The sequence below is a fragment of the Streptosporangium vulgare genome, from assembly GCF_042428775.1.
Classification (GTDB): domain Bacteria; phylum Actinomycetota; class Actinomycetes; order Streptosporangiales; family Streptosporangiaceae; genus Streptosporangium; species Streptosporangium vulgare.
In genome coordinates this window covers 57,672-114,779 of record NZ_JBHMBS010000018.1, presented here as the reverse complement: position 1 = coordinate 114,779, position 57,108 = coordinate 57,672, and the positions used below count along the sequence as shown (strand labels likewise).

49 protein-coding genes (1 of these 49 cut by a window edge) are annotated in these 57,108 nt (G+C 70.8%); 30 read left to right on the top strand and 19 right to left on the bottom strand.

The window, feature by feature from the left end; translation table 11 throughout:
* Positions 1–83, top strand: partial view of an MFS transporter gene (locus ACFFRH_RS30470; RefSeq protein ID WP_344746367.1) — the 3' portion only. 1,270 nt of this gene lie to the left of the window's left edge; the window shows 83 of its 1,353 coding nt (coding positions 1,271–1,353); the start codon falls outside the window, past its left edge; it ends in the stop codon at positions 81–83.
* Positions 84–153: 70 nt separating this feature from the next.
* The gene (locus ACFFRH_RS30465) at positions 154–918 is read left to right on the top strand and encodes a peptidyl-tRNA hydrolase (RefSeq protein ID WP_344746368.1); all 765 of its coding nucleotides are present in this window, start codon (positions 154–156) and stop codon (positions 916–918) included.
* A gap of 66 nt (positions 919–984) precedes the next feature.
* Here ACFFRH_RS30465 and ACFFRH_RS30460 read toward each other — a convergent pair whose 3' ends face one another.
* Positions 985–1,995, bottom strand: coding sequence for a DUF3616 domain-containing protein (locus ACFFRH_RS30460; protein WP_344746369.1), 1,011 nt, complete (start codon positions 1,993–1,995; stop codon positions 985–987).
* 195 nt (positions 1,996–2,190) lie between these two features.
* On the opposite strand from ACFFRH_RS30460, the gene ACFFRH_RS30455 reads away from it, so the two are divergent.
* The 4 genes from ACFFRH_RS30455 to ACFFRH_RS30440 all read left to right on the top strand — a co-directional run bounded on the left by ACFFRH_RS30455 (position 2,191) and on the right by ACFFRH_RS30440 (position 7,327).
* The gene (locus ACFFRH_RS30455; protein ID WP_386161097.1) at positions 2,191–3,174 is read left to right on the top strand and encodes a hypothetical protein; all 984 of its coding nucleotides are present in this window, start codon (positions 2,191–2,193) and stop codon (positions 3,172–3,174) included.
* Positions 3,175–3,411: 237 nt separating this feature from the next.
* Positions 3,412–5,424 (top strand): ATP-dependent zinc metalloprotease FtsH, encoded by a 2,013-nt coding sequence (gene ftsH / locus ACFFRH_RS30450; RefSeq protein ID WP_344746371.1) that lies wholly within the window; start codon positions 3,412–3,414, stop codon positions 5,422–5,424.
* A 205-nt stretch (positions 5,425–5,629) separates the two neighbouring features.
* Positions 5,630–6,223: a Maf family protein gene (locus ACFFRH_RS30445; protein ID WP_344746373.1), complete on the top strand. Its 594-nt coding sequence runs from the start codon at positions 5,630–5,632 to the stop codon at positions 6,221–6,223.
* Positions 6,224–6,526: 303 nt separating this feature from the next.
* A complete protein-coding gene (locus ACFFRH_RS30440; RefSeq protein ID WP_344746374.1) occupies positions 6,527–7,327 on the top strand; it encodes an EI24 domain-containing protein in 801 nt (266 codons plus the stop codon).
* 178 nt (positions 7,328–7,505) lie between these two features.
* Here ACFFRH_RS30440 and ACFFRH_RS30435 read toward each other — a convergent pair whose 3' ends face one another.
* Positions 7,506–7,814, bottom strand: coding sequence for a hypothetical protein (locus tag ACFFRH_RS30435; RefSeq protein WP_344746376.1), 309 nt, complete (start codon positions 7,812–7,814; stop codon positions 7,506–7,508).
* 369 nt (positions 7,815–8,183) lie between these two features.
* On the opposite strand from ACFFRH_RS30435, the gene ACFFRH_RS30430 reads away from it, so the two are divergent.
* Both ACFFRH_RS30430 and ACFFRH_RS30425 read left to right on the top strand, forming a co-directional pair.
* Positions 8,184–8,405 (top strand): hypothetical protein, encoded by a 222-nt coding sequence (locus tag ACFFRH_RS30430; protein WP_344746377.1) that lies wholly within the window; start codon positions 8,184–8,186, stop codon positions 8,403–8,405.
* A gap of 40 nt (positions 8,406–8,445) precedes the next feature.
* The gene (locus ACFFRH_RS30425; protein WP_344746378.1) at positions 8,446–9,579 is read left to right on the top strand and encodes a DUF4192 domain-containing protein; all 1,134 of its coding nucleotides are present in this window, start codon (positions 8,446–8,448) and stop codon (positions 9,577–9,579) included.
* On the opposite strand, the gene ACFFRH_RS30420 is transcribed toward ACFFRH_RS30425, so the two are convergent.
* A complete protein-coding gene (locus ACFFRH_RS30420) occupies positions 9,573–10,595 on the bottom strand; it encodes a glycosyltransferase family 2 protein (protein ID WP_344746379.1) in 1,023 nt (340 codons plus the stop codon). The genes ACFFRH_RS30425 and ACFFRH_RS30420 overlap by 7 nt on opposite strands.
* Positions 10,596–10,980: 385 nt before the next feature.
* Here ACFFRH_RS30420 and ACFFRH_RS30415 point away from each other — a divergent pair, with 385 nt between their 5' ends.
* The 6 genes from ACFFRH_RS30415 to ACFFRH_RS30390 all read left to right on the top strand — a co-directional run bounded on the left by ACFFRH_RS30415 (position 10,981) and on the right by ACFFRH_RS30390 (position 17,802).
* Positions 10,981–12,207 (top strand): endonuclease/exonuclease/phosphatase family protein, encoded by a 1,227-nt coding sequence (locus ACFFRH_RS30415; protein ID WP_344746380.1) that lies wholly within the window; start codon positions 10,981–10,983, stop codon positions 12,205–12,207.
* 18 nt (positions 12,208–12,225) lie between these two features.
* Complete coding sequence (locus tag ACFFRH_RS30410; RefSeq protein WP_344747997.1) at positions 12,226–13,311, top strand: glycosyltransferase family 2 protein; 1,086 nt, start codon at positions 12,226–12,228, stop codon at positions 13,309–13,311.
* Positions 13,308–14,396, top strand: a complete 1,089-nt coding sequence (locus ACFFRH_RS30405; protein ID WP_344747996.1) for a lysylphosphatidylglycerol synthase domain-containing protein — start codon at positions 13,308–13,310, stop codon at positions 14,394–14,396. The genes ACFFRH_RS30410 and ACFFRH_RS30405 overlap by 4 nt, the downstream gene beginning before the upstream one ends.
* Positions 14,397–14,495: 99 nt before the next feature.
* Entirely contained in the window at positions 14,496–15,527 is a 1,032-nt protein-coding gene (locus tag ACFFRH_RS30400) for a glycosyltransferase (protein ID WP_344747995.1), read from the top strand.
* A gap of 3 nt (positions 15,528–15,530) precedes the next feature.
* Positions 15,531–16,565, top strand: coding sequence for a glycosyltransferase family 2 protein (locus tag ACFFRH_RS30395; protein WP_344747994.1), 1,035 nt, complete (start codon positions 15,531–15,533; stop codon positions 16,563–16,565).
* 55 nt (positions 16,566–16,620) lie between these two features.
* Positions 16,621–17,802 carry an endonuclease/exonuclease/phosphatase family protein gene (locus ACFFRH_RS30390; protein WP_344747993.1) on the top strand — a complete coding sequence of 394 codons (1,182 nt, stop codon included), beginning with the start codon at positions 16,621–16,623 and terminating at the stop codon, positions 17,800–17,802.
* A 141-nt stretch (positions 17,803–17,943) separates the two neighbouring features.
* On the opposite strand, the gene ACFFRH_RS30385 is transcribed toward ACFFRH_RS30390, so the two are convergent.
* The 6 genes from ACFFRH_RS30385 to ACFFRH_RS30360 all read right to left on the bottom strand — a co-directional run bounded on the left by ACFFRH_RS30385 (position 17,944) and on the right by ACFFRH_RS30360 (position 25,905).
* Positions 17,944–18,822, bottom strand: a complete 879-nt coding sequence (locus tag ACFFRH_RS30385; RefSeq protein WP_344747992.1) for an AfsR/SARP family transcriptional regulator — start codon at positions 18,820–18,822, stop codon at positions 17,944–17,946.
* 20 nt (positions 18,823–18,842) lie between these two features.
* Positions 18,843–19,808 carry a UbiA prenyltransferase family protein gene (locus ACFFRH_RS30380; RefSeq protein ID WP_344747991.1) on the bottom strand — a complete coding sequence of 322 codons (966 nt, stop codon included), beginning with the start codon at positions 19,806–19,808 and terminating at the stop codon, positions 18,843–18,845.
* A 15-nt stretch (positions 19,809–19,823) separates the two neighbouring features.
* Positions 19,824–20,864, bottom strand: coding sequence for an NAD-dependent epimerase/dehydratase family protein (locus ACFFRH_RS30375; protein WP_344747990.1), 1,041 nt, complete (start codon positions 20,862–20,864; stop codon positions 19,824–19,826).
* A complete protein-coding gene (locus tag ACFFRH_RS30370; RefSeq protein WP_344747989.1) occupies positions 20,846–22,180 on the bottom strand; it encodes an aspartate aminotransferase family protein in 1,335 nt (444 codons plus the stop codon). Before ACFFRH_RS30370 ends, ACFFRH_RS30375 begins: the two co-directional genes overlap by 19 nt.
* A gap of 789 nt (positions 22,181–22,969) precedes the next feature.
* The gene (locus ACFFRH_RS30365; protein WP_344747988.1) at positions 22,970–25,048 is read right to left on the bottom strand and encodes an AfsR/SARP family transcriptional regulator; all 2,079 of its coding nucleotides are present in this window, start codon (positions 25,046–25,048) and stop codon (positions 22,970–22,972) included.
* 518 nt (positions 25,049–25,566) lie between these two features.
* Complete coding sequence (locus ACFFRH_RS30360; protein ID WP_344747987.1) at positions 25,567–25,905, bottom strand: hypothetical protein; 339 nt, start codon at positions 25,903–25,905, stop codon at positions 25,567–25,569.
* A 187-nt stretch (positions 25,906–26,092) separates the two neighbouring features.
* On the opposite strand from ACFFRH_RS30360, the gene ACFFRH_RS30355 reads away from it, so the two are divergent.
* Complete coding sequence (locus tag ACFFRH_RS30355; RefSeq protein WP_344747986.1) at positions 26,093–26,695, top strand: DUF1707 and DUF4870 domain-containing protein; 603 nt, start codon at positions 26,093–26,095, stop codon at positions 26,693–26,695.
* 66 nt (positions 26,696–26,761) lie between these two features.
* Here ACFFRH_RS30355 and ACFFRH_RS30350 read toward each other — a convergent pair whose 3' ends face one another.
* Positions 26,762–28,288 carry an ATP-dependent DNA ligase gene (locus ACFFRH_RS30350; protein ID WP_344747985.1) on the bottom strand — a complete coding sequence of 509 codons (1,527 nt, stop codon included), beginning with the start codon at positions 28,286–28,288 and terminating at the stop codon, positions 26,762–26,764.
* 250 nt (positions 28,289–28,538) lie between these two features.
* A complete protein-coding gene (locus ACFFRH_RS30345; RefSeq protein ID WP_344747984.1) occupies positions 28,539–28,913 on the bottom strand; it encodes an FKBP-type peptidyl-prolyl cis-trans isomerase in 375 nt (124 codons plus the stop codon).
* Positions 28,914–29,633: 720 nt separating this feature from the next.
* Between ACFFRH_RS30345 and ACFFRH_RS30340 the strand changes: the two genes are divergently transcribed.
* The 5 genes from ACFFRH_RS30340 (at position 29,634) to ACFFRH_RS30320 (ending at position 35,479) form a co-directional block, all read left to right on the top strand.
* Positions 29,634–30,935: an ABC transporter substrate-binding protein gene (locus tag ACFFRH_RS30340; RefSeq protein WP_344747983.1), complete on the top strand. Its 1,302-nt coding sequence runs from the start codon at positions 29,634–29,636 to the stop codon at positions 30,933–30,935.
* 288 nt (positions 30,936–31,223) lie between these two features.
* Complete coding sequence (locus ACFFRH_RS30335; protein ID WP_386161096.1) at positions 31,224–32,192, top strand: carbohydrate ABC transporter permease; 969 nt, start codon at positions 31,224–31,226, stop codon at positions 32,190–32,192.
* 95 nt (positions 32,193–32,287) lie between these two features.
* Positions 32,288–33,046 (top strand): carbohydrate ABC transporter permease, encoded by a 759-nt coding sequence (locus ACFFRH_RS30330; RefSeq protein WP_329094169.1) that lies wholly within the window; start codon positions 32,288–32,290, stop codon positions 33,044–33,046.
* Entirely contained in the window at positions 33,043–34,461 is a 1,419-nt protein-coding gene (locus ACFFRH_RS30325; RefSeq protein WP_386161094.1) for a GH1 family beta-glucosidase, read from the top strand. The genes ACFFRH_RS30330 and ACFFRH_RS30325 overlap by 4 nt, the downstream gene beginning before the upstream one ends.
* 22 nt (positions 34,462–34,483) lie before the next feature.
* On the top strand, positions 34,484–35,479 hold the full coding sequence (locus ACFFRH_RS30320) for a LacI family DNA-binding transcriptional regulator (protein WP_386161093.1): 996 nt from the start codon (positions 34,484–34,486) through the stop codon (positions 35,477–35,479).
* Between the two features lie 108 nt (positions 35,480–35,587).
* Here ACFFRH_RS30320 and ACFFRH_RS30315 read toward each other — a convergent pair whose 3' ends face one another.
* Together ACFFRH_RS30315 and ACFFRH_RS30310 are read right to left on the bottom strand one after the other, a co-directional pair.
* Entirely contained in the window at positions 35,588–36,583 is a 996-nt protein-coding gene (locus tag ACFFRH_RS30315) for a LacI family DNA-binding transcriptional regulator (protein ID WP_386161092.1), read from the bottom strand.
* Entirely contained in the window at positions 36,580–37,959 is a 1,380-nt protein-coding gene (locus ACFFRH_RS30310; protein ID WP_386161091.1) for a GH1 family beta-glucosidase, read from the bottom strand. Before ACFFRH_RS30310 ends, ACFFRH_RS30315 begins: the two co-directional genes overlap by 4 nt.
* A 195-nt stretch (positions 37,960–38,154) precedes the next feature.
* Here ACFFRH_RS30310 and ACFFRH_RS30305 point away from each other — a divergent pair, with 195 nt between their 5' ends.
* From ACFFRH_RS30305 to ACFFRH_RS30295, 3 genes are all read left to right on the top strand, one after another.
* A complete protein-coding gene (locus tag ACFFRH_RS30305) occupies positions 38,155–39,516 on the top strand; it encodes an ABC transporter substrate-binding protein (protein ID WP_386161090.1) in 1,362 nt (453 codons plus the stop codon).
* Between the two features lie 81 nt (positions 39,517–39,597).
* Complete coding sequence (locus tag ACFFRH_RS30300) at positions 39,598–40,572, top strand: carbohydrate ABC transporter permease (RefSeq protein WP_386161089.1); 975 nt, start codon at positions 39,598–39,600, stop codon at positions 40,570–40,572.
* Positions 40,573–40,627: 55 nt separating this feature from the next.
* Positions 40,628–41,578: a carbohydrate ABC transporter permease gene (locus tag ACFFRH_RS30295; RefSeq protein WP_344749992.1), complete on the top strand. Its 951-nt coding sequence runs from the start codon at positions 40,628–40,630 to the stop codon at positions 41,576–41,578.
* Positions 41,579–41,684: 106 nt separating this feature from the next.
* Here ACFFRH_RS30295 and ACFFRH_RS30290 read toward each other — a convergent pair whose 3' ends face one another.
* On the bottom strand, positions 41,685–42,611 hold the full coding sequence (locus ACFFRH_RS30290) for a YflT domain-containing protein (RefSeq protein WP_344750019.1): 927 nt from the start codon (positions 42,609–42,611) through the stop codon (positions 41,685–41,687).
* 255 nt (positions 42,612–42,866) lie between these two features.
* On the opposite strand from ACFFRH_RS30290, the gene ACFFRH_RS30285 reads away from it, so the two are divergent.
* Positions 42,867–43,037, top strand: a complete 171-nt coding sequence (locus ACFFRH_RS30285; protein WP_344749994.1) for a hypothetical protein — start codon at positions 42,867–42,869, stop codon at positions 43,035–43,037.
* A gap of 52 nt (positions 43,038–43,089) precedes the next feature.
* On the opposite strand, the gene ACFFRH_RS30280 is transcribed toward ACFFRH_RS30285, so the two are convergent.
* The gene (locus tag ACFFRH_RS30280) at positions 43,090–44,529 is read right to left on the bottom strand and encodes a GuaB1 family IMP dehydrogenase-related protein (RefSeq protein ID WP_344749995.1); all 1,440 of its coding nucleotides are present in this window, start codon (positions 44,527–44,529) and stop codon (positions 43,090–43,092) included.
* Between the two features lie 135 nt (positions 44,530–44,664).
* Here ACFFRH_RS30280 and ACFFRH_RS30275 point away from each other — a divergent pair, with 135 nt between their 5' ends.
* Entirely contained in the window at positions 44,665–45,132 is a 468-nt protein-coding gene (locus ACFFRH_RS30275; RefSeq protein WP_344750018.1) for a GyrI-like domain-containing protein, read from the top strand.
* A 191-nt stretch (positions 45,133–45,323) separates the two neighbouring features.
* On the opposite strand, the gene ACFFRH_RS30270 is transcribed toward ACFFRH_RS30275, so the two are convergent.
* The 4 genes from ACFFRH_RS30270 to ACFFRH_RS30255 form a co-directional block, all read right to left on the bottom strand.
* Positions 45,324–45,857, bottom strand: a complete 534-nt coding sequence (locus ACFFRH_RS30270; RefSeq protein WP_344749997.1) for a hypothetical protein — start codon at positions 45,855–45,857, stop codon at positions 45,324–45,326.
* Positions 45,858–45,899: 42 nt separating this feature from the next.
* A complete protein-coding gene (locus tag ACFFRH_RS30265; protein ID WP_344749998.1) occupies positions 45,900–46,139 on the bottom strand; it encodes a helix-turn-helix transcriptional regulator in 240 nt (79 codons plus the stop codon).
* A 234-nt stretch (positions 46,140–46,373) separates the two neighbouring features.
* Positions 46,374–47,180 (bottom strand): nitroreductase family protein, encoded by an 807-nt coding sequence (locus tag ACFFRH_RS30260; RefSeq protein ID WP_344749999.1) that lies wholly within the window; start codon positions 47,178–47,180, stop codon positions 46,374–46,376.
* Positions 47,180–48,313, bottom strand: coding sequence for a CaiB/BaiF CoA transferase family protein (locus ACFFRH_RS30255; protein WP_386161088.1), 1,134 nt, complete (start codon positions 48,311–48,313; stop codon positions 47,180–47,182). Before ACFFRH_RS30255 ends, ACFFRH_RS30260 begins: the two co-directional genes overlap by 1 nt.
* Before the next feature lie 202 nt (positions 48,314–48,515).
* Here ACFFRH_RS30255 and ACFFRH_RS30250 point away from each other — a divergent pair, with 202 nt between their 5' ends.
* From ACFFRH_RS30250 to ACFFRH_RS30230, 5 genes are all read left to right on the top strand, one after another.
* Entirely contained in the window at positions 48,516–50,249 is a 1,734-nt protein-coding gene (locus ACFFRH_RS30250) for a serine/threonine-protein kinase (RefSeq protein ID WP_386161087.1), read from the top strand.
* An 82-nt stretch (positions 50,250–50,331) separates the two neighbouring features.
* On the top strand, positions 50,332–51,366 hold the full coding sequence (locus ACFFRH_RS30245; RefSeq protein WP_344750002.1) for an NAD(P)-dependent oxidoreductase: 1,035 nt from the start codon (positions 50,332–50,334) through the stop codon (positions 51,364–51,366).
* A gap of 118 nt (positions 51,367–51,484) precedes the next feature.
* Positions 51,485–52,834, top strand: coding sequence for an FAD-binding oxidoreductase (locus tag ACFFRH_RS30240; RefSeq protein ID WP_386161115.1), 1,350 nt, complete (start codon positions 51,485–51,487; stop codon positions 52,832–52,834).
* Positions 52,835–52,848: 14 nt separating this feature from the next.
* A complete protein-coding gene (locus tag ACFFRH_RS30235; protein ID WP_344750004.1) occupies positions 52,849–54,108 on the top strand; it encodes a class I SAM-dependent methyltransferase in 1,260 nt (419 codons plus the stop codon).
* Positions 54,109–54,677: 569 nt separating this feature from the next.
* A complete protein-coding gene (locus ACFFRH_RS30230) occupies positions 54,678–57,068 on the top strand; it encodes a galactose-binding domain-containing protein (RefSeq protein WP_344750005.1) in 2,391 nt (796 codons plus the stop codon).
* Positions 57,069–57,108 lie beyond the last annotated feature (40 nt).

Here is a 57,108-nt window from a genome sequence, read left to right as displayed (position 1 = left end):
AGCCCATCACCGGGAAGGCCGGCACCGGGGAGGCCGGCACCGGGGAGGCCACCGCGGAGGAGCAGGCATCCTTGAAGGCGTGAGAGAACGAGGCGGGCGAGCCGCGGGACACGGAATCACCGGATTGGGCACGCGGCGGCCGGGGGAGATCGCATGACCGGCGCCGGGGACGAGACGACAGACGCGGCGCCCGGGAGCGGGATGGAGTCGGGCGCGCCGGGCGGCGCGGGCGGCGAGGACGACAGGGAGCAGGAGCGGGAGCGGGACAGGAGGGTCCTCCCGCTCGTGGTGCGGATCGAGCGCTCCGCGCCGCCCGAGCGGACCGACGCCCTGGAGGCGGCGGCCCTGGCCGTGCTGGCCCTGCTCGACGACCCGCGCGCCCTCGACGGCGGCGAGTGGGCCGAGGCCGTGGGGGCCTGGGACGGCAGCCGGTTCAGGAAGGTCGTCCGGCGGGCGCGCGGGGCGGAGTGGCGCCGGGTGCTCGACCTGCCCGGTGTCACCGTCACCTCGGGCACCGCCGAGGTCCGCGTCCACCCGCCGGTACCGCTGGACGGCTGGCCCAAGGACCTCTCCAGGCTCCAGGTGTCCGGCACCGAACTCGCCGACTCCACCGAGCCGGGACCTCCGGGTGACGTGGTGCTGTGGCTCAACCCCGGGTTGACGATGTCGGCGGGCAAGGCCATGGCCCAGGCCGGGCACGCCGTCCAGCTCGCCTGGCGGGCGAGCGGGGACGACGCCAGGCGGGCGTGGCGGGACAAGGGCCTCGCCGTCTCGGTGAGGACCGCCGATCCCGCCGCGTGGGCCGCGCTGGTCGCCTCGGGCCTGCCGGTGGTCAGGGACGCCGGGTTCACCGAGGTCGAGCCCGGCTCCCGCACGGTCGTCGCGGACGTCCCGTGGCTGCGCGGGGGAAGCCGGTGATCATCGGATGACCGGCGCGTGATCGACGGGGAGAACGGACGCCGGCCGGGTCCCGGGGACGAGTGGTCAGCGGGGCATCCTGACGATGTCGGCGAGCACGCCGCCCTCGGGGGTGAGCCGCGCCTCCGAGGGGCTGTCGTGGACCACCAGGAGGCGCTCGCCGTCGAGCACGGTGATCCCCTCCGGGTGGTCGTTCCCGTTCCCGTGCGGCAGGTCGCCGACGAGATCCAGCTCGTGCCGTACCGACGGCTCGTCCTCCGGATCCCAGCGCAGCACCCGGACCGGGCCGTCCAGGCTCATGGTCGGCCCGGCGAGGATCAGCATCCCGTCCCGGTGCGGGCACATGTCGCGGACGCCGAGCCCGCCGAGGTTCAGGAAGTGCGTCCGGTACGGCCTGCCGTCGATGGGGGCGAGCCGCAGGCTGCCGGGACGCCGGGGGTCGCTCTCCGGCCGGATCTCCAGCATCGCGGCCCAGCCGCGCAGCACCGGGCCGCGCAGGCCGACGAACAGACGGCCGCCGAGCATGGCGATGCCCTCGATGTCCAGCCCGTTGTCCTTGCTGGGGATCGAGACGAAGGGGGCGAGGTGCGGATCGTCCGCCAGCAGGTCGGCCAGGTTCCGGCCGGGACCCGACAGGATCTCCGCCCTGCGGGAGCCGTCCTCGCGGACCGGGGTGGCGCCGACGAGCGGCAGCCGTACGAGGATGTAGCGGTTCTCCTCGCGCACCACGCTGCCGAGGCGGCGGCGGGCCTTGTGCGGCGGATGCCCCTTCTTGACCCGCCTGCGCTTGAGGCTGTGCGACCCGATCGCCCAGAGCCAGCCGTCCGCCCGGCCCAGGCCCTCGATGTCGGCCTCCTCGTCGCGCCCGGCGGGCAGGTCCACGAAATCGGCGAGGTGGAAGGTGCGCTGGTCGTCGAAGCGCCCGCCGCGGAACGTCAGATGCTCTACGGTGGCGGTCTCGTCACCGGCCAGCCAGAGCCCCAGGGCGTCGGTGCGCACGGCCGACAGATTGATGTGCGTCCTCGCCTCGCGTGAGGACACGTCGAACCTGAGCTCCACCTGGCTTTCCACGAACATCCTGGAATCATCGCAGGATGTTTCGCACAAGAGTGAGGAAGGTACTCGTTCCCGAAGTGTGATGGGGATCCCGCACGAGAAAACCGGATTTGTCGTACGCTCCCGATCGTGCTCGATGGGTTGGGTGGGACTCAGGGGACCCGGGAGACGGGTCCCGCGCCGACATACGCGACTGCCGAGGCGGCCACTTCGGAGATGCCGAGAATCGTGGCGGAGAGCCCCCCGAAGCTGCCGGACTCCCCCGTGAAGCGGTCCCGTATCGGCGACCTGCCGATGCGCGTCATCTACCGCTTCCTGGCCGTGGGTCTCGCGGTGATCCTGGCCGCGGTCGCGGCGGTGGTCGGCTTCGTCTCCTCGGGCTCCCCAGATCAACCGGGCGAGGGAAAGACGGGGCAGATCGCCGCGCCATCTGCCGCGCCACCCTCGCCCGGTCCAGGGTCGGCGGAACCGTCCGCCCTGGCGACCCCGGCGACTTCGGCGGAGCCGTCCGCCTCGGAGCCTGCCGCCTCGGTGTCGGCGCAGGCGTCCCCCTCGGGAACCTCCTCCGCGTCGGCGTCCCCCTCGGAGAGCCCCGCCGAGACGGCCGCTCCCTCCTCTGCGCCCGACGGCTCGGAGCCGGCGCCCGACCGCAGCGCGGTCATCGCGGCCCTCGCCGACCCCCGGGTGCCCGACCTGCCGCGCGACAAGCGGCTCGGCCGCCTGTCCGGCAAGTCGGGCAAGAGCAAGCGTCGCGTCCAGGACGGCAAGTCGGGCGTGTCGCTGGTCCGCCTGGGCAAGCCCTGGAAGGTCTTCGGCGCGGCGCCGTTCTCCACCAAGCAGGTGCTGCCGAAGGCGAAGGGAGCCGCTCACCGGGCGATGCTCGTGAGCTGCCCGGTGCCGATCCTGGTGCAGAAGAAGGCCAAGGACACCGCGCTGCTGGCCGCCCGGTGGACGCTCAACCACCACCCCAAGGGCAGCAAGATCACCTGGACCGCCTCGCAGTCGATCAAGAATGGCTGGCTGCTCGCCTACCGGGTGAAGTACAAGGTGAAGGGCAAGGCGCGCTCCTCCATGGCCGCCGTCGCCGTGACCGAGATCCCCGGCGCCAAGCCCGCGATGCTCTTCGCGACGATCCCCGACGTGCAGAGCAAGTACTGGCGCGCCATCAACACCGCGGTCTCCTCCCTCAGATTGAAGTGAGCCTCACCTGGGCAGGAATCGCCTTGTCCGTGTGACCTGGTGAAACTCGGGGGAATTTCACGGCCGGCCGCTTCGCCGCCGCACGCGCGACGACCTCCCGCCCGCTCGCCGGGCGCGAGGTCCGGCTCTCCTGCGGAGGCGGCCCCGGTTCGAGGGCCCGGACCGGGCCGGGCGTCCCGGACGCGCCTCCGGGACGCCCGCCCAGGCAGACCCCCCCGAGCCGTCGAGGGGGAAGTCGTGAACCGACCGGCGTCTCACGAGCGCAAGGGGACCGGCCCCGACACACCCGACCAGGGGAGCGGGCCCAAGCCCTGGCGGTCCGAGGGCCTGCCCGACGACGGCGGCTCACCCGCCCCGCAGCGCCCGAGGTTCAACTGGGTGCGCTTCCTGATGACCATGGTCATCGTCTACGCGGGCTTCTTCGTCGTCTCCTCGTTCTTCGAGGAACCCACCGAGCCGATCTCCTACACCCAGTTCACCCAGCAGGTCCAGGCCGGGAACGTCAAGGAGGTCTACGCCACGGGCACGGCGATCGAGGGCACCCTCAGGAAGACGGCCCGCGACCCCGACAGCGACAACATCGCGTACGACAAGTTCTCCACGGAGCTGCCGGTCTTCGCCGACCGGGCAGGGCTCTACCAGCGGCTCCTCGCGACGAAGGTGAACATCAGGGCCGAGCCCGTCGGCGGGAACCTCCTGTCGAACCTCCTGGCGTCGCTGGTCCCGGTCCTGCTGCTGGCCGGTGTGTGGATCTGGCTCGTCCGGCGCGCGGCGTCCGGCGCGATGGGCGGCGGGATGGGCGGCCTCGGAGGTCTCGGCGGTCTCGGCAGGTCCAGGGCGGCCAAGCCGGTGGAACCGGCCAAGGTCCGGGTCGACTTCGACGACGTCGCGGGCATCGACGAGGTGGAGAACGAGGTCGCCGAGGTGGTCGACTACCTCAAGGACCCCGACAAGTACCGGCGGCTGGGGGCGAAACTGCCCAAGGGCGTGCTGCTCGCCGGGCCGCCCGGCACCGGCAAGACCCTCCTCGCCCGCGCGGTGGCGGGGGAGGCCGACGTGCCCTTCTTCTCGGCGAGCGCCTCGGAGTTCATCGAGATGATCGTGGGGGTCGGGGCCTCGCGGGTGCGCGAGCTGTTCGACGAGGCCCGCAAGGTCGCGCCGTCGATCATCTTCATCGACGAGATCGACGCGATCGGCAGGGTGCGGGGCGGCAGCACCATCGGCGGCCACGACGAGCGCGAGCAGACCCTGAACCAGATCCTCACCGAGATGGACGGCTTCACCGGCTCCGAGGGGGTCATCGTGATCGCCGCCTCCAACAGGGCGGAGGTCCTCGACCCGGCGCTGCTGCGGCCCGGCCGCTTCGACCGTACCGTCGTGGTGTCCGCGCCGGACGCCGAGGGGCGGCTGGCGATCCTGCGCGTTCACAGCCGGGACGTGCCGCTCGCCGACGACGTGGACCTGGAGCGGCTCGCCAGGACCACCCCCGGCATGACGGGCGCGGATCTGGCCAACCTGGTCAACGAGGCCGCGCTGCTCGCCGCCAAGCGGGGCAACGACAAGGTCTACGCCTCCGACTTCGCCGACGCGCTGGAGAAGGTCCTGCTCGGCGCGGCCCGCGCCGTCGTGATCCCGCAGGACGAGCGGAGGCGCACCGCGTACCACGAGGCGGGTCACGCGCTGCTCGGCATGCTCCAGCCGGGCGCCGACCCGGTGAGGAAGGTCTCGATCATCCCGCGCGGGCGGGCGCTCGGCGTCACGCTCTCCACGCCCGACACCGACCGGTACGCCTACGACGAGAAGTACCTGCGCGACCGCATCGTCGGAGCCCTCGGCGGCATGGCGGCCGAGCAGATCGTCTACGGCGTGATCACCACCGGCTCGGAGAACGACCTCGAACAGGTCACCGTGATCGCCCGCGGCATGGTCGGCCGCTGGGGCATGTCCGCCAGGATCGGCCCGCTGACCGTCCTGCCCGCCGCCTCCGAAGGCCAGCCCGCCGCCGCCCCGGACACCCTCGCCGCGGTGGACCAGGAGGTACGGCGCATCGTGGACGAGTGCTACGAGGTCGCCCTGGCCGTCCTGTCGGAGAACCGGAGCCGCCTGGACGGCATCGCCGCGGCCCTGCTGGAGAACGAGACCCTGGCCGAGGCCGAGGCCTACGCCGCCGCGGGGCTCCCGATGGACACCGCTTCCGGGCTTCCCCCCTCGGAACCGCCTCCGCAGCTCCCACCCCCGCCGCACGCCTGACCTCCGGGCGCCTGGCGGGGATCGGATATCCGGTGTGGGCCGGGAGCTGTCGTGGATCGGACACCTGGTGTGGCTGGGGGCCGCCTGATCGGGCGCCTACCGTGGGCCGGGCATCTGGTGCGGGCTGTGGGGGCTGTCGCGGGCGGGGAGCCCGCCGTGGGCCGGGCGCCTGGCGGGGATCGGAGTCGCGCTAGGCTCGGTGGCCGTGACCCAGATCGTCCTCGCCTCCGCCTCTCCCGCCCGCCTCGCCCTGCTCCGCAGCGCCGGACTCGATCCCAAGGTGATCGTCAGTGGCGTGGACGAGGACGCCATCACCGCCGACAGCCCGAGCGAGCTCTGCCTCGCGCTGGCCCGCGCGAAGGCGACCGTCGTCGCCGGTGATCTGACCGAGGGGCTGGTCATCGGCTGCGACTCGGTGCTCGAACTCGACGGCCGGGCCTACGGCAAGCCGTCCTCACCCGAGGAGGCCGTCGCCCGCTGGCGCGGCATGCGCGGGCGCGAGGGCCGCCTGCTCACCGGCCACTGCGTGATCGACGTCGCGAGCGGGCGCGAGGTGGCGGAGGTGGGCGCGACGGTCGTGCGTTTCGGCACCGCGGGAGACGACGAGGTCGCCGCCTACGTCGCCACCGGCGAGCCTCTCCACGTCGCCGGGGCCTTCACACTGGACGGTCGCGGCGGCTGGTTCGTCGACGGCATCGACGGCGACCACGGCAACGTCCTGGGCATCTCCCTGCCCCTGCTCCGCCGCCTCTTCGGCACCCTCGGGGTCTCCGTCCCCGGCCTCTGGCAGCGTCCCTGACATCCGCCGTTCCGCATATCCGTTCATCGGGTTCGTCATCGCCGTCCCGAGCCCGCGGGGGGGGGCTTCGTGCGCGTCCCGGGCCTGAGGGAGGGCGGTCTCCGCCCGCATCGGGTGTTGTCCGTGTCCGCGTCCTGTGCCCGGGGCAAGCGCGGTCCCCGCCCGCGTCCGGCGTCGTCTCCGTCCTTCGCTCCGGGCAGGCGCGGTCTCCGGCGCCTGCCCGTCCCGTACGTCCGGCGGTGTGCCCGGCGTCGTCCCGCACGCGCTCTCCCGGGTGACCTCCGATCCCGATAATCTTCCGCCATGGGTCATTTCCGCTCCTTTCTGGACGGCATCGGGTTCTTCTTCCAGGGGCTGCGCTGGGTCGCGCGGTACCCGCGCTGGTGGCTGTTCGGGTTGATCCCGGCTCTGATCGCGTTCGCCCTCTACGCGACCGGCCTCTACTTCCTCGGCACGAACGCGCTGGACATCGCCGCGTGGGGCACGCCGTTCGCCGACGGATGGGGCGAGGCGGCGCGGACCGCGCTGCGGGCGCTGGTCGGGCTGGCGCTCTTCGGCGCGGCGCTGATCCTGTCGGTGGTGACCTTCACGGCGATCACCCTCATCCTGGGCGACCCCTTCTACGAGAAGCTCTCCGAGAAGGTGGAGGAGACCTACGGGGAGGTGCCGAGCGGCTACGACCTCCCGCTGTGGAAGTCGATCCCCCGATCCATCAGGGACAGTCTCGTCACCCTCGGATGGCTGCTGCTGTTCACGATCCCGCTGTTCTTCCTCGGTTTCGTGCCGGTGATCGGGCAGACGGTGGTGCCGGTGCTGGGTGCCCTGGTCTCGGGCTTCTTCCTCACGATCGAGCTGACCACGCTGGCCCTCGAACGCAGGGGGCTGACGCGCAAGCGACGTTTCGGCCTGCTCAGGGGGAACAAGGCCCCGGCGCTCGGCTTCGGGGTCCTGCTCTTCCTGCTCTTCCTCGTCCCGTTCGTCGCGGTGATCGCGATGCCCGCCGCCGTGGCCGGTGCGGCCATCATGGTCCGCACCCGCCTGGCGCCGCCCGTCCTCCCGGCGGGAAGGACGGGCGAGAGCCCGCGCGTCGACAGGGGGGTCTGAGGAGTTCCCGCCGCCTTCGGACGGCCCCCGGAGACAGGGGGCCCGGACTTCCTTTCGGAAGGCCGGGCAGACAGGCCCGTCCCGGCCTGGGAGCCGGGACGGAACGAGTCCGTGAGATCCGTCGGACACGGGAGCCGGAACCTCGCCCCGTCTCGGCTTCGAGGCCGGAGGCCGTCCGTCAGCGCGTCTCGACCCAGGCGCTGACGGTCGTGTGGGGAGTGATGGTGGTGAACGAGACGGTCCCGGCGGGCTGCCACGGGCCGATGATCGGGATATAGCCGACCTCGGCCAGGAAGTGCTTCTGCAGCACCCGGATGCGGTGCTCACCCGTGCCGGTGGCGCAGAAGCTGGAGGCCCACCTCTCCTGCGTGTTGACCTGATAGCTGCAGTTCTCCGGCGCGGCCGAGGCGCTGGACGCCGTCCCGGTCACCAGCCCTGCGGTCAGCAACCCGGTGGCGCAGGCCGCCGCCCATCTTCTCGCGATCATCTGTGGCTCCTCGTACGGGGGCAACGGGGGCAACGGGGGCAGGTGTCATGCGAGGCCGGCCGCTTCGGGAGTCCGCGCGGGATCGCGGCGGACCACGGGCCGGTGATCGTGTCAGGCGAACCCGCCGCGGCAGGTCGGGGTGGTTTTTGTTAGGAAACTTTCTTTTAAGAAAAAGTAGTCCCGCTGGAGGAGGGAGTCAATATCCCTTCGTCCCGGCTCCCCGGCCGTGGAGGCGATCCCATGTCCGCGGAGGCATTCGCGGAGGCGCCCCTTGCCCGTGGGGCGACCTTTGTCGTGAACGCGCCCCTTGTCGGTGGGCGCGTTCCCCGTGGGTGACGGTCGCGGGCTCTGTCCACAGAAAGGAGTTCGGTGCGGAGGCGGTGGTCCGGCTCCGGCGAGGCTTCGGGGTATGACACCGAACACCCCGGCCTCGCCCGAGCCCCCACCCGCCGAGTCCCCGGTCGCCCCCGAAGTGCTGCCGTCTCCACCGAGCCCGGCCCCGACCCCGGCCTCGCCACCTACCCCGAACCCGAGCCCGGCCCCGAGCCCGGCCTCGCCACCGACCTCGACCCGGTCCTCGGCCTCGCCTGATGTGCCGTCTCCACCGGCCCCGGCCCCGCTCCTGCCCGAAGTGCCGTCTCCGCCCTCCCCGCGCACCGAGCGGCCCCGGCTCCTGCTCGGTTCCACGGAAGACGTCCTGGGCGCCGTTCCCTACCTGCTGGGGTTCCATCCCGCCGACAGCCTGGTCGTCATCGGTCTCACGGGCAGCCTGTCCAGGGGCAGGCTGCATCTCACCGTCCGGTGGGACCTGCCCCTGGGGCCCGGCGGTCTCGGCCAGATCGTCCCGCTCTTCGGGAAAGAGGGCGTCACCCAGGTCGTCGTGGTCGGTTACGGTGCCGGCCCGCTGGTGACCCCGGCCGTGGACGAGGCCGTGGCGCTGTTCCGCCGTGGCGGGCTCATCGTCGTCGACGCGCTCCGGGTGGAAGACGGTCGCTACTGGTCGTACGGATGCTCGCGGACCGACTGCTGCTCGGCCGACGGCATGCCGTACGAGCGACGAGCCGGCGCGGTCGCGGCGGAGGCGGTCCTGCACGGGCTGGTCGCCCTGCCGGACAGGCGGACCCTGGAGCGCTCGCTCGACCCGGTCACCGGGCCCGCGCGGGAGGCCATCCGCGAGGCGACGGGCCGTCTCACGGAGGAGATGCGCGACAGGCTCGCCGGATGCCACGACGCCGACCGGTTCGCGGCGGAGTTCGTCGCGGACGGCATGGCCAGGGTCCGCGAGGCGGTCGTCACCTACGCCTCGGGAGGGCGGCTCGACGAGGACCAGGCGGCCAGGCTGGGGCTCGACCTGGCGGTGATCAGGATCCGTGACGAGGCGTGGGCGCTGGTCACCGACGAGAGCCACGACGCGCATCTCAAGCTCTGGCACGACCTCACCCGGAGGCTGGAGCCGAGGTTCGTGCCTCCGGTGGCCTCGTTACTCGGCCTGGTCGCCTGGCGGCGGGGAGACTCCGCGCTGGCGGGCGTCGCCCTCACCCGGGCGCACGAGGCCGACCCCGGATACTCGATGGCCAACCTGCTCGCGCACGCGATCCACCATCTGGTCCCACCCCACGTGCTCGACGACAGGATGCCCAGCCCCGAGGAGCTCGACCAGGAGATGGGCAGTCCCCGGATGGCCTGGCTGCTCCCGATGGCCGCGCTGCTGGGGGAGGCGGGCGGCCCCGGGCGCGAGGAGGCCGCCACGCAGACGCGTCATTGATTGTTCAGGTCGCCGGTCTGGGGGACCCAGGCAACGCCCGGCCGTCCTCGCTGCAGGACACGCTGGAGCACGCCGACTCCGGCCCCCGTCGCTCCCACGAGGGTGACCAGAAGGTGGACGGCACTGAAGTAGAGGCCGAAGAGGAGGCCCCGGCGGGCGAACACCCGCCGGTAGGTGCTGCCGTCGAGGACCACGGCGGCGGCGGCGAGCAGCGGCGACACGAGGGCGCCGACGGGGCCGACCAGCAGCGGCAGCAGGAGCGCCGGTACGGCGGCGACCAGCAGGACACCGCCGAACGCGCGCGGCACGGAGTCGCCCGGCGTCTCGCCCCGGGTCCACTCCCGCGCGCTCACCCGTGCGCGCCGGAACACCTTGCTCAGGATCATCCGCATCGTGGAGTCGTGGTCGGCCCGGCCGCAGACGGCGGCGGTGATGCGCACCTCGTAGCCTTTCCGCATCAGCCGGGAGCGATAGTCGGCCGACACCGTGTCGCTCAGGTGCGGGTTGAAGGGGCCGATCTCCTTGAACACCTCGGACGCCACGGCGAGCACGGCCGCGTGCAGCTCAAGGGTCGGCCGGTCGGTCGGCATCCACCAGTGATACATCTGCAGCGCGCGATACTGCGCGGGGAGGGTCCGGGCCGCCAGCGGCTCGGGGTGCAGGATGCCTCCCAGGGCACCCAGCCTGGGCTCGGCCTTGAGGATGTTCACCGCGTTCTCCACGGCGTCCGGGTCGAGGGCGATGTCGCCGTCCTGGAAGAGCAGGATCTCGCCGTGGGAGTGCTCCGCGCCGAGGTTGCGCGCGGTCGACGCTCCGCTGTTGACCTCGGTGCGCAGCACGGTGACGCCCATCGACCTCGCCACCTCCGCAGCGTCCTCGGTGCCGCAGTCGTCCACCACGATGACCTCGATGGGCGAGTAGGTCTGCTTCTCCAGCGCGCGCAGGCACAGGCGTAACACGTGGGATCGGTTGAAGCTGGGGATGATGACCGAGACTAGCGGGCGTTCTCGATTCACAGGTCGCTCCATTGACTGAAGGCCGCTCTTTCCGAACCGCCGGGTGTTGGCCGATGATCAGGGCGGGCTGCCCAGGTGGGTCTTCGGTCAAGCGGCCGTGGCTCGTCGCCCGGCCTCCGACCGTCTTGCTTCCCGCCCACGCTAGCCTCGACGGCTTGTCTCATTCTTGTCGTGCGGTCCGCCATGTCGTACGGTTCCCATTCTGCGCGGCTTGTGTGGTCCAGGACTGAGGCTTGTGCGATCCGAAAGCGAGCCCGGTGCGGCCCGCTGCGCGGACGACAAGGAAGCGACAAGAACCGGTCAGTACGTTGAGGTACCGCTGGAAGTGATCGCGGATCGTCAATGGCTGTCGCCGGCCTGACCTACGTGCCGAGGTGGTGTGCTGATGGGCGACCGGGACATCATGACCGAGGATCAGCCGACGGATGTCCCTCCCGAGAAGCCGCTCAGCCGGCGGGCTCGCCTGGGCCGGTTCATCCGGCCGCGGCGAAGGTGGTGCCTGGGCACCCGGCTGGTGGTGACCGCCACCACGGGGTGGCTGCTGTTCGTGGTCGCGCATCTGCTGGCCAGCGGCCGGACCTCGCTGTGGGCCCCGCTCGACCTGATGCCGCCGTTCATGTTCGTGGCGGTGCCGTTGCTGGTGCTGGTGGTGGCGCCGCTGGCGCGCCCGGTCCGCCGGCGCGTCATCCCGACGCTGGTGCTCACCCTGGTGCTCGGCGCGGGACACAGCGGGATCAACGTGGCGACCCTCTGGTACACCCCGCCGCCCGCGCCGCCCGGGGCCGTCAAGGTGGCCATGTGGAACACCGAGTTCTGGGACCAGGACTGGCGCACCTCCGACGGAAACAGCTACTCGCCCAACTTCTACGACTACCTGCGCGAGATGGACGCGGACGTCTACCTGCTCGCGGAGTACCTCTACGTCGACACCTCGGCGGGGGACATGATGACGTCGAAGTGGACCGCCGACATGGCACTACGCATCGACAAGACGGCGGAGCTGCGACGCGAGTTCCCGGGATACGAGATCGCGACGTCCGGGGAGCTGATCACGCTCTCCCGGCTTCCCATCGTCGCGCAGAGCGGGCTCGACATCACCCCGTGGCTGCCCGAGGACCAGAAGGCGGTCCCGGAGGTGATGCGGTCCTGGCCGACCTCCTACACGGTCGAGACGCTGCGCACCGACATCCGGGTGAACGGCAAGGTCGTCTCCTTCTACAACACGCAGATCACCCAGCCCCCGACCGAGTGGCGGCTGTACGACGGCGAGGCCCGCGCCTCCAACCAGTACGCCCACAGCCGGCGGGAGGCGAGCTACCGGGCGCTTCGCGCCGACATCGAGGCGAACGACCAGCCGGTGGTGCTCAGCGGTGACCTGAACACCACCCCGGCGATGGGGATGCTCCGGCTGCTGCCGGAGAAGCTGGTCGACCACACCGAGGCGCTGCCGTCCCTCTATCCGGCCACCTACCTCGCCGGAACCGCCGAGCTCTGGCGGATCGACTGGATGTTCACCACGCCGGACGTCGTCGTGCACAGCTACGAGATGCCCGGAGCCGCCGGACTGTCCGACCACCGTCCTCAACAAACGGTTCTATCGGTTGGCCACTGAGCCGTGGAAGGAATGCACATGACGGAACCGGCGACCGCGCGACCCGAGGATGTCGCGGTCATCGTGCCCAACTACAACAAGAAGAAGACCCTCCGAGCCTGTCTGGAGGCGGTGTACGCGCAGACGTACCCCCCGGCCGAGGTGATCGTGGTCGACGACCGCAGCACGGACGGCTCGCTGGACATCGCGCGGGAGTTCCCGTGCACGATCGTCGAGCTGCCGACCAACCAGGGGCCGTCGGGGGCACGCAACACCGGGGTCGCCTCCAGCAGCGCGCCCCTGCTGTTCTTCGTCGACTCCGACACCGCGCTCGCCCCGGACGCCGTGGAGAACGCGGTGCGGGCCTACCGGGAGACGCCCGACTGCGGCATGGTCCAGGGGATCTACGACAAGGAGCCGCTGTACGACGACGGCCTGGTGGAGAGGTACCGCGTCTTCTCCGAGCACTTCGACCGCCAGCGGGCGGTGTCCACGTTCCTGTCCAACTCGCTGATCCCGCGTACGGTCTACCGCGAGGCGGGCGGGCTGGACGAGCGGCTGCGCGACGGCGAGGACTTCGAGTTCGGCAACCGGGTGCCGTCCAAGTACCGGCTGGTGGTGACCGCGACCGTGGTCACCAGGGCGGACGACGTCGACCGGTTCTGGGAGTGCATGTGGGAGCGGTTCGTCAGGGCCAGCACCCTGCCGGTGATCATGTTGCGGGCGCGGCGGCTGTACGACGACGACACGATCGGGTTCCGGCTGGACATGATCGGCCCGGATCCCCGTACCCGCCGCCTGCCGCCGCGCATCTCCTCCGTCTCGGCGGCGCTGAGCCTGTTCACGCTGCCGTTCGTCTTCTTCTTCCCGTGGCTGCTCGTGGTGCTCGCGCTGCTGCTGGCGGCGTTCGTGACGGTGAACCGTGACTTCCTCCGATACTCCCACCGCTACCGGGGCGCGGGCTTCGCGTTCCAGATGGCCGTGATGCAGTTCTGCTACCACACGGCGTTCTTCCTCGGCGCCGGTGCGGGGCTGCCGCGGCTCGTCTACGAGCTGCTCCGCCGCCAGGGGCACCCGGCCAAGACCGGCCTCACCCCGGTCTCCCCGGCCGGTGCGCCCGAGTGACCGCGAGCCGGCCGTGGCGCCTGCCCCGCGCGCTCGTGCGCGCCCTGGTCGCGGCGTTCGCGCTGGTCCTGGTGGGCGCGGTGGCGGTGGCACTGGCCGGGCAGGACTGGAGCGTGGTCTCCGTCATGCTCGCCAGGAGCGACGGCGGGCGGATCGGCCTCCTGCTGGCCGGCGCGCTGCTGATCAGCATGGCCGGGCTGGGGTTCGGCTACCTGGCGTGGCGGGCGGTGCTGTTCGAGCTCGGCCCGCCGGTCGGCGAACCGCAGGTGGCGCGCGTCTTCTTCGTGACGTTCCTGAGCAAGTACGTGCCGGGGAAGGTGCCGGGCCTGATCGCCGCGACCAAGGTGGCCACGGCCAACGGCGTCGGTTTCGGGCGGTTGATGGGCACGGCGGCGCTGAGCATGAGCCTGGTCCTGCTGACCGGGCTCACGATCGGGCTGCTCGCGGGCGTGCACATGCTCGGCACCCAGGTGGCGTGGCTGGTGGCGGTGGCGACGGTGCTGATCGTGGTCGTGCTGGTACGGCCGCAGCTGGTCAACCACGGCGCGCACCTGGTGCTGCGGGTGCTGCGCCGCCCGGACCCGGCCAGGTCGGCCTCGCCACGCGGGATACGGTTCGCGGTCGTCGCGCAGGGGGTGTCGTGGCTGGTCACCGGCCTGCACCTGTGGCTGCTCGCGATCGCGATGGGGGCCGACCCGGTGCGGTCCCTGGGACTGTGCGTGGGCGCGTTCACCCTGGCCACGACGGTGGGGATGCTGACGGTCGTGCTGCCCGACGGGATCGGCGTCCGCGAGGCGGTGCTGACCGCCGCCCTGACGGTGGTGCTGCCCGCGCCGGCGGCCGCGGTGGTGGCGGTGGCGAGCCGGCTGGTCTCCACGGTCGGCGAGGTGGCGCTGGGAGCGACGGCGCTGGCGGTGGCCGAGGTCGCCATCCGGCGTTCCCCGGCTTCCGGGCCGGTCTCGGAGCCGGTCTCGGAGCCGGGGCCGGATCAGGCGTCCGCGACGGCGCCGGAGCCCACGGCGGTGCCGGTGCCCGCGACGGCGACGGAACCGGCTCCGGCCAGGTCTCCGGCGGGAGAGAAGTAGCCCTCACAAGCATCGGAACAGACCAACGCGTGCGAGCGTCCGCCGGGCGGGTCCCCTCCCGGCCGGCGGGCGCCCGCCAACCCGAAGGGGTCATCGACCATGGATGAGCAGCGGCCACTGGTCTCGGTCATCATTCCCAACTACAACTACGCCCGTACGCTGGACCTGTGCCTGAGCGCGCTGGAGCGGCAGGACTACCCGCACATCGAAGTGATCGTCGTCGACGACCGGAGCACCGACGACTCGGTGGAGATAGCCCACCGGCACGGGGTGCGGGTGCTCGTCACCGACACCAACATCGGGGCGCCGGCGGCGCGCAACCTCGGCGTCGAGCACGCGCGCGGGGAGGTGCTGTTCTTCCTCGACTCGGATGTGGCGCTCACCCCCGACACGGTCGGCAACGCGGTGGCGCTGCTCACGTCCGACCCCACGCTGGGAGTGGTGTGCGGCACCTACGAGCCGGAGCCGCTGATCCCCGACAGCCGCGTGGAGCGGTACCGCAGCCTCCAGCTGCACTACTGGATCTCCGGTGACGCGGGCGACATCACCACGATCTACTCGGCGATCTTCGCGATGTGGACCAGGGTCTTCCACGAGATCGGCCCGCTCAACCCCGCGTTGCGCCACAGCGAGAACGCCGACTACGGCCACCGGATCACCCAGCGCTACCGGATCGTGCTGGACACCGCGATCAGGGGCGCGCACGACCACGACGACAAGCTGAGCGTGGTGCTGTCGAAGTTCTTCCACCGCGCGCGCCTGCACATCCCGCTGTACCTGCGCCGGCCGGACTTCAACGGCGGCCCGACCAACAGCAGCCGCGGCTGGGGGTCGCTCGCCGCCCTGTTCGCGGTGGTCACCCTGGCGCTGCCGGTGCTGTTCGGCCCGCTCTGGCTGCTGGTGCCGCTCGTGCTGCTGGCCGGCTCCATCGCCTCCGACCTGGGGATGTACCGCTTCGTCTGGGGCTACGCCGGTGCGGCGTTCACCGTCTACTTCACCGCGATCCACTTCCTGGTGAACGTCACCGTCGCGCTCGCGGTGTTCGTCGGTGCCGCGCAGTGCGTGCTGTCCAGCAAGTTCCGGAACACCTACGACATGCCGGAAGCGTCCGCGCCGGCGATGGGGGCGTGAGTGATGGCCGGCCCGCTGGTATCGGTGATCGTGCCCAACTACAACTACGCCGGCTCGCTGGAGCTCTGCCTGCGCGCCCTGCAGGAGCAGACCTACCAGCCGATCGAGCTGATCATGGTGGACGACGGCAGCACCGACGACTCCGTCGCGGTCGCGGAGCGGCTCGGTGTCCGGGTCGTCCACACCGAGCGCAACATGGGGGTGGCCGGCGCGCGCAACCTCGGCATCACCCACGCCCGTGGCGAGATCCTGGTGTTCGTCGACTCCGACGTGGCCGCCTACCCCGACTCCGTCGAGGTGGCGGTGGGCATGCTCGCGGCCGACCCGAACCTCGGTGCGGTGTGCAGCATCCACGACCCGGAGCCGCTGATCCGCGACAGTCTCGTCGAGGAGTACCGGGCGCTGCAGTACTACTACTGGACGGCGAGTTCCGAGGGCCCCATCTCGTTCCTCTTCCCGGCGATGGTCGCGATGCCCCGCCACGTGTTCGACGAGGTGGGGCTGTTCAACACCCAGCTGCGCGAGACCGAGGAGGTCGACTACGGCCACCGCCTCACCCAGCGGTACGGCATGGTGCTCACCTCGGCGGTGCGCTCCCGGCACGACCACGACGACGAGCTGTTCAAACTGCTGCGCAAGCTGTTCAAGCGGGGACGCGCCCGGGTGCCGCTGTACGCGCGGCGCAAGCGCTTCGCCCGAGGGTTCGAGACCTCGAACCGGGCCGGTGGCAGCCTCGCCGCGCTGGCGGCGGTGGCCACGCTGCCGGCGCTGGCGTTCGGGCCGGCCGGCGCCGCGCTGCCGGCCCTCGCCCTGGCCGTGTCGATCCTGGCGGACCTCGGCATGTACCGGTTCGTGCTGCGGCGAAGAGGCCCGCTGTTCCTGCTCTACTACGGTACGGTGCACTTCGTGGTGAACGTGACCATCGCCGCCGGGGTGGCGGCCGGTGTCGTGCAGTGGTTCTGCTCCGCCAGGTTCCGCGGGCTCTATGATTCCGACCTGCTCGTGCGGCCCTCGGCCGCCGGTGAGGCGGCGACGTGACGGTCCGCCCGCGTCCGCCCGCGCCACACGCACGTTCCGGACCCGGCCGCCGTCGATGACCGACACGCGGGTGGTGACCGCGACCGCCGGGCCGGAGCCCGTCCGGCGGTCGCGCTGGTGGAGCTGGCCGCTGCTGTCCGCGCCGGTCGCCTGGCTGGTGTTCGTGGTGCTCCACCGCGTGCTGTCCGGCCGGGTGTGGTGGTGGCAGGTCCCGGAGCTCGTCCCGCCGCTCGCCTTCGCGGTCCTGCCGGTCCTGCTGCTCGCGGTGGCCCTGCCGGCGCGCCGGGCCCGGGGGTGGATCGCGGCGGTGACGCTCGCCTCCCTGGTGCTCGGCGCGGGCCTGAGCGGGCTCAACCCCGCCGCCCTGTGGCACCGTGCCCCGCCCGCCCCGCCGGGCGCGATCACGGTGTTCTCCTGGAACACGTTGTACTGGGACATGGTGGTGGGCGGGGAGACGATGCCGCCGCCCACCGGCACGCCGGCGCGTGACATCGACGACTTCTACCGGTATCTGCACGACCAGAAGGCGGACGTGTATCTCCTGCAGGAGTACGTCTACTTCGGCCCGGACTCGAAGGCGATCCGGGTGGACGACCTGGCCAGGCTGCGCCGGGAGTTCCCGGGCTACCACATCGCCACGGCGAGCGAGCTGGTGACGGTCTCCCGGTTCCCGATCGCCTTGCAGCAGGGGCTCGACCTCCGCCCGTGGGTGTCGGAGAGACGCGACGCGATCCTGCCCCCCGACCCGGGCCTGCCCGACTTCTCCGCGGTGAAGACGCTGCGCACGGACGTGCGCGTCGGCGGGGGGAGCGGGAACGGCGGGAACGGCGAGAAGATCGTCTCGTTCTACAACACGCACATCAACTCCCCCGTCCACGCGTTCCCGAAGGGCATGGACCCCCGCCGCCTCAACCGGACCCAGTACGAGCGGCGGCAGGCCAACCTCCGCGCGCTCGCGGCCGACGTGGAGAGGAATCCGCACCCGGTCGTGCTGGCCGGGGACTTCAACGCCTCACCGGCGATGGGCATCCTGCGCCTGCTGCCGGACCGGCTGGTCGACGCCACCCCGGTGCTCGGCTCGCTCTACCCCACCTCCTGGGACGACCGGTGGCCGCTGTGGCGGATCGACTGGGCGTTCACCACTCCGGACGTCACCGTGCACCGGTACGGGCTGGTGTGGTCGGAGGGCCTTTCCGACCACAGCGGGCAGCACCTGGTCATCTCGACGAGCGGGTGATCCGGACAAGGCTCGGCGAGCGGGCCCATGAGCCGGTGATCCGGGGACGATCCGATGAAGCGGGCATGAGTCGGTGATCCTGGGACGGTCCGGTGAGCGGGCACGAGCCGGTGATCCGGGGAGGGGAGTCGGGAGGAACCGTCAGGGCCTGGACAGCACCCGGCCGGGCAGGTGGGCCGCGGGGCGGGTCCAGCTCAGCGGTTCGGCGAGCGGTGGCTGCCCGAGCGGCGCCCAGCCGGTGACGGCGTGGTGGGCGCCGGCCAGGACCACCCCCTCGGCCGCCCAGACCGGCCGGTCGTGGTCGCCGCGCAGGATCTCCTGGTGCAGCGCGCGCAGCTCCGGCCCCGGCTCGATGCCCAGATGGTCGGCCAGGTACCCGCGCAGGCGCGCGTACTGGGCCACCGCCTCCGCGGTGCGTCCCAGGGCGCAGAGCGCGCGCATCAGCATGCTCGCGAGCGGCTCCACCAGCGGGTAGCGGGGGACGATGGGGGTGAGCTCGGTGACCACCGCGTCGGGCCGTCCCAGCCGCAGGTGTGCCTGTGCCCAGGTGACGATGGCGCCGACGAACTGCTGCTCGATGCTGTAGCGCATCCGGGAGGCCCAGTCTCCCGAGATGCCGGTCAGCGGCGAGCCGCGCCACAGCTCCATCGCCTCGGCCAGCAGCGCGGCCCGGGTGGAGTCGTCGCAGGCGTGGGTCTGCGCCTGTTTCGCCAGCCGGTGGAACCGGTGGGCGTCCACCCGGTCGGGGTCGGCCTCCAGCACGTAGCCGCCGCCGCGGCGCTCGATGGCGGCCGCGGTTCCCGTCAGCGCCTGCCGCAGGCGCGCGATGTGGGCGTACAGCGAATCCGTCGCCCGGTCCGGTGGGAGGTTCCAGACCCGGTCGATCAACGTCTGAAGTGGCACGGGATGGTTGACGTCGACCGCGAGGGCGGCCAGCACCGCACGTCGTTGCGGCGGCCCCAGCGGGACGCGCCGGCCGTCGACGGTCACCTCGACCGGACCCAGTATGCGGACTTCCATTCTTTCCTTCCGTGTCGCTCTCACAACGGGACCGGCTGGTGGGCGAGCACGAGCGTCACACCCAGGGTGGCGGCCCACAACATCGAGTTGGCGACCATGACCCGGTCCCGCAGCAGGATCCGGACCGGGTCACCACCGCCTTCGTCCATCAGCTGGATCTGCAGGTAGCGGAAGAGGGCGAAGAGCGCGAAGGGCGTGGACAGCAGCATCGCCGTCTGGCCGTACTGGGGGCCGAACGGGCCCTCGTCGCGCAGGTACATGAGGCCGGAGACGAGGGCGAGCACGGAGGCGATCTGCAGCAGCCAGTTGGTCAGCTCCAGCGAGTAGCCGTGGAGCGCGGGCCGGTGCGCGGCACCGGTCTTCAGCTCCTGGCGCCGCTTGCCGATGAGGAGCAGCAGCGACATCGAGAACACCGCGACCAGCAGCCAGGTGGCCGCCCGCCCCCCGGCCACCTCGTACCCCTGGACGACCCGCAGGACGAAACAGACCGCGACCGTGCCCACGTCGACGAGCGGGATGTGCTTGAGATAGCGGCTGTACGCGATGTTGATCAAGAGGTACACCACGATGGGCCAGTACGGTCCCGGGGTGAGGAGGATGACGGCACAGAGCAGCGCGAGCAGGCTGGCGCAGTAGGCGTACGCGACCCTGATCCCCACGCGGCCGGCGGCGACGGGACGGTGACGCTTGACGGGATGGTGCACGTCACGGTGCCGGTCGGCGATGTCGTTGCCGACGTAGACGGCGGAGGAGGCCAGGATGAACGCGACCGTGGCCAGGGCGACCTCGACCACCGTGGAGAGGTTCCACAGGGAGGTGTCGATGAGCGCGAGCGGCACGAGGAGGATCGCCTTGGCCGCGTGCGAGGGCCGTATCAGCCTGAAGAGGTCCGTGACCAGACGGGGCCGGACCTCCGCTTTCCGGTCCGAGGCCGGTCCCCTGGGCCGCGGGAGTTCTGGAAGGTCTGCCGGTTCGACGACGTACATGCTTTCCCCGTCACTTCAGAAGAAGACTTTCGCCAGTGACAGCGCGCCCTGCCGCCACGCGTCGCGGCTGGTCTGGCCGGCACCCCGCGGTGCGCCGGCGGTGCGGTTCTCGCGCCACCAGGCGTACGTGCGGAGGATCGCGTCCCGGTTGGACAGCCGGGGCCGGAAGCCGAGCCGGTCCCTGGCCTTGTCGATGCTGACGTAGGAGTCGGCGAGCAGCTTGTGCACCAGCCGCCCGTACACCGGGGACAGCCGGGTCCGCTCCAGCAGCCGGAGCCCGGCCAGGGCCGGGCGGACGGGCAGCGACACGACGCGCTTGCCGTGGCCGGCCGTGTCGAGCACCGCCTGGAAGTCCTCCCGCAGCGTGCCGAACTCCGCGGCCGCGAGGTTGTAGGTGTCGTTCGCGACGTCCGCCGGTGCCGTCAGGACGTCGGCCACGGCGTCCACCAGGTCCTCGATGGCGAGCATCTGGATGCGCACGTCCCCGCGGCCGAGGACCGGGAAGTTCCGGCCCTCCTCGGCCCACTCGAAGAGCATCGCGAACAGGCCCATCCGGCCGGGACCGAGGAAGGTCTTGGGGCGCAGGATCGGCACGCACATCCCGCCGGCCCGGTACTTGTCGGCCAGCTCCTCGGCCTCGGTCTTCGCCCTGGTGTAGGGATCGACCGGCTCGCGCGGATGCTCCTCCGGGGTGGGCACCAGCTTGGGGAGCCCGTACACGGCGGTGGAGGAGATGTGGACCGTCCGCTCCACCCCGGCCCGGCGCGCGGCCTCCAGCACGCTGTGGGTGCCTCCGACGATCAGGCTCTGGATCTGCTCCGCCGGATAGCTCGGCAGCGCGCCGGCGCAGTGCACGACCGCGTCAGCCCCGGCCATCGCCTCGGACATCAGCGCGACGTCGCGCACGTCGCCGACCCGGTGGCTCCATCCCGGGTCCGGGTCGGACGGCGGGCGCAGGTCCACCCCGACCACCTCGTGGCCCGCGAGCACGAGCCGCCGGACCAGGTTGCCGCCCAGCATCCCGGCGCTGCCGGTCACTACGACCCGAGAGGCCACCGCGATCCCACCTTCTCCCGTACGAAACGGGCGAGCAGCCGCGGCAGGCCCTTGGCCAGCGTCTTGTCGAGGCTCTGCACGAAGTACTCGACGTCGTCGGGTTCGATGGCGAGGGTCGGCGCGACGACGAGGGGGTTCTCGACGTTCGGGCTGTAGTACGACACGATGTCGTGCTCGCTGTAGAGGTCGGCGATCACCGAGAGGGTGATCAGCTTGGTGCGGAAGTGCGGGTCGCTGGAGAAGCCGGGTACCAGCTTTCCCGCCAGGTCGAGCACCTTGGGCCCGCCGGTCAGGAACACCCCCCAGAGTGCCCCCGTGCCGGTCACCTGGCCGACCACGTCCGGGTAACGCTTCTGGATGTTCTCCAGGCCGGGCTTGAGGATGCGCTCGATCTGCCGCGCCCGCGCGGGGTAGTCCTCCTCGACGATCACGTTGATCGCCTCGATCGCGGTGACGGTCTCCTCGCCGAACCCGTAGTAGGTCGTGCTGTGCAGGATGACGTCGGAGAGCCGGTCGTACGCCTTGCGGAAGATGGGTTCCCGCGCGGTGTACCCGGCGATCGACGCCTTCCCGCCGCCCAGCGACTTCGAGTAGACGAGGATGTCGGGCAGCAGGTCCGGGTAGCGCATGAAGTAGAAGAGGCTGCCGGTCTTGCCCCAGCCGGTGTACACCTCGTCGAAGATCATGATGATGTCGCGCTCGTCGCAGAGCCGCCGCAGCTCGCGCAGGTCCGACTCCGACCAGGAGCGCATGCTCGACGCGCTGAACGGCTCGACCATGATCGCGTAGACGTCGCACTTCCCGTCGGGGGTGCGCGCGGCGTCGACCGCCGCCCGCACGGCCGCGAGGTCGCCGTAGGGGTGGACGACGATGTTCGGGAGCCCGGGGAAGCGGAACGAGTTCTCCGACGACCCGGTCAGGCTCCCCGCCCCGAGGGTCTTGCCGTGGAAGCTGATGTCGGACCGCAGGATGGTGTTACGCCGCCCGCCGTGGTACTTGTACGCCATCTTGATGGCGCCCTCGTTGGCCTCGGCACCCGAGTTCGGGAAGTAGGAGATGTTCAGGTCGCCGGGCAGCAGCGTGGCCACGTTGTGGCTCAGCGCGGCCACGTACGGCGAGAAGAACGCCTTGTGGACCTCCATGCGCCTGGCGTCGGCGAAGCGGCGCCGGGCCGCCAGGATGCGCGGGTGGTTGTGGCCGTGGTTGAGGACGCCGACCCCGCCGGTGACGTCGAGGATCCGGCGGCCGTCACGGGTCCAGATCCAGGCGCCCTCGGCGCGCTCGGCGAGCTCGCGGCCGAAGCCGAACGAGGTCATGAGGTTGACCTGACTGCGGCTGACGTACTTTCCGTATAGGTTTTGAACCTGCTTTACGGTAAGGTTTTCGCACTCATCGATGCCGATTAGCTCCGACACGTTCGCCCTTTCCTGGCGTTTTTCCGCGAGTTTGCAGCTGCTGGCGTCACAGGTGAGTTTGGTTCGAGGATGGCAATCGTCGCGAGGTGGGTGCCCATCGGGCTCCTGCGGCCCTACCGCCGCTGTCACCGGTCAACCCTTGGGTCTTCCTGCGCAAGGTGCCGGCCTTCTCTCTAGAGGTGTGAGAAGACAAGAGACGTCTCGCCAATGGTGTTAAATGCGGCTATACCTCGCACCACACAAGTCTGTATAGGTTGACGCCGCGACGCGATGAAACGTGAGCGAAAAAGGGCGGCGCGACGCGCGAACTCGGGATTTCGTCTTTCCGGGATCCCGCGGTCATCGCGGTCACGTGTGACGATGATTTCGGGCGCACCGGATACCGCGATTACGGCAGGCATACGCGCGAATATTTCCAGCGTGTAAATTCCCGTGATTACGGCTGCCTCGCGCGAGGATTATTTCCGGCGGGCCGGAGCCCTCGCCGGTTCCGATCTCGCATTTCTCGCCGCCGTCGATCGAATGGAGCGTTCCCGTTTCGCGGGCCGCGACGCCCGGGGCGGGCCGCGACGTCCGGCGGCGACCGGCGTGGCCGGCGTGGCGGGTGCGGCGGGTGCGGCCACCTCGCCTCCGCGGTCACCAGGGCGCTCCGCCGCCGAGACCGGCGGCTCTCCGCGGGGCCCGGTGCGCCTAGCGGCCCCACCCGTACGACGGCTGGTACCTGACGACGCCGCGGGCGACCGGGAGACCGGTGCCGTCCCCCGTCGCGCCGTGCCCCTGGCGGGCGGTGGAGATCAGGTCGGCCATCTTGGCGTTGAGCCATCGGGGGTCGGCCGTGCAGCCGTCGGGCGGCATGCCGAAGCGGCCGAGCGCGAGGTGACCGAACTTGGCGTCCCGCCTGGTTCGCCGGTTGCACACGTCACCGAGAGTGCACGCGATGACGAGGGAGCTGTGCAGCGCCCGCCGTACGGCCCGCACCTGTTCCTCCTCGGTGTCCTCCTGCCGGGTCCGTTCGCGGGCGAACAGGCAGAGCAGGTCGTGCATGCGGTACCGGTCCGCGTCGCGGACCTCTAGGAGCTGGACGTCCGCGAGATGGTCCAGGAGGTCCGCGGTCTGTTCCTCCGAGCGGTCGGCCAGTGCCGCGGCGACCGCGACGCTGATGTCGGATCCGCCGAGCAGGCTGAGCAGCCGGAACATGCGGGAGTGCTCGGCCTCCAGACTGCGGTAGCTCACCATGAAGCAGGCCCGGACCGCCCGGTCGTCGGCCTGCAGCTCGGACAGGCGGTGGTCCTCGACCGCGAGACGGTCGGCGAGGACCCGCAGCGACAGGCCCGGCCGGGCGATCAGCCGGGCGGCGGCGATCCTGATCGCGAGCGGCAGGCCGCCGCAGAGCCGTACGATCGCCCGCGCCGCCCAGGGGTCGGCGGCGACGCGCTCCTCGCCGATCAGGCGGCTGAGCAGGGTGGTCGTCTCGTCCTCCGCCATGACGTCGAGGCGGAGATGCGTGACGGCGTCCAGGGAGGTCAGCATCCTCCGGGAGGTGATCAGTACGTAGCAGGTGGGGCTCGCGGGCAGCAACGGCCGTACCTGCGCGGCGTCCCTGGCGTTGTCGAACAGGAACAGCAGGCGTCTGCCGTCGGTCAGCGAGCGGAAGCGCGCGGCGGCCTCGTCCACCTCGGTCGGCACGGCCGCGTCGTCGCCGCCGAGGGAGCGTAACAGGCGGGCGAGGACCTCGGCCGGGTTCAGCGGCTTGACGTTGGGGGTGGAGCCGTGCAGGTTCACGTAGAGCTGCCCGTCGGGGAAGCGGTCCGCGATCTGGTGGGCGACGTGCACGGCGAACGCCGACTTGCCGATCCCGGCCGCCCCGGCGATCGCGGAGACGACGATCTGGCCGGGGCGCGCGGAGATCAGCGCCGTCCGCAGCCGCGAGACCTCGGTGGCCCGCCCGGTGAAAGCGGGCGAGTCGATCGGCAGCTCGGCCGGGGCGAAGACCCGGCGGGCGATCACCGACGGTGACGGCGCCGCCAGCACGGAGTCGTCGGCGAGGATCTGCCGGTGCATGCGGATCAGGTCCGGGCCGGGGTCGACGCCGAGCTCCGCGGCGAGCATCTCCCGCGCGCGCTGGTACACCGCGAGCGCGTCGGCCCGGCGGCCGGAGCGGTACAGGGCGAGCATGAGCTGCGCCCGGAGCCGTTCGTTCAGCGGGTCCCTGCGCGTCAGCGCCTCCAGGTCGGGGAGCACCTCGCCGTGCTGGCCCAGCGCCAGGCGGGCCTCCAGCGAGGCGTCCACGACGGTCGTCCTCAGCCGCTCCAGCCGAGCCGCCTCGCCGCGCAACGGCTCGGGCAGGGACAGCCCCTCCAGAACCGCCTCGGCGCGCCAGAGGCCCAGGGCCCGGGTGTAGCGTTCGAGCGCGACGTCATTTCGTCCTTCGGATAACATCAGACGCCCTTGAGAGGCGAGTTCTTCGAACAATCTCACGTCTATTTCACCGGGTGAGGCCCGGAGCACGTAGCCGTGGGAGCCCGCCTCGATCCGGGAAGGCGAACCGAGCGCCCGGCGCAGCGCGGAGATATACGTGTAGAGGTTCGACTCGGCGTTGGCGGGAGCGTGTTCGCCCCACAACCAGTCGAGCATCCGATGGGTGGGGATCGCCTTACCGGCATTGAGCAGCAGAGCGGCGAGCAACACCCGCTGTTTGCGTCGCCCGAGGGCGATCGGCTGCCCATTGGCCGCCCGAACCTCGATCGGTCCAAGAATCTTGAAATCCATCGGCATCACTCTTCAGCGCATACCATGCACCAACATGAAACGTACAAATACGCATAAATCCTGTTTTACATAGCGACTCATGATCGCGGGCTTCAACCTTCGGAGGGTACTCACCTGAAGGGAAGAAAAAGATTACGCGGGCGATACCCCCGAACGTTCGCACTCCAGTGCGACGTCGCGCGACATGTATCGTGATTGGCCCTGTTCGACCACTCCAACCAGGGAAGTCCCACATGGTGGAATGGTCGCGCCGCGGACCTCGGGCGCCCCGGGCGCGTCGGCCGATGCCGCTCGCGCCCGGCGCGGCGATCCGCCGTTCCAGGGTCCGGCGGATCCCGCCGGCCGGTCACCCCGTGGACGTCCGGCCGCGCCGCCGGAAGAGCCCGGTGGCCCCGGCCACCGGTTCTTCGTGTTCCCGCGTCACCGGATGATGTCCCGGCGTCACCGGACGATGTTCCCGCGTCACCGGACGACCGGGGTCTCCCCGGTCAGGTGACGGGAGGGAGGGGTCTCCCGGCTCAGCCCTCCGCGCGCTTCTGTCGCTCGTTGTAGGCCCTCATCCGAGGGGGATAGCCGGTCAGCTGCACGTCGTAGACCGGCAGGGCCAGGTCGCGGGCGACCTTGCGGATCACCGCGGGGGAGCCGACCCGGCGCCGGGTCCACTCACCGTCGTCGGCGACGGCCACCGCCGTGGTGTTCGTCGCGAAGGTCTCGGGCTCGACGTAGAACTCGACGCCCCGGCGCGACTTCGCGAAGGCGATGAGCGCCTCGATGTCGGCGTCGGTCGTGGCGCGGTCGTACTTGGCGATCTTCGGCCCGCGCAGGCGCCTCAACCCATAGCGATCTCGCCATCTCATGTTTCCTTGTATACCTCTCCTGCTCGTTCCATGGCGGAAGGCCAGGGATGGGTCTCAGGGACTTATGGGGGTTCATCCTGATATACGGCGCCGACAATCTGGACGAGCATTGAGGTCGAAGCGGCGACGAAAGGGTATCGGTCTCATGGCAGGCACAGCGACACCAGCGGGCCCGGGGTACGGGGGAGTGCCGGCGACAGGTCCCCGGCCCGGCCACGCGGGGCTCCGGGTCAGCAACCAGGACCGCGAGCGGGTGATCGAGCACGTCCAGGCCGCCTACGCGGAGGGAAGGCTCGACAAGTTCGAGTTCGACGACAGGCTGGAGCGGGCGATGACGGCCCGCGTCCACGGCGACCTCGTCCCGATCATGAACGAGCTGTACGCCACGCATCCGGCCCGGCTCGCGTCCTACCCGCCCGTCATGGGGCAGGTCCCGGCCGCGTACGGTCATCACGGCCGCCCCGCCGGGCGGGGCGACACCGGAGCCGAGCGGCTGGGCGCGATGGCGTCCCACCTGCTCCCGCTGGTCGGCCTCCCCGTCATCGGCCCGGCGGTCATGATGCTCACCGCGGGCAGGACCTCGCCCTACATCCGGGCGCACTCGGTGGAGGCGCTCAACTTCCAGCTGACGATGCTCGCGGCGACCATCGTGCTGGCGATCACGTTCATCGGCTTCGTCCTGACGCCCCTGCTCTGGATCGGCGGCGTGGTCCTGTCCGTGGTCGGCGCCGTGGCCGCGGCGGGCGACGGCGACTTCCGGTACCCCCTCACCCTGCGCCTGGTGAGATGACGCCCGCGGCGTCCCGGGAATCGACACCCGCGGCGCCTCCGGGACCGGGGACCACGTGGGGGGACGTCAGAGCATGAGGGAGCGGACCATGTCGACGGTGTCGGCCTGGTCCGCCGTCTTGTCGGTGCGGTAGCGGATGACCCTGGCGAAACGCAGCGCCATGCCGCCGGGATAGCGGCTCGACTGCTGCACGCCGTCGAAGGCGATCTCGACGACCGTCTCGGGGCGGACGGTGACCGTCCAGCCGTCGGTGGGGCCCTCGGCGATGCCGAGGAAACGCTCGGTCTGCCAGGCGAGCAGCTCGTCGGTGAGGCCCTTGAAGGTCTTGCCGAGCATGACGAACCCGCCGGTCAGCGGGTCACGGGCGCCCAGGTGCAGGTTGGAGAGCCTGCCCTCGCGGCGGCCGCTCCCCCATTCGGCGGCCAGGACGACGAGGTCGAGCGTGTGCCGGGGCTTCACCTTGATCCAGCCGGCGCCGCGCCGCCCGGCCGCGTAGGGCGTCAGGAGTGACTTGACCACCACGCCCTCGTGGCCGCTCCTGATCACGTCCTTGAAGAACGCCTCGCCGTCCGCGACGTCGCCGGTGACCAGGCGGGGGGTGACCAGCTCCGGGGGCACGGCGGCGGCCAGGGCCGCGTGGCGCGCCTCACCCGGCAGGTCGAGCAGGTCGGCGCCGTCGACCCGCAGCGCGTCGAAGAAGAAGACGCTCAGCGGGGTCTTCTCCCTCGCGCGCGGCACGTCGGTGCGGCTGGACACGCGGCCCGAGGTGACCTGGAAGGGCTCGGGACGGCCGTCGGCGCGCAGCGCGATGACCTCGCCGTCGAGGACCAGGTCGCGGGAGGGCAGGGTGCTCATCGCCTCGACCAGCTCGGGCACCTGCGTGGTGATGTCCTCCAGGGCGCGGGTGAAGACGGTGACCCGGTCGCCCGAGCGGTGCGCCTGGACCCTGACGCCGTCGAGCTTCCACTCGACGGCGACCGGCCCGCCGAGCTTGTCGAACGCGGCCGTGATGGAGGCGGCGCTCTGGGCGAGCATCGGCGACACCGGGTGGCCCACCTCCAGGTGGAAGGCGCGCAGCGCCTCGACCCCGCCGCCCAGGGCGGCGGCGCCGACCGCGGGAAGCCAGCCGCGCAGCGTCAGCGCCCGCCTGACCTCGGCGGCCGGCACCCCGGCGGCCTTCGCCACGGCCTCGATCATCACTCCCTCGAGCGCGCCCTGGCGCAGCTCGCCCCGGAGCAGCCGCGACAGGAAGACCTGCTCCTGGCGGGTGAGGGCGCCGAACAGCTCGGAGACCAGCGCCCTGCGCGCGGCCTGCGAGCCGGGACCGGCGAGGGCCTTGATCCGGTCGAGGAGGTCGTGGACCCCGCGCAGGGTGGCGGTGGCGGCGAGCCGGGGTTCGGGCGGATCCTGCAGGCTCGTCCAGCCCACGCCGACGTTGCGCTGCGGCAGCTCCCCGGAGAGGTAGGCGATGGCGATCTCCGCCTCCTCCGGCTCGACCCTGCCGAGCAGCTCCGCTAGATGGGCGGTCTTCGCCAGCCGGGCGGAGCTGGCGGTCACGGCCGCCGAGGTGCGCGCGAGGTCGATCAACAACACAATGGCCAGCTTAAGAGCTACAAGCGGCATTTCGGTGAGGTGAGGCGCTGCTTTTCGGAGTCGTCGCGCTTCCAGGAGGGCGAACCCTCTCCCGAACCCTCCCGAACGTGAGACGACCGTCCGGTCAAGGCCGGTTGGGACACACGAGGGACGTCGCCGGACACAGGGGACGCGATAGGGCGCGATAGGACACGTAGGGCGGGCCACCCGTCGCCGGTGAGGCCCGCCCGTGCCGTCTCGCCTTGGGGCGTCAGCTCACGCCGAGCAGGTCCACGACGAAGATGAGCGTCTCGCCCGGCTTGATGCGGTTGCCCGCACCGGCGTTGCCGTAGCCGAGGTGCGGCGGGATGGTGAGACGGCGGCGGCCGCCGACCCTCATGCCCGCGACGCCCTGGTCCCAGCCCGCGATGACCCGGCCCCCGCCCAGCGGGAACTGGAAGGCGTCGCCACGGTTCCACGACGCGTCGAACTCCTCGCCCGTCGAGAAGGCCACGCCGACGTAGTGCACGGTGACCTGGTGCCCCGCCACGGCCTCCGGGCCGTCCCCTACGACGATGTCGACGATCTCCAGCTCCGAGGGCGGGGCGCCTTCCGGAAAGTCGATCTCCGGCTTCTCCAGTGCCACGTGGTTCTCCTTGGTTGGATACGCGCCGGTCGATTTCCGACCGGCCGGACGACTCTACGGGTTCCGGCGCCGCCACGAGAGCGATGGGGGGCCGGGGCGGCCTCCGCGTCGTCCCTGTCGTCCCTGTCGCCCTTCCGCGAGAGGCGAGCGGTTCCTCCCCGGGACTTCCCGGAGAGCTTCCCGGGGAGTTTCCCGACGGGCTTCCCGACGGACTTCCAGACGGGTTTCCCGAGGAGCGTTCCGATGAGCTTTCCGAGGAGCGGGGGTGGGTGTCCCGCCTACGGGGCGGCTTCGCGTACCGGGGGCGGCGGAAGGCGTCACCCGGGATCACGCCGCGCGAGGGCGGCGGCCATCGGCGCCGCGGGTGCCGGCGGCGCGGGAAGGCATGCGGAGAGTCGCTGGGGAGCGCTCTCTGAGAAAGAGAGTGAACCGCTCCGCGAGGGGTGTCAAGGGCTCGGCGCGGCATCGTGGAACACGACGGAAACGCGACCTTAATGTGACCTTTCATCGTGGGAGCGCTCCATTCACCATAAAATTTAACCCGAAAACCTCTGTGACCTGGTGAGATGTCTAAAAACCTGGGAGAGCGCTCTCCGTAAAAAGCTGATCCCCGGACTCCGATCGACGTCGGGGGGACCGTTGACACGTAACCCGCTTGGCATCAATCTGCTCAGGGAGCGCTCTCTCCATGATCACTTATGAGGACCCTAGGAGGGTTCCATGCGTAAGTTACGCCAGCGGTTCCTCGCCCCGATGGTCGCCGTTTCCGCCTTGGCCCTGGGCCTGACCGCCTGCGGCGGCGGTGACGCCGAGACCACCGGGACCGGCGGAGCGGCCTCCGCGCCGGCCGAGAAGATCAAGCTGACCGTCGGGCTGTTCAGCGACTTCCACTACGCGCCGCTGTACGAGGAGTTCAAGAAGACCCACCCCAACGTGGAGATCGTGGAGCGCCGCGCGCAGTTCAACGACCACCACACCAACCTCATCACCCAGCTGACCACCGGCGCGGGCGCCGCGGACGTGGTCGCCGTCGAGGGCGGTTACATCGGCGCCTTCACCCCGGTGCCGGACAAGTTCTACAACCTCAAGGAGTACGGCCTCGACAAGCGCGAGAGCGAGTACCTCGACTGGAAGTGGAAGCTGGGCGTCTCCAACGACGGCGCCTCGCTCCTGGGCCTGGGCACCGACGTCGGCGGCCTGGCCATGTGCTACCGCCCCGACCTGTTCAAGAAGGCCGGCCTGCCCACCGACCGCGAAGAGGTCTCGGCGCTCTGGCCGACGTGGGACGCCTACATCGAGACCGGCAAGAAGTTCGTCGCGGGCAAGGTGGAGGGCGCCAAGTTCACCGACGGCCCCGGCGAGCACTTCCGCGCCATGGTCGAGCAGGCCCCCATCGGTTTCTACGACGCCCAGTACAACATCGTCGCCGCCACCAACCCCGAGGTGCGCAAGGCGTACGACACGGGCGTGAAGATGATCGACGCCGGTCTGTCGGCCAACCTCGCCGCCTTCTCGCCGCCGTGGAACACCGGCATCGCCAAGGGCACCTTCGCCACCATGGTCTGCCCGGCCTGGAAGACCGGCACCATCAAGGACCAGAAGCCCGGTGAGGGCACCTGGGACATCGCCGCGGTGCCCGGCGGCGGCGGCAACCAGGGCGGTACCCACCTGATGCTGCCCAAGCAGGGCAAGCACCCCAAGGAGGCCGCGGCGCTGATCGACCTGCTGACCAGCAAGGAGAGCCAGATCAAGCTCTTCAAGGAGGCGAGCGCGCTGCCCTCGCTGCCCGCGCTGTACGACGACCCGGCGGTGAAGGACTACGTCAACCCGTACTTCGGCAACGCGCCGATCGGCAAGATCTTCACCGACGCCGCCAAGGCGCTCAAGCCGCAGCCCGTGGGTCCCAAGGCCGGTGACGTCCTGCAGGCGATCGGCAACGGCCTCCAGCGGGTCGACCAGGGCAAGCAGAACGCCGAGGAGGCCTGGGCGCAGGCGCTCAAGGACGTCGGCAGGATCAAGTAGTCGCCCTCCGGCCGGCTGGTCTCGCACCGGTCGGCCACCTGCCCGTGCCGCCCGCTCCCCGCGAGGGGCACGCCCCGGTCCCCGTGGGCCGCACGCGCTCCCCGTGAGCCGCACGCCCGTCCCCGCGAGGGTCCGCCTCTCCGGTCCCCGTGAGCGGCACGCCTCCCGTGCCGGCGAGCCGTGTGGCTCCCGGCGCGACGGGCCGCACGCCTCCCGCGTGCCCCCCGTGTGCCTCCGCGACGGGCCGCACGTCCCCCGCCGTCCAACGAATCGCCGAAAGGAGCTGCCATGGCCACCCGCGCGCCCGATCGCCTGGCGGCGGTCCCCCCGGACCGGCCGAAGCGACCTCCCCGCCTTCGCCGCCACCTGGTCCACCAACTCGACGTCAAGGGCTCGCCGTACGCCTACGTGGCCCCGTTCTTCCTGCTCTTCTCCGCGTTCGGGCTGTTCCCCCTGGCCTACACCGCCTGGGTGAGCCTGCACGAGTGGACGCTGCTCCAGGACGAGCAGACCTTCGTCGGCCTGGAGAACTTCAGGACGCTGCTCGCCGACGACTACTTCTGGAACGCCACCTTCAACACCCTGTCCATCGGGGTGCTGTCCACCGCGCCGCAGCTGCTGCTCGCCATCTGGCTGGCCCACCTGCTCAACCGGCCGCTGCGGGCGCAGACCTTCTTCCGTATCACGCTGCTGCTGCCCAACGTGACCAGCGTGGTCGCGGTGGTGGTCATCTTCAGCCAGCTGTTCGGCCGGGACTTCGGCATGATCAACTGGGTGTTCTCGCTGGTCGGGGTGGACGGCATCGCCTGGAACGAGGGGGTGCTCAGCTCCCACTTCGCCATCTCCACCATGATCATGTGGAGGTGGACGGGCTACAACGCCCTGATCTTCCTCGCGGCGATGCAGGCCGTGCCGCGCGAGCTGTACGAGGCGGCCACCATCGACGGCGCGAGCGGGATGACCCAGCTCCGCAAGATCACCATCCCGATGATCAAACCCACGATCATCTTCGTCGTCATCACCTCGACGATCGGCGCGATGCAGATCCTCGCCGAGCCGCTGCTGTTCAGCTCCTACATCATCACCGGCGGGGTGGACCGGCAGTACCAGACGCTCTCACTGTTCATCTACGAGAACTTCACCAAGCTTGACTTCGGCTACGCCTCGGCCATCTCCTGGATGATGTTCGTCTTCATCGTGGTGGTCGCCGGTATCAACTATCTGCTCACCCGTCGCGGGAAGGGAGGGCTGACGTGAGCGCTCACACCGCCGTCCCCGCGGTCCGGCGGCGCTCCGGCGGCGCCGCCCGCAGGCTCACCTACCTCACGCTGGCCGCGGTGGCGTTCTTCTCCATGCTGCCGCTCTACTACAGCATCGTGGTGGCCTCCCGCGACAACGCGGCCCTGGCCGACGTGCCGCCGCCGCTGATCCCCGGCGGCAACTTCTTCGCCAACGTCGCCCGCGTCTTCGACACGGTCCCCTTCGCGCTGGCGATGCTCAACTCCGTCATCGTCTCCGGCTCCGTCGCGCTCGCGGTGATGTTCTTCTCCACGCTGGCCGGATTCGCCTTCGCCAAGCTGCGCTTCCGCGGCCGCAACGCCCTGCTCCTGCTCACCGTGGCGACGATGATGGTGCCGACCCAGCTCGGCATCATCCCGCTGTACATGCTGATGGTGAAGCTGGAGTGGACCGGCACCATGTACGCGCTGATCGTGCCCGCGCTCGTCAACGCGTTCGGCGTGTTCTTCATGACCCAGTACCTCTCCCGGGCACTGCCGACGGAGCTGCTCGAAGCGGGGCGCGTCGACGGCTGCAGCACCTGGGGCCTGTTCTGGCACGTCGTGCTCCCGGCCGCCCGCCCGGCGGCGGCCGTGCTCGGCATGCTCACCTTCATGTCGGTCTGGAACGACTACTTCTGGCCGCTGGTCGTCCTGACCCCGGAGGACCCGACGGTCCAGGTCGCCCTGTCCACACTGGCCAGCGGATACGTCAACGACTACGTGCTCGGCCTGGCGGGTACCACGCTCGGCACGCTGCCGCTGGTCATCGTGTTCGCTCTACTCGGCAAACAGATCATCGGAGGAATCATGCAGGGAGCGGTGAAGGGATGACCGTCGTCGGCACTCGGGGGGCCACCCTTACGGAAGGGCGTGCGGACTTCCCCACCGGTTTCGTCTGGGGCGCGGCCACCGCGTCCTACCAGATCGAGGGAGCCGTGAAGGAGGACGGCCGCGAGCCCTCGATCTGGGACACCTTCTCTCGCACCCCGGGCAAGGTCGTCGGGGGTGACACCGGCGACGTGGCGTGCGACCACTACTTCCGCCACGCCGACGACATCCGGCTGATGACCGAGCTGAACCTGGCCGCGTACCGCTTCTCGGTGGCCTGGCCGCGCGTCCAGCCGTACGGCAAGGGACCCGTCAACACGCGCGGCCTCGACTTCTACAGCCGCCTGGTGGACCGGCTGCTGGAGGCGGGCATCACGCCGTACGCCACCCTCTACCACTGGGACCTCCCGCAGACGCTGGAGGACGCGGGCGGCTGGCCCGAGCGCGACACCGCCCACCGCTTCGAGGAGTACGCGGCGGCCGTGCACGCGCGGCTGGGGGACCGGGTCCGCAACTGGGCGACCCTCAACGAGCCGTGGGTGGCGGCCTTCCTCGGTTACGGCAACGGGGTGCACGCGCCCGGCAGGACCGACGCCGCGGCGGCCTTCCGCGCGGCCCACCACCTGCTGCTGGGGCACGGGATGGCGGCGCGGGCGCTCCGCGAGGGCGGCGCGGAGGAGATCTCGCTGGTCCTGAACCTGTCGCCGGTGATCACCCCCGCGCAGGTGGACGACCCGGGGGCCGAGACCTCGGAGGCGGACGCGGAGGCGGTCAGCCGGGTCGACACCCTGCTGGTGAGGCAGTTCGTCGACCCGGCGCTGCGCGGGGAGTATCCCGCGGAGTTCCTCGACATCGTCGGGCGCAACGGCGGCGTCGGCCACATCTGGGACGGCGACCTGGCGACCATCAACCAGCCGATCGACCTGCTGGGCATCAACTACTACAACCCGTGCGTCGTGGAGGCGGGTCCCGGCGAGGCGGCCGACGCGGCGTGGCCGGGCAGCGAGGACATCCGGTTCTGCCCCGCGGACGGCGTGCCCGCCACCGCGATGGGCTGGCCGATCGTGCCGAACGGGCTCTCCCGCCTGCTGGTGCGGCTCTCCGACGACTATCCGGAGGTCGGCCTGCTCATCACCGAGAACGGCGCGGCCTTCGACGACGTCGTGGAGGACGGCCGCGTCCACGACGTCCGCAGGACCGAGTACCTGGACGGCCACCTGCGCGCCGTGCACGCCGCGATCGCCGACGGGGCGGACGTGCGTGGTTACCTGGTCTGGTCACTGCTGGATAATTTCGAGTGGGCCGAAGGGTACCGGCGCAGGTTCGGGATCGTGCACGTCGACTTCGCCACCCAGCGGCGCCTGCTCAAGGACAGCGCGTTGTGGTACCGCGATGTCATCACCCGTAACGGACTGTAATCGACCATAGGGGAAGAACACGATGAGACGACCCACCCTGGAGGCGGTCGCCGCCCGTGCCGGGGTCTCCCGGTCGACCGTCTCCCGGGTGGTGAACGGCCAGACCACGGTCACCGCCGACATCCGGGACCTGGTCATGCGCGCGGTGAACGAGCTCGGCTACGTCCCCAACGGGGCGGCGAGGAACCTGGTGACCCAGACGACCAACTCGGTCGCCCTGGTCGTCTCGGAGTCGCCGAACCGGGTGTTCTCCGACGACCCGATGTTCTCCACCGTCATCCGCTCGGCCAGCCTGGAGCTGGAGGCCGTCAACAAGCAGGTCGTGCTGCTGCTCGCCGGGTCGCCGGAGAGTCACGCCCGGGTGGAGCACTACATCGCCGGCGGCCACGTCGACGGCGTGATGCTGGTGTCCAGCCACGGCGCCGACCCGCTGCCGGTCGCGCTCACCCGGCTGCGCGTCCCGGTCGTCTCCTACGGCAGGCCCGCCGTGCCGGTCGCGATGCCGTACGTCGACAACGACAACGTCGACGGCGCCGCCACGGCCGTGCGGCACCTGCTGGAGCGGGGCAGGCGGCGCATCGCCACCATCGCCGGGCCGCTGGACATGATCGGCGGGCAGGACCGGCTGGCCGGGTACCGCGAGGTGCTCCGCGACTCCGACCGCCGTTCGATCATCGCGGTCGGCGACTTCACCCGCGAGTCGGGGGCGGTCGCGATGCGGCAGCTGCTCGCCGACGACCCGGAGATCGACGCGGTCTTCGCCGCGAACGACCTGATGGCGATCGGCGCGATGCACGCGCTCCGCCAGGCGGGCCGGCGGATCCCCGAGGAGGTCGCGATCGTGGGCTACGACGACATAGAGGCCGCCCGCTACACCGACCCGCCGCTGACGACCGTCCACACGCCGCACGCCGAGCAGGCCGCGGAGATGGTCCGCCTGCTGCTCTCCCTCTTCGAGGGCGGCCCCGCCGAGCCGGTGATCGTGTCCACCGAGCTGGTCGTCCGGGCGTCCTCGTAGTCCCCGGCCCGGGCCCCGGTCGGACTCACGGTCCCGGCCGGGATCCGGGCCGTACGCCCCCGGAGGGCGGCGCTGGAGGACGGGCCGGGGGTGCGGCCCGGCCGGTGTTCAGGACCCGGTGGATCCCCGGACGACCAGCTCGGTGGGGAGCATCACCTGTGACTTCTCCTCCAGGTCGAGGACCATGCGGGCGAGCCTCCGGCCCATCTCGACGGTCGGCTGCCTGACGGTGCTCAGCGGGGGCTCGGTGTAGGACGCGGCCGGGATGTCGTCGAAGCCGACCACCGCGACGTCGTCGGGGACCCGCCGGCCCGCCTGGCGCAGGGCCGTCAGCGCGCCCAGCGCCATCAGGTCGTTCGCCACGAACACCGCGTCGATCTCCGGGTCGTCGGCGAGCAGCTGCCGCATCGCCGCCGTCCCCGACTCGCGGGTGAAGTCGCCGACCGCGACGATGGAGCGGCGGTCGGAGTCGCGCAGCACGGCGCGATAGCCGTTGAGCCGGTCGATCCCGGCGATCATGTCCTGCGGTCCCGCGATGGTGGCGATGCGCCGCCTGCCCCGCTCCATCAGGTGCCGCACCGCGCGCTCGGCGCCGCCCGCGTTGTCCATGTCCACGTACGGCAGGCTGCTGGGCACGGTCGGCCGGCCGCTGCACACCACCGGCACCCCACGCCTGGCGAGGATGCCCGGCAGCGGGTCGGTGCCGTGCATGGACGCGATGACCACGCCGTCGACGTGGCCGTTGGTGGCGTAGCGCTCGACCCGCTGGTAGCCGCCCGCCATGCCGGTGAGCATCAGCACGAGCTGCTTGTCGGCCTCCTCGATCTCCATGCTGACCCCGCGGATGATCCCGGCGAAGGTGGGGTCGTCGGAGAAGACGCGGGTCGCCGGCTCGGGGAAGACGAGCGCTATGGAGTCGGCCCGCTGGGTGACCAGGCTCCGCGCCGCCTGGTTGGGCACGTAGCCCAGCTCCTCCACGGCGCGGTTGACCGCGTCGCGGATCTGCGGTGCCACGCGCGTGGAGCCGTTGACCACGCGCGAGGCGGTCGCCCGGGACACGCCGGCCCGGGCGGCCACCTTCTCCAGGGTTGGACGGGCCCTCACAGCCCGTTCCGGCGTACGACCTCGCTGTACCACAGGGCGCTGTCCTTGGGAGTGCGGCGTTGCGTCGCGTAATCGACATGTACGACACCGAAGCGCTTGCGGTACCCTTCGGCCCACTCGAAGTTGTCAAGGAGTGACCAGACGAGGTAACCGCGCAGGTCGGCGCCACCTTCGATGGCCGCGTGCGCCGCGCGCAGGTGCCCGTCGAGGTAGGAGAGACGGCCGGTGTCGTGCACCTCTCCGTCCTCGACGACGTCGTCGAAGGCGGCGCCGTTCTCGGTGATGATCAGTGGGGTGCCCGGATAGTCGCGCGAGAGCCGCAGGAGCAGGTCGGTCAGGCCGAACGGCTGGACCGGCCATCCCATCGCGGTCTGCGGCGCGTCGGCCCCGCCGAAGGCGATGCCCTCGCTGCCCGGGTAGACCGGGTTGGCGGGCTCGCCGCTGCGGGCGGTCACGGTCTGCGGGTGGTAGTAGTTCACGCCCAGCAGGTCGATCGGCTCGCTGATGGTCTCCAGGTCCCCGTCGTGGACGAAGGACCAGTCGGTGAAGCGGCGGGCCCGCTCGACGACGTCGGCGGGATACTCCCCGCGCAGCAGCGGGTCCAGGAAGATCCGGTTCTGCAGGCCGTCGACGAGCTCGGCGGCCGGGGTGTCGTCGCCGATCACGGGGGAGAGGTTGAGCGTGACGCCGACCGTGGCGGCGCCGGAGGCGCGCAGCGCCTGGACGGCGAGGCCGTGGCCGAGCAGCAGGTGGTGGGCGGCGGAGAAGCCCAGCGCGGGATCGGCGAGACCGGGGGCGTGGATGCCCGACGCGTAGCCGAGGAAGGCCGAGCACCAGGGCTCGTTCAGGGTGGTCCACGTCTCGACCCGGTCGCCCAGCCTGCCGTGCGCGATCGCGGCGTAGTCGGCGAAGTGCGCCGCGATCTCCCGGTTGGTCCAGCCGCCGCGGTCCTCCAGGGTCTGCGGCAGGTCCCAGTGGTAGAGCGTCACGATGGGCGTGATGTCGTTGGCCAGGAGCTCGTCGACGAGGCGGTCGTAGAAGTCCAGGCCGCGCGGGTTGACCGGGCCGGATCCGTCGGGCTGCACGCGGGGCCAGGAGATGGAGAAGCGGTAGGAGTGCAGGCCGAGGTCGCGCATGATCGCGACGTCCTCGGGATAGCGGTGGTAGTGGTCGCACGCGACGTCCCCCGTGTGGCCCGCGTGGACCTTGCCGGGGGTCCGGGAGAAGGTGTCCCAGACGGAGGGTCCCCTGCCGTCATCCCGGGCGGCGCCCTCGATCTGGTAGGCCGCGGTGGCGGCGCCCCAGACGAAGCCCTCGGGAAACCTCAGCACGCCGGAGTCCTGAAGGTCGTAGGACTTTTCGGCGGACATGGTCATGTCCTCACCGCCCCATTCTGTTCGGATGTCACGTGAGAGCGCTCTCTGGAGCATCACGGTATCGCACTGATGGTGTCAAGAAAATTGAGACCGTAACCGTAATATCACAGTTCTTGACATCAGGTTGTGGGCAGACAATTCTTCCAGAGAGCGCTCTCACACTCCCCGGCAATTGTGTAAATGGAGGAAGGTTCCATGTCGCTCCTCTCTCGGCCTCGGCGCACCGCCCTTGCGGCGGGCACCATAGGGCTGGCGTTGGTCGTCACCGCCTGTGGATCATCGGACCCCGCGCCGTCGGCGGGCGGCGGCGCCAGCGCCAGCGCCGCTCCCGAATGCGCCGCCTTCAGCCAGTACGGCAAGCACGAGGGCAAGACCGTCAGCATCTACTCGCCGATCCGTGACACGGAGGCCGACCTCTTCGAGCAGGCGTGGAAGCCGTTCGCCGACTGCGTCGGAATGAAGATCACCTACGAGGGCACCGGCGAGTTCGAGGCCCAGATCCAGGTCCGCGCCGACGGCGGCAACCCCCCTGACATCGCCTTCTTCCCTCAGCCGGGCCTCCTGGAGCGCTTCGCCAAGGCCGGAAAGCTCAAGCCCGCCTCCGAGGAGGTGAAGAAGCTCACCGCCGAGGGCTGGTCGGAGGACTGGGCCAAGTACTCCACCGTCGACGGCGTCTTCTACGGCGCCCCGCTGGGCGCCAGCGTGAAGTCCTTCGTCTGGTACTCCCCGAAGATGTTCACCGAGAAGGGCTGGGCCGTCCCCAAGACCTGGGACGAGCTCATGACGCTCACCAACACGATCGCCGGCAGCGGCGTCAAGCCGTGGTGCGCGGGCATCGAGTCCGGTGACGCGACCGGCTGGCCGGCCACCGACTGGATCGAGGACCTCATGCTCAGGGAGGCCGGTCCCGAGGGATACGACGACTGGGTGAGCCACAAGACCCCGTTCAACGACCCCAAGGTCACCGCGGCGGTCGACAAGGTCGGCGCGATCCTGAAGAACGAGAAGTTCGTCAACGGCGGCTACGGCCCGGTCAAGTCGATCGCCAGCACCGCCTTCCAGGAGGGCGGCGTCCCGATCACCGAGGGCAAGTGCGCCCTGCACCGCCAGGCGTCCTTCTACGCCAACTTCTGGCCCGAGGGCACCAAGGTGGCCGAGGACGGCGACGTGTTCGCCTTCTACCTGCCGGGCAACGACCCGGCCAAGAAGCCGGTGCTCGGCGCGGGCGAGTTCGTGGCGGCCTTCACCGACCGTCCCGAGGTCCAGGCCGTCCAGGCCTACCTCGCCGGCGCGGAGTTCCCCACCACCCGCATGAAGCTGGCGACCTACGTCACCGCGCGCAAGGGCGTCGACCCGGCCAACGCCCAGAACCCGATCGACAAGCTCTCCATGGAGATGCTCCAGGACCCGAGCACGGTCTTCCGCTTCGACGGCTCGGACCTGATGCCGGCCGCGGTCGGCGCGGGCACGTTCTGGAAGGGCATGACCGACTGGATCAACGGCAAGGACACCAAGACGGTCCTCGACTACATCGAAGCCTCCTGGCCTAAGTCCTGATAAATCCCGGTGGGTCCGGTCCCGCGTGACGCGGGACCGGACCGTCGCCCGCCCGGCCCGATCCTTCCGGGAGATCCTCCGATGGACTTCGACTTCGCCGCCGAACTACCCAAAATCGTCCAGCTGCTGATCGGCGTCGCCGCGTTCCTCGTGGTGGTCGCGGTGGTCCTGCTGCTGGTCGACCGCGCCCCGATGCGGCGGCGCGCGTGGACCCACGCCACGATCCTGCTCCTGCCCGCCCTCCTGCTCCTCTCCATCGGCCTGGTCGTGCCGGCCGTGCGGACCACCCTGCTGTCGTTCATGAGCGGTGACGGCAAGGAGTGGGTCGGCCTGGCCAACTACGCCTGGATGTTCACCCAGCCAGAGGCGGTGACCGTCCTGCGCAACACCCTCGTCTGGGTGCTGCTCGTCCCGCTGCTGGTGACCGCGATCGGGCTGGTCTACGCCGTCCTGGTCGACCGCACCCGCTTCGAGTCGCTCGCCAAGTCGCTGGTCTTCCTGCCGATGGCGATCTCCTTCGTCGGCGCGGGCATCATCTGGCGCTTCGTCTACGCCTACCGCTCCGAGGAGCAGGACCAGATCGGCCTGCTCAACCAGATCACGGTCGCCTTCGGCGGCGAGCCGCGGCAGTGGCTCCAGGACGCGCCGCTCAACACGCTGTTCCTGATCGTGGTCATGGTCTGGATCCAGGCGGGGTTCGCCACCGTGGTGCTCTCCGCCGCGATCAAGGGAATCCCCGCCGAGATCGTCGAGGCCGCCAAGCTGGACGGGGCGACCCCGCTGCAGATGTTCTTCCGGGTGACGCTGCCGTCGATCCGCCCGGCCGTGATCGTGGTGCTGGTCACGCAGTCGATCGGCACGCTCAAGCTGTTCGACATCGTCCGCACCATGACCGGCGGCCAGTTCGACACCAGCGTCATCGCCAACGAGATGTACAACCAGGCGTTCCGGTACGGCGAGACGGGCAAGGGCGCGGCCCTCGCGGTCTTCCTGTTCGTCCTGGTGACCCCGATCGTGATCTACCAGATCCGCCAGCGCAGAGAGGCCGTCAGGTGACCGGGCGAGCGGGCCTGCACGGCGCCGCGAGCACGCGGCGGGCGAAGGAGTCCACATGGCCACGTTGACCCAGACCGTGGTGCGGCCCGAGGTGACGACCGCGCCACAGCGCGTACGGCGGAGGCTGAGCGGCCGGGTCGCCAGCGCCGTCGCGATCGTCATCGCCGTCCTGTGGACCACACCGACCTTCGGCCTGCTGCTCTCCTCGCTGCGCCCGGAGGACCAGATCAAGTCCACCGGCTGGTGGACGTTCTTCTCCAGCCCGCAGCTCACGCTGGAGAACTACCAGGAGGTCCTGTTCGGCACCTCCTCGTCCTCCGGCCAGATGATGAGCTTCCTGATCAACTCGATCGTCATCACGATCCCGTCGGTGCTCTTCCCGCTGGCCCTGGCCACCTTCGCCGCGTACGCGCTGTCCTGGCTGCCGTTCCGCGGGCGAGAGTGGATCTACATCGGCATCTTCGCGCTGCAGATCGTGCCGCTGCAGATGGCGCTCGTGCCGCTGCTGTCGTTCTTCTCCGAGGGGGTGTCCGTCTTCGGCGTGCAGCTGATGCCCGCCTGGGACCTGGAGGGTCCGGCCCGGTTCGTCCAGGTCTGGTTCGCGCACACCTGCTTCGCGCTGCCGCTGGGTATCTTCCTGCTGCACAACTTCATGTCCGAGCTCCCCGGCGAGCTGATGGAGGCGGCGAGGGTCGACGGGGCGAGTCACGGGAAGGTCCTGCGCACGATCGTCCTCCCGCTGGTCGGGCCCGCGCTCGCCACCTTCGCGATCTTCCAGTTCCTCTGGGTCTGGAACGACCTGCTGGTGGCCCTGATCTTCGCCGGGGGCACCCCGGAGAGCGCCCCGATGACGGTACGGCTGGCGCAGATGGCCGGCACCAAGGGCAACGAGTGGCAGCGCCTGACCTCGGGGGCGTTCGTCTCGCTGGTCATCCCGCTGATCGTCTTCCTGTCGATGCAGCGCTACTTCGTCCGCGGCCTGCTGGCGGGCAGCGTCAAGGGCTGATCGACGGCACCCCGCCGCCCTCCGCCGCGACCCGGCGGGCACCCCCTGACCTGGGGGCGCCCGCCGGGTTTCTCGTACGTGCCTCGGGCCTCTCCGGTGCGAGGGCTCAGGAGCCGGGCCGCTCCTTGGCGGCCGAGGCGGTGGAGCGGTCGGGGGAGGTGGGCTGAGCGGGAATCTGGTGCTCGGCGGTGTCGGGCCGTGCCGGGACGGGGCGCTCCTCGGTGTCCCGCGGGGTGTCCGACGAGATGTCCGGCGAGGTGCTCGACGGCACCGCGGGGGCCGGGGCGTCCTCGGTGGCGGGCCCGGCCGGGGCGTCCGCGTGCGCGGGAAGGTCGGAGGTGGCCGGTCGCGGGGCGAGATCCGGGGTGACCGGCTGCGGGGGGAGGCCGGAGGTGACCGGACGGCCCGAGATGTCGGGGGCGGTCGGCTGCGGGGGGACGTCGGTGGCGAGCGTCTGCGGGGGGACGGGGTGGCGGGGGGCCGTGGTGCCCGCGGCGGCCGGGTCGTACAGGCCGGCGGACGGGGGAACCTCGACCACCATGGTGTCGGCCGGGCCGGGGGTCGACTCCAGGACGGCCCGCGCGTGGTCCATGTGCGAGGCCGCGACCAGCACGTCGTAGCGACCGGCGACGATCGCGCTGCGCGAGGCGAAGTCCCGCTTGCCCCCGGTGAACACGTGGTTGATGAACCCGAACGCGGCGCCCATCACGGCACCCCACAGGGCCGCCCAGAGCACGAGCACGAAGAACGACAGCGTGGTCGAGGTGAACAGGCCGAGGAACATGCCCACCACGGCGCCGAAGGCCGCGCCGCTCCCGGCTCCGGTGAGCGCGGCCCGGCCGTTGGTCATCCTGCCGGTGACGGTCTCCTCGAGTTTCAGGTCGCTGCCGACGATCGCCACGTTCTCGACGGGAAATCCCGCGTCGGAGAGCGCGTCCACGGTTCGCTGCGCCGCGAGGTAGTTGTCGTAGCCTGCCAGGACCCTCCGGTCCACGACGACCTGCGTGTCCAGGCCGGTGGGCGTTCCATTCATGTCCGCTCGCCTTTCGGGGGTGGGAGATGGCTCGACGGGCCGACTACCCCGTGGCCGTAGGAGGATGCGTGCTTTCCGCCGGGATCTCGCCGCGAGTGGCGGACCTGGGAACCGTAGGCGAGCCAACCCCATTAATCGGGAAAGAAATCCGGACAATTTGGACATCGGTAAGGGCTTACCGTTAGGGTTCTTGAAGATGACACCGGTAGGAGCCGGGAGACGGGCACCGGTGCCAGGGTCACGAAGGAATCGGAAATGATCGTGTTCATCGTGATGGTGGAGGTGCTGCTGGTGCTCGCGGCCTTCGCCGCGGTGTACGGGCTCACCCGCTACCGGAGCAGACCGCTGTGGCTGGAGGAGCGGCGCCGCACCTTCGGCACCCACGCCGACCCCGACGACCAGACGCCGCGGGCCTGCGGGGGGTGACGGGCGAGAGCGGGCGCCACGCGCACGGCGGCGCCGCGCTCCCACGGGTGGATCACCAGCTCTGGTGGAGCGGCATCCCCTCGGTGTAGCCGGACGAGCTCTGCACGCCGACCACCGCGCGCTCGTGGAACTCCTCCAGCGTGGCGGCGCCCGCGTAGGTGCAGGAGGAGCGCAGGCCGGCCACGATGGCGTCGATCTGGTCCTCGACGCTGGGCATGGCCGGATCGAGATACATCCTGGAGGTGGAGATGCCCTCCTCGAACAGCGCCTTGCGTGCCCGGTCGAAGGGCGAGTCCTCGGCCGTGCGCAGCCGTACCGCGCGGGCCGAGGCCATGCCGAAGTTCTCCTTGTACTTGCGCCCGTCGGCGGAGGTGCGGGTGTCGCCGGGCGACTCGTAGGTGCCCGCGAACCACGAGCCGATCATCACGTTGGACGCCCCCGCGGCCAGGGCGAGGGCCACGTCGCGGGGATGGCGGACGCCGCCGTCGGCCCACACGTGGCGGCCCAGCCCGCGGGCCTGCGCGGCGCACTCCAGTACGGCGGAGAACTGCGGGCGGCCCACGCCGGTCATCATCCGGGTGGTGCACATGGCCCCCGGGCCGACGCCGACCTTCAGGATGTCCGCCCCCGCCTCGACGAGATCCCGCACGCCCTCGGCGGTGACGACGTTGCCCGCCGCGACGGGCACGTCCGGGCCGAGCGCGCGGACCGCCCTCAGGGCGCTGATCATCTTCTCCTGGTGGCCGTGGGCGGTGTCCACGACCAGGCAGTCCACCCCGGCGTCGAGGATCTCCTTGGCCCTGGCGGCCACGTCGCCGTTGACGCCGACGGCCGCCGCGACGCGGAGCCTGCCCGAGTCGTCGACGGCGGGACGGTACAGGGTGGCGCGCAGCGCGCCCGTCCTGGTCAGGATGCCGACCAGCCGGCCCTCCGCGTCCACGACGGGGGCGAGCCGGTGGCGGCCCCCGTGGAGGCGCTCGAAGGCCTCGCGCGGGTCGAGCCCGGCGGGCAGCGTGAGCAGGTGGTCGGACATCACCTGCGAGAGCTGGGTGTACATGTCCACGCCGGAACAGTCGCTCTCGGTGACCACTCCGACCGGGCGGTTGTCCCAGTCGACGATGATGATCGCGCCGTGGGCCCGCTTGGGCAGCAGGTTGAGCGCCTCGCCGACGGTGTCGTGCGGGGTGAGCGTCAGCGGCGTGTCGTGGACCAGGTCGCGTTTCTTGACCCAGTCGACGACGTCGGTGACCACGTCGATCGGGATGTCCTGCGGGATCACGGTGATTCCGCCCCGCCGCGCGACGGTCTCGGCCATCCGCCGTCCCGCCACCGCCGTCATGTTGGCGACCACGATGGGGATGGTGGTTCCGGTGCCGTCCCGGCTGGAGAGGTCGACGGCGAGCCGCGAGCCGACGGAGGAGAGCGACGGGACCATGAAAACGTCGCTGTAGGTCAGGTCGTAGGCCGGTGCCGTCCCATTAAGAAATTTCACGTTGATCCACCTTATCCCGTGAATTGCCAGAGATGAGCGTTCCCCTTTTCCAGGTCTCCGAAGAGGACCGGGCAGGTCGGGCCGGAGGCTAAGATCCGGTTTGCGTGAATAAGTGGATGGCCATGAGGAGGCATTGTGATCGTGGTTGATCGGCCCGAGATGCTCGTCGTAGGCCATGCCGTACGGACGTCGAACGCCGACGAGATGGAGCAGGGCCGGGGGAGGCTCGGCGCGCTCTGGGCGCGGGCGGGATCCCCGGGGGCCTTCGCCCACGTGCCGGGACGGGTCGACGAGAACATCTACGCGGTCCTCACCGACTATGAGAGTGACCACCACGGCGCCTACACCCAGATCGTCGGGGTCGCCGTGCGCAGCGCGGCGGCGCTGCCCGAGGGCATGGTGGCGGTACGGGTGCCCGGGGTGCCGTCGTTGAAGATCGAGGCCCGCGGGCCGATGCCGGGCGTCCTGCAGGAGGCATGGCAGCAACTGTGGAAGCACACCGAGTCGGGGGGCACCCCGCCGAGGTCCTTCACCACCGACCTGGAGGTGCACCACCCGGGGGGCGCCGACATCTACGCGGCGGTCCTGTCCCCGATGCGCTGAGCGGGACCGTTCCCGGCGCGCCGGCCTGGTCGGCCGGTGCGCCGGGCGGTGCGGACCGGCGCGGACCGGCGCGGACCGGTGCGGCCCCCGTGGCCGTACCGGGCCTTCCCGCCGTGCCCTGCCGTGTCCCTTCGTGCCGGGACCCCGCCGCCGTACGAGCCGCTCCGGCCGGTTCGCCCACCGGGACGGGCTCAGGCGTCGTCGCCGGGCGGGTCGGGCAGCCGCCAGCCAGAGACGACCAGCGGAAGCACGAAGTGCGTCAGGCCCAGGGCGAGTGCCAGGGCGAGGACCGCGTCCCCCGGCATGGAGTAGTCGCGGCCCTGCGCCGTACCCAGCGCGACGGCCATGACGAAGACGGCGGCCAGGACGCCCGTCGTGACCCGGTGGGCGATGGCGACGGCCCGCAGGCGCTCGCCCACCTGGCGCTCGTCCAGGTCACGCTCGGACAGCTCGACGACGCCGCGGGTGGCGATGTTGAGCAGTGAGACGGCCGGCAGGTAGATGACCAGGCTGAGCGCCATCAGCGCGAAGTCGGACAGGTCGGCGCCGTCACTCGGCGCGCCGGCCCAGGAGACGGCGACGTCCGCCCACAGGAGCGTCAGCGAGAGGACCACCGCCGAGGCGATCAGCCGCCTGCGGCCCCGGGTGGCGTACCAGCCGGGCAGGTAGTCGCGCTGCATGACCTCCACACGGGTCTGACGCCAGCTTTCCTTCAACGTGTTCATCGAATACCTCCGGAGGAGACCCGGCCTTCCGGCCGGGGAGGGTCAACTGATCTGGCCGCTGCCGAGCCTGGGGAACGGTTTGAGGGAGAACACGACTTCCAGCGGCACCTCGAAGTGCTCGGCGATCCGCATGGCGAGGAACAGGCTCGGGCTGTACTCGCCGCGCTCCAGGTAGCCGATCGTCTGGTAGTGGACCCCCAGCGCGGCCGCCAGATCCTTGCGCGAGATCCCGCGCTCGGCTCTCAGCACCGAGATCCGGTTGTAGACGTCTTCCGCTGACATTCCGGCGCCCCTCCCCGCTCAGGAGAGCCGCGCGGCTGGTGGCGGGGTGTGGATACGTGATGCAGTACTCATGCGAATGAATGTAGTACATCTACTACATTCGAATCAACACCTACGACGAATGGAGACACAGTTACGACAGGCGTGAGGAGTCGATCGGGCCCGGAAAAGAGCCGGGCCGCCCGGTCGGTTCGCGATGGCGCGTCCGACCGGGCGGCCCTGGGCCGCCCGGGTTCAGTCCTCGGGGCGCCACAGGGGCTCGGGAACCTCGAAGCCCACGTCCTGGCCCCACCGGTTGCGGTAGCTCACCTCGTGGGCCGGGCGGCGGGGCGCGACGCCCCAGCGGCCGGTGGGATAGCCGAAGGTGACGGTGCAGGCCAGTGTCCAGCCCTTGTCCTCGGGCACGCCGAGCACCCGCAGCGTCTCCTCGGCGTGGAAGATGCCGAGCACGCTGGTCAGCGCGCTGCCCACCCCGTGGGCGCGGGCGGCCAGCTGCGCGCTCCACACCGACGGGAAGATCGAGCCGCCGGACGGGTCGTTGCGGACGAACGCGAACAGCAGCAGCGGATAGCCCTCGAAGTGGTCGGCCAGGTGTTTGGCCGACTTCAGGACGTTGAGCGTCCGGGCGTCACCCTCGGCCTCGGCCTTCTCGCGCATCAGCTTGTAGTGGCCCTCGAAGAGCCGCCCGAGCGCGTCCCGGTAGAGGGGGCCGAGCCGCTCCTTCACCGCGAGGTCGTCCACCAGCAGGAAACGCCAGCTCTGCACGTTGCCGCCGCTGGGCGCGCGGACCGCGGCGTCCAGGATGCTCCGCTGGACCTCCTCGGGGATCGGGTCCGGCTTGACCCTGCGCATCGCCCTGGTCGTGTAGAGGGCCTCGAAGACGTCCATTCCCGCCGGTCCGCCCTCGGTCCTCGTGCTCTCCGAACCCGCCATGCTCTCGGTGTACTCCTTCGTCTCGGTGTTCGCGGTGTTCGCGGAAGCGTCGCCCGCCACGTCCCCGCTTGCCTCCGTGCCCGTCTTCGTGCCCGCCTCGCCGCCCATCAGGCCAGCACCCCGGCTTCGCGCAGCCGCGCCGCCGTCTCGTCGGGCAGCCCCCAGGAGGACAGGTCCGCCAGCCGGGTGGAGGGCGAGAGGTCCTGCTCGGGCACGCCGAGCAGGCGCGGCGCGGGCGCGGGCTGCCTCACCCCGCCGACCTCGACGAACAGGCCCCTGGCCTTGTTGTGCGGGTGGTCCGCGGCCTCGCCCCCTTCGAGCACGGGGGAGACGCAGGCGTCGGAGCCGTCGAACACCGCCTCCCACTCGGCGCGGGTCCTGGACCGGAACGCCTCGGCGAGCCGCTCGCGGAGCGCGGGCCACTGCGACCTGTCGTCACGGTCGGGCAGGTCCTCCAGGCCCATCAGGGTGGTCATCTCCGCCCAGAACTGCGGTTCCAGCGCCCCGACGGCCACGTACCGGCCGTCGGCGGTCTCGTAGGTGTCGTACATCGGCGCGCCGGTGTCGAGCAGGTTCGTGCCGCGCGGGCCCCAGCCGCCGGTCTGCACGCCGTGGTGGAACATCGCGAACAGCGTCGCCGCGCCGTCCACCATGGCGGCGTCGATCACCCGGCCCTCGCCGGTCCGCTCCCGCTCGATGAGCGCCAGCAGCACGCCGTACGCGAGCATGAGGCCGCCCCCGGCGAAGTCGCCGAGGATGTTGATCGGCGGGGTGGGGCGCTCGCCCTCGCGGCCCAGCATCGACAGCACGCCGGAGACGGCGATGTAGTCGATGTCGTGCCCGGCGGTCGGCGCGAGCGGGCCGTCCTGGCCCCAGCCGGTCATCCGCCCGTAGATCAGGCGCGGGTTGACCGCGTGCAGGTCGGCGGGACCGATGCCGAGGCGCTCGGCGACCCCCGGCCGGAAGACCTCGACGACCACGTCGGCGTGACGGGCCAGCTCCTTGAACGCGGCCACCCCCTCGGGGGACTTCAGGTCCAGGCCGACCGTCCGCTTGCCCCGGTCCATCACGTCGGGGCGCGGCCTGTCCCCGGCCCTGGCGACGACGCTCGCACGCTCGACGCGCAGCACCTCGGCCCCGTGGTCGGCCAGCATCATCCCGGCGAAGGGCCCGGGGGCCAGCCCCGCCAGTTCGAGCACGCGGACTCCGGCCAGCGGGCCCTTCCTGGTCACGTGCTCCATCGGCATTCTCCTCGGGTGCGTTCCGGCTCTCGTCGGGTACGGCGCACCCGGGCGACCGCCTCGTCGCGGGCACCGCCGTCCTCCCGCCCAAGTAGAACAACATTCGGCTTTCTATGGCAAGACACATCGCGCGGAGTCGCGTGGCGCCCGCGCGTCTATGGGAAACTTGCGCCCTCTCCGAATGGGACCTAGGGGTTTTGCGATGACATATCCGCACAGTGAACGGGTGGTCGCTGGGCGCTATCGATTGCTGCGAGAGCTCGGCAGGGGCGGGATGGGCGTCGTGTGGGAGGGCTACGACACCCTCCTCAACCGCTCGGTCGCCGTGAAGGAGGTGCTCCTGCCGCCCAACCTCTCCCCGGCCGAGCACCAGGTCCAGCTGACCCGCACCTCCCGCGAGGCCAGGACGGCGGCGAGGCTCAACCACCGCGGCATCGTGGCGATCTACGACGTGGCGGAGCAGGACGGCCGTCCCTGGATCGTCATGGAGCTGGTCAGGGCACGCGGGCTGGACGAGGTCGGCCTGCTGCCGGTGCACCAGGTCGCCGACATCGGCCGCCAGGTGCTGTCGGCCCTGCGCGCGGCCCACGAGGCCGGGATCCTGCACCGCGACGTCAAGCCGAGCAACATCCTGCTGGACGCCGAGGGCCGCGCCGTGCTCTCCGACTTCGGCATCGCCGTCATCGAGGGCGACACCTCGCTCACCCAGACCGGCATGGTGACGGGCTCGCCGAGCTTCCTGCCGCCCGAGCGCGCCACCGGCACCGACGCCGGACCCTGGTCCGACCTGTGGGCACTCGGCGCCACCCTCTACGCGGCCCTGGTCGGCCATGGGCCGTTCGAGCGCCGCGACGCCATCTCCACCCTGGGCGCGCTCCTCACCGAGGAGCCCGACTTCGGCGTGGTGCCCCTGGAGATGCGGGCGGTGCTCACCGGCATGCTCCAGCGGGAGCCCGCCCACCGGCTCACCGCCCAGCAGGCCGACGCCCTGCTGGCGGAGGTCGTCAACGACCCGTCGGCCGCGGCCCGCCGTACCGGGGAGACCGCCGTCCGCCGTGCGGGAGGAACCGCGGGACACCGGATGGGGGGAACCGCGGGGCACCGTACGGGAGGGACCGGCGGGTACGGGCCCCCGGGCCGTACCGAGGAGAACTTCAGCCGCATCGGCAAGGCCTCCCACCACGGCGGAGGGCGGGACCGGTACGACACCGGCGACTCGGCCGTGTCCGGCCGCCGCGGGGGAGGGCGGCTCCCGCTGATCGTGGGGGCCGTCGTGCTCCTGGCGGCCGGGGGCGCCGCGGCGGCCGTGGCGATGTCGCAGCCCGAGCAGCGGCCGGTGGCGCGCTCCGCGCCCACCGTCGCCGAGACCACGCCGGAGCCGGCGGAGGAGACCGAGTCGCAGACCCCCACCCCGACCCCCACTCCCAAGCCCACCAGGACCAGGACGGCGGCGCCCGCCGCCGGAGGGCTGAAGCAGTGGCGGGCCCGCCCCCCGGAGAACTGGTCCATCAGCTATCCGGCCGGATGGACCGGCGACTGGGCGGCCGAGACGGGCTACACCCAGTGGCTGCGCCGCGACGGGGCCGCCCACCTGTCGGTGGAGCCGCTGGAGGGCGGCGCCGAGGGCCTGGACTCGCTCCTGGAGACCGTCAAGGAGAACGTGGCGCAGTGGAGCGAGATCGACTTCGAGGACACGGCCAAGATCCCTCTCGCCTACGGCGCCGGGCTCCAGTGGGAGTTCACCTGGACCATGAAGGACAGCGGGGGAGCCCCCTGGGCCGAGGCCGGGGTGACCTACCACGAGGTGCGGCGGTTCATCGAGGTGGGCGACTCGGTCATGGTGCTCAGCTGGACCACCCACGACGCCGACTGGGTCGCCCAGCAGGCTCTCATGACCCGCGTGTTCGACAGCTTCCACCCCCGCGGAGGGGAGTGACCCGCCCCGGCGGGCGTCCGGGCCGCGTGCCCGGCGACCTCCCCGCCCAGAGCTCCCGTTCCTTCCCCTGGAGGCGAGTGACATGACCCAAAGGAGTCCGGGACCCGGCGGCCTCCACCCCGGGGAGGCGGGTGAGGCGCCCTGGAAGTTGCTCGCGCTGCCGCCGCTCCCCGAGGAGGCGGTGCGCAACCTGCTCGGCTCGCTCGGCGACCGGGTCGTCGTGTCGGTCCCCGCGGCCCGCGACCGGGAGTCGCTGCTCGCCGCCCTCGGCGACGCCGAGATCGTGGTCGGTGACTGGAGCGGCGGGCTCGCCCTGGACGCCGAGGCCGTCCGGGCCGCGCCGCGTCTGGCGTTCGTGCAGCAGCCCTCCGTCGGCGTGGACGGGCACGACCTCGCCGCGCTCGCCGAGGCGGGCGTGCCGCTGGCCAACACCGCGGGGGTGAGCGCGATCGGGGTGGCCGAGTGGTGTCTCGCCGCCGCGCTCGCGCTGTCGCGGCGGCTGCTCGACGCCGACGCCGCGGTCCGCGCGGGACGCTGGCCGCAGCTGGACCTCGGACCCGCCGAGCTGTACGGCTCGCGCGTCGGCATCGTCGGGTTCGGCCCGATCGGCGAGGCCGCCGCCCGGATGTTCGCCGCCCACGGGTGCGAGGTCTCCTACTGGACCCGCACGCCGCGCGAGGTGCCCTACGCCTACCGTGAGCTCGGCGAGCTGGTCGCGAGCTCCCACGTGCTCGTCCTGGTCATCGCGCTGACGGAGGAGACCAGGGGGCTGGTCGACCCGTCCCTCATGCCCGCGGGCTCGCTGCTCGTCAACGCGGCGCGGGGGCAGGTGGTCGACTCGGCGGCGCTGCTGTCCGCCCTGGAGTCGGGGCACCTGGGCGGCGCCGCGCTCGACGTCTTCGACACCGAGCCGCTGCCGCCGGACGACCCGCTGCGCGACAGCCCGAGGGTCCTGCTCTCGCCGCACGTGGCCGGGGTGACCCCTCAGTCGACCGGCCGCCTGATCCGGTGCGTGCTGGACAACCTGGAGGCCGCGATCGAGGGCCGGCCCGTGGTCAACGTGGTGAACGGGGTTGAAGAGGTGGTCGGTCGAAGATCGGAAGAAGGACGGTCGTAGAGTTTTCCCGTGTTTAACGCGCCCTGCCTGGCTCCGGAGACATCCGAGATATAACGTGCCTAGGGGCGATCTTTCCAACGAGGTCATGGGGGTGATTACCGTGCGGCAGATGACGGGGATGTCGGCGCACCGTCAAGCGGTGGAGCAGATCAGGGAGTCCTACGCCGCCATTCCGGGGGACGCGGTGCCCCGGCTCTCCAAGGCCACCACCAACCTGTTCCGCTTCAGGGACGGTGCCCGGTCGGCGAAGCTGTCGGCCAGGGACCTGGACCAGGTGATCGAGGTCGACCCGGTGGCGATGACCGCCGAGGTCCAGGGGATGACGACCTACGAGAACCTGGTGGACGCCACGCTCGCCCACGGGTTCATGCCGTACGTCGTGCCGCAGCTGAAGACGATCACGCTGGGCGGGGCGGTGACGGGGCTCGGCATCGAGTCCACCAGCTTCAGGGACGGGCTGCCGCACGAGTCGGTGGAGGAGATGGAGATCCTCACCGGCGACGGCAGGATCGTGGTGGCCCGTGACGACAACGAGCACCGCGACCTGTTCCGCGCGTTCCCCAACTCCTACGGAACGCTCGGCTACGCCCTGCGGATCCGCATCAAGCTGAAACCGGTCCAGCCGTACGTCAGGCTGACCCACATCCCGTTCGGCGACGCCGACAAGTGCATGCTCGCGATGCGCGAGATCTGCGAGCGCGGCGAGTACGAGGGAGAGCGCGTCGACTTCGTCGACGGCACGTTCTTCGGCCCCGGCGAGCTCTACATCACGGTGGGCCGCTTCGCCGAGCATGCCCCGTATCTCTCCGACTACACCGGGATGCGTATTTACTACCGGTCGATCCAGACCCGGACCCGCGACTGGCTCACCGTCCGCGACTACCTGTGGCGCTGGGACACCGACTGGTTCTGGTGCTCGCGCGCCTTCGGCGTGCAGACCGCGCTGGTGCGGTCCCTGATGCCGCGCAAGTGGATGCGCTCGGACGTCTACCGCAAGCTCGTCGGCCTCGACCGCAAGTACGGGGTGATCGCCAGGGTCGACCGCTGGCGCGACCTGCCCGTGCAGGAGTCGGTCATCCAGGACATCGAGGTGCCCGTCGAGCGCGGCGCCGAGTTCCTGGAGTTCTTCCACGACAAGGTCGGGATGGCGCCGGTCTGGATGTGCCCGCTGAGGTCCACCGGCGAGTGGCCCCTCTACCCGCTGGAGCCGGGACGTCTCTATGTCAACTTCGGCTTCTGGGGAACGGTCCCGCTCCCCAGGGGGCAGTTCGACGGTTACCACAACCGTCTGATCGAGAACCGGGTCCACGAGCTGGAGGGGCATAAATCGCTGTACTCCACTTCGTTCTACCCGGAGGATGAATTCTGGCGGTTTTATAACGGAACTGCCTACTGGCCGGTCAAGCGGGCATACGACGGGGGTGGCCGGTTGCTCGACCTCTACGACAAGTGTGTTCGGGGGCGTTAAGAGAGGCTGATTCTGTGTTGCTCGCAGAGATCTTCGAGAAGGTCATGGGGCCCGAGGCGGACGTGCGCTTCGTCGCCTACGACGGAAGCAAGGCCGGGCCGTCCGGCGCCGACATCAGTGTCGAGGTGAAGACCCCGGCGGCCGTCGCGTATCTGGCGCAGGCCCCCGGAGAGCTGGGTCTGGCCAGGGCGTACGTGTCCGGCCACCTCGACGTCCACGGGGACATGTACACCCTGCTGTCCCGCATGTGGTCGCTCACCGTCAACGACATCCCGGTCGGGCAGAAGCTCGCGGCCATCCGAGCCCTCGGGGTCCGCCCGCTGCTCACGCGGATGCCGCCGCCTCCGCAGGAGGTGCGGCGCAGCATGCTCGCCAGGATGGGCAGCAGGCACGCCAAGCAGCGCGACGCCGAGGCCATCCATCACCACTACGACGTTTCCAACAAGTTCTACTCGTGGGTGCTCGGCCCCTCCATGGCCTACACCTGCGCGGTCTTCCCCGAGCGGGAGTCCACGCTGGAGGAGGCGCAGCTCGCCAAGTTCGAGCTCGTCGCCCGCAAGCTGGACCTCAAGCCCGGCATGAAGCTGCTCGACGTCGGCTGCGGCTGGGGCGGCATGGTCATCCACGCCGCCCGCGAGTACGGCGTGAAGGCGCTGGGGGTGACTCTCTCACGCCAGCAGGCCGAGTGGGCGCAGAAGGCCATCGCGGAGGCCGGTCTCGGCGAGCTCGCCGAGGTCCGCCACATGGACTACCGCGACGTGCCGGAGACCGGCTTCGACGCCGTCAGCTCGATCGGCCTGACCGAGCACATCGGCAAGGACCAGCTGCCCTTCTACTTCCGCTTCCTGTACGACAAGCTCGTCCCCGGCGGGCGGCTGCTCAACCACTGCATCACCCGCCCGACGGGCACGGAGAAGACCCTCAACGCCGGCGGCTTCATCAACCGCTACGTCTTCCCCGACGGTGAGCTGGAGTCGGTCGGCTACCTGGCCCGCCAGATCGAGGACACCGGTTTCGAGATCCGCCACGAGGAGAACCTGCGCGAGCACTACGCGCAGACCCTCCGCTTCTGGTGCTCGAACCTCGACGACCACTGGGACGAGGCGGTCAAGGAGGTCGGCGAGGGCACGGCGCGGGTCTGGCGCCTCTACATGGCGGCCTGCGTGGTCGGCTTCGAACGCAACAAGATCCAGCTCCACCAGGTCCTCGGGGTGAAGCTCGACGCCGACGGCACGGCCGGTTTCCCGCTCCGCCCCTCGCGCGACTGGCCCTGACCCCCGAAACCTGACCCAAGGAACCTGACACCCGAAACCCGGCCTGCGGAACCTGGCATTCGAAACTCGAAGCCCGAAACCCGACCTTCGGAACTGACAGCCGGAACACGGTTCACGCGGGAAGCCCCCGCGCGGGAGACGCTCGTACGGGATGTTCCTCTACGAGAATCCGCGCGGGCGCTCACGTGAGCGTTCACACCAGACCGGACGGCCCCCGCCTCGGAGACCCCGAGGCGGGGGCCGTCCGGCGTCCGGGCCCCTCTCAGCCCCGGGCGTGCCCTGGAACGGTCCGGACGCAAATCCGAACGCAAATTCTTGCATGCTGGTGACGGTAGATTTCGCCTAGATTTCTGACTATTGCGTTTGCGTATCGAGTCCTGTCAGGATGACGCAGGCGGCCCGCTGTCGCGCCGGGGGCGACGTGTGCCGCCCCCGTGCCCGTGGCGTGCGGTTTCCTCCTGGCCGGAACACGTTCCAGCCGCCCGCGCGGGCCCCACCGGCACGGCACCCCCCGCCCCCCGGATGGAGCGGCGAAGCACGGATGGCCGCTCCGGACGAAAGGAGTTCACGTGGCCGTCTCGCGTCGGAGGTTCATGACCTCCGTGGTGTCCGGCTCCGCTCTCGCCGCGGTGTCGTCGTCGCAGCTGCTGTCCGCGCTGAACAGCGCGGCCCGCGCCGACAGCCCGGTCGGCGACGTGGTCGGGAAGATCACCGTCGGCTACCAGGGCTGGTTCGCCTGCAAGGGCGACAACGCCCCCATCAACGGCTGGTGGCACTGGAGCGACAACATGGCCCAGAGCCCCTCACGCTCCAACAACACCATCGTCGCCTGGCCCGACACGCGCGAATACACCAACACCTACCCCACCGCCTACGCCAACCTCAACAACGGCCGCCCCGCCACGCTGTTCTCCTCCTACGACCAGCAGACCGTCGACACCCACTTCCGCTGGATGCGCGAGAACAACATCGACACCGCCGCCCTGCAACGCTTCAACCCGATGGGCGGCGAAGGCCCCACCCGTGACGCCATGGCCGCCAAGGTGCGCACCGCCGCCGAGGCCAACGGCCGCAAGTACTACATCATGTACGACGTCACCGACTGGACGAACATGCAGCCGGAGATCAAAACCGACTGGCTCACCAAGATGAAGGCCCACACCACCTCGCCGGCCTACGCCATGCAGAACGGCAAACCCGTCGTCGGCATCTGGGGCTTCGGCTTCAACGACCCCAAACGCCCCTGGGCGCCCGGCCCCTGCCTGGAGGTCGTCAACTGGTTCAAGGACCAGGGCTGCTACGTGATGGGCGGCGTGCCCACCCACTGGCGCCGCGGCGTCGAGGACTCACGCCCGGGCTTCCTTGAGGTCTACCACGCCTTCCACATGATCTCCCCCTGGATGGTGGGGCGGATCGGCACCATCGCCGACGTCGACCACTTCTACGCCAACGTCAACCTGCCCGACCAGGCCGACTGCGACGCCCACGGCATCGACTACCAGCCCTGCGTGCTGCCCGGCGACGTCACCACCCGCCAGCGCCGCCACGGCGACTTCATGTGGCGCCAGTTCTACAACATGGTCCGCGTCGGCGCGCAAGGCATCTACATCTCCATGTTCGACGAGTACAACGAGGGCAACCAGATCGCCAAGACCGCCGAGACCCTCGCCGACGTGCCTGCCGACTCCGGCATGCTCGCCCTGGACGAGGACGGCACCGCCTGCTCGGCCGACTACTACCTGCGCCTGACCGGCGACGGCGGCCGGATGCTCAAGGGCCAGATCGCCCTCACCGCCACCCGCCCCACCCCGCCCACGATCGGAGGCGGCGACACCACCAACCTGGCGCGGGGCAAGGCGGTGACGGCGAGCAGCCACAACCAGACCTTCGTCCCGCAGAACGCGGTCGACGGCGACCCGAACACGTACTGGGAGAGCGCGAACAACGCGTTCCCGCAGTGGCTCCGGGTCGACCTGGGCGCCGCGGCGTCGGTGGGCAGGGTGGTGCTGAAGCTGCCGCCGCAGGCCGCCTGGCAGGCCCGCACGCAGACGCTGTCGGTGCAGGGCAGCACGAACGGGTCGTCGTTCACCACGCTCGCCGCATCGGCGGGTCACTCCTTCGACCCGGCCTCCGGCAACACGGTCACGATCACGTTCCCCGCCGCCTCCACCCGGTACGTCCAGCTCACCTTCACCGGCAACACCGGCTGGACGGCCGCGCAGCTGGGCGAGCTGGAGGTGTACGGATCCGTCGCCGGAGGCGACACGCAGGCACCGAGCACCCCGGGCAACCTCACCGTGACGGGGAAGACGGCGACCAGCGTGTCGCTGTCGTGGTCGGCCTCCACCGACAACGTGGGGGTGACCGGCTACCAGGTGCGCCGAGGCGGCACCGTCGTGGCCACCGTGCAGGGCACCACGCACACCGTGACCGGGCTGAGCCCCGCGACGGCGTACGCCTTCACCGTCACCGCCCACGACGCGGCCTCCAACGTCTCGCCCCCGTCGAACACCGCGAACGTGACCACGGACACCGCCCCCAACACCAACCTGGCGCGGGGCAAGGCGGTGACGGCGAGCAGCCACAACCAGACCTTCGTCCCGCAGAACGCGGTCGACGGCGACCCGAACAGCTACTGGGAGAGCGCGAACAACGCGTTCCCGCAGTGGATCCAGGTCGACCTCGGCTCGGCGGCGTCGGTGGGCAGGGTGATGCTGAAGCTGCCGCCGCAGGCCGCCTGGCAGGCCCGTACACAGACGCTGTCGGTGCAGGGCAGCACGAACGGGTCGTCGTTCACCACGCTCTCGGGGTCGGCGGGCCGCTCCTTCGACCCGGGCTCCGGCAACACGGTCACGATCACGTTCTCCGAGACGTCCACCCGGTACGTCCGGGTGAACGTCACCGGCAACACCGGCTGGCCGGCCGCGCAGCTGTCGGAGTTCGAGGTCTACCAGGCCTGACACCTCGGGGCCGGGCTCCGGGCGGCGCGTCGTGCCACCC

Coding starts and splice junctions, on each gene's coding strand:
- ACFFRH_RS30465 (WP_344746368.1), top strand. CDS start 154: ATGACCGGCGCCGGGGACGAGACGACAGACGCGGCGCCCGGGAGCGGG.
- ACFFRH_RS30310 (WP_386161091.1), bottom strand. CDS start 37,959: ATGACCATGTCCGCCGAAAAGTCCTACGACCTTCAGGACTCCGGCGTG.
- ACFFRH_RS30455 (WP_386161097.1), top strand. CDS start 2,191: ATGCCGAGAATCGTGGCGGAGAGCCCCCCGAAGCTGCCGGACTCCCCC.
- ACFFRH_RS30385 (WP_344747992.1), bottom strand. CDS start 18,822: ATGGAAGTCCGCATACTGGGTCCGGTCGAGGTGACCGTCGACGGCCGG.
- ACFFRH_RS30300 (WP_386161089.1), top strand. CDS start 39,598: ATGGACTTCGACTTCGCCGCCGAACTACCCAAAATCGTCCAGCTGCTG.
- ACFFRH_RS30365 (WP_344747988.1), bottom strand. CDS start 25,048: ATGGATTTCAAGATTCTTGGACCGATCGAGGTTCGGGCGGCCAATGGG.
- ACFFRH_RS30295 (WP_344749992.1), top strand. CDS start 40,628: ATGGCCACGTTGACCCAGACCGTGGTGCGGCCCGAGGTGACGACCGCG.
- ACFFRH_RS30325 (WP_386161094.1), top strand. CDS start 33,043: ATGACCGTCGTCGGCACTCGGGGGGCCACCCTTACGGAAGGGCGTGCG.
- ACFFRH_RS30340 (WP_344747983.1), top strand. CDS start 29,634: ATGCGTAAGTTACGCCAGCGGTTCCTCGCCCCGATGGTCGCCGTTTCC.
- ACFFRH_RS30260 (WP_344749999.1), bottom strand. CDS start 47,180: ATGGGCGGCGAGGCGGGCACGAAGACGGGCACGGAGGCAAGCGGGGAC.
- ACFFRH_RS30395 (WP_344747994.1), top strand. CDS start 15,531: ATGGCCGGCCCGCTGGTATCGGTGATCGTGCCCAACTACAACTACGCC.
- ACFFRH_RS30250 (WP_386161087.1), top strand. CDS start 48,516: ATGACATATCCGCACAGTGAACGGGTGGTCGCTGGGCGCTATCGATTG.
- ACFFRH_RS30265 (WP_344749998.1), bottom strand. CDS start 46,139: ATGTCAGCGGAAGACGTCTACAACCGGATCTCGGTGCTGAGAGCCGAG.
- ACFFRH_RS30270 (WP_344749997.1), bottom strand. CDS start 45,857: ATGAACACGTTGAAGGAAAGCTGGCGTCAGACCCGTGTGGAGGTCATG.
- ACFFRH_RS30440 (WP_344746374.1), top strand. CDS start 6,527: ATGGGTCATTTCCGCTCCTTTCTGGACGGCATCGGGTTCTTCTTCCAG.
- ACFFRH_RS30410 (WP_344747997.1), top strand. CDS start 12,226: ATGACGGAACCGGCGACCGCGCGACCCGAGGATGTCGCGGTCATCGTG.
- ACFFRH_RS30415 (WP_344746380.1), top strand. CDS start 10,981: ATGGGCGACCGGGACATCATGACCGAGGATCAGCCGACGGATGTCCCT.
- ACFFRH_RS30435 (WP_344746376.1), bottom strand. CDS start 7,814: ATGATCGCGAGAAGATGGGCGGCGGCCTGCGCCACCGGGTTGCTGACC.
- ACFFRH_RS30380 (WP_344747991.1), bottom strand. CDS start 19,808: ATGTACGTCGTCGAACCGGCAGACCTTCCAGAACTCCCGCGGCCCAGG.
- ACFFRH_RS30305 (WP_386161090.1), top strand. CDS start 38,155: ATGTCGCTCCTCTCTCGGCCTCGGCGCACCGCCCTTGCGGCGGGCACC.
- ACFFRH_RS30335 (WP_386161096.1), top strand. CDS start 31,224: ATGGCCACCCGCGCGCCCGATCGCCTGGCGGCGGTCCCCCCGGACCGG.
- ACFFRH_RS30460 (WP_344746369.1), bottom strand. CDS start 1,995: ATGTTCGTGGAAAGCCAGGTGGAGCTCAGGTTCGACGTGTCCTCACGC.
- ACFFRH_RS30320 (WP_386161093.1), top strand. CDS start 34,484: ATGAGACGACCCACCCTGGAGGCGGTCGCCGCCCGTGCCGGGGTCTCC.
- ACFFRH_RS30290 (WP_344750019.1), bottom strand. CDS start 42,611: ATGAATGGAACGCCCACCGGCCTGGACACGCAGGTCGTCGTGGACCGG.
- ACFFRH_RS30240 (WP_386161115.1), top strand. CDS start 51,485: ATGTCGGCGCACCGTCAAGCGGTGGAGCAGATCAGGGAGTCCTACGCC.
- ACFFRH_RS30330 (WP_329094169.1), top strand. CDS start 32,288: ATGCTGCCGCTCTACTACAGCATCGTGGTGGCCTCCCGCGACAACGCG.
- ACFFRH_RS30370 (WP_344747989.1), bottom strand. CDS start 22,180: ATGACCTCGTTCGGCTTCGGCCGCGAGCTCGCCGAGCGCGCCGAGGGC.
- ACFFRH_RS30245 (WP_344750002.1), top strand. CDS start 50,332: ATGACCCAAAGGAGTCCGGGACCCGGCGGCCTCCACCCCGGGGAGGCG.
- ACFFRH_RS30360 (WP_344747987.1), bottom strand. CDS start 25,905: ATGAGATGGCGAGATCGCTATGGGTTGAGGCGCCTGCGCGGGCCGAAG.
- ACFFRH_RS30390 (WP_344747993.1), top strand. CDS start 16,621: ATGACCGACACGCGGGTGGTGACCGCGACCGCCGGGCCGGAGCCCGTC.
- ACFFRH_RS30255 (WP_386161088.1), bottom strand. CDS start 48,313: ATGGAGCACGTGACCAGGAAGGGCCCGCTGGCCGGAGTCCGCGTGCTC.
- ACFFRH_RS30400 (WP_344747995.1), top strand. CDS start 14,496: ATGGATGAGCAGCGGCCACTGGTCTCGGTCATCATTCCCAACTACAAC.
- ACFFRH_RS30285 (WP_344749994.1), top strand. CDS start 42,867: ATGATCGTGTTCATCGTGATGGTGGAGGTGCTGCTGGTGCTCGCGGCC.